This is a genomic window from Actinokineospora spheciospongiae (assembly GCF_003182415.1).
In the GTDB taxonomy this organism is placed as follows: domain Bacteria; phylum Actinomycetota; class Actinomycetes; order Mycobacteriales; family Pseudonocardiaceae; genus Actinokineospora; species Actinokineospora spheciospongiae.
The window spans coordinates 1-56,025 of record NZ_QHCP01000010.1 but is presented as its reverse complement, the minus strand read 5'-3'; the positions used below and the strand labels follow the sequence as shown (position 1 = coordinate 56,025).

Below are 56,025 nucleotides of genomic sequence, written 5' to 3'. Positions count from 1 at the left end.
ATCGCCGTCGCGCACGCGCGCCTGAGGCACGTGCCACCGGGTGAGCGCAAGATCGCGCTGATGCTCTCGGCCTACCCCACCAAGCACGCCCGCATCGGCAACGCCGTCGGCCTCGACTCCCCGGCCAGCGCCGTGCGCCTGCTCAAGGCCCTGCGCGGCGCGGGCTACGACATCGGCCCCGCCGAGGGCCCGGACGCGCTGCCCGGCATCGCCGCCGACGACGGCGACGCCCTGATCCACGCCCTGATCGAGGCAGGTGGGCAGGACCCGAACTGGCTCACCGAGGAACAGCTCACCGGCAACCCGGTGCGCATCTCCGCGGCGGAGTACCGCGAGTTCTTCGCCACGCTGCCCGCCGAGCTGCGCGAGTCGATGGAGGAGCACTGGGGCCCGGCCCCCGGTTCGCTGTTCGTCGACACGTCGAACGACGCCGAGGGCGAGATCGTGCTCGCGGCGCTGCGCGCGGGCAACGTCGTGCTGATCGTGCAGCCCCCGCGCGGCTTCGGCGAGAACCCGGTGGCGATCTACCACGACCCGGACCTGCCGCCGAGCCACCACTACCTGGCCGCCTACCGGTGGGTCGCGGCCACCTTCGGCGCGCACGCCATGATCCACCTGGGCAAGCACGGGAACCTGGAGTGGCTGCCCGGCAAGAACCTCGGCCTCTCCGCCGCCTGCGGCCCCGACGCGGCCCTGGGCGACATGCCGCTGGTCTACCCGTTCCTGGTCAACGACCCCGGCGAGGGCACCCAGGCCAAGCGGCGCGCGCACGCCACCCTGGTCGACCACCTGGTGCCGCCGATGGCCCGCGCGGAGAGCTACGGCGACATCGCCCGGCTGGAGCAGCTCCTCGACGAGCACTCCAACATCGCCGCGATGGACCCGGCGAAGCTGCCCGCGATCCGCGCGCAGATCTGGACCCTGATCCAGGCCGCCAAGCTCGACCACGACCTGGGCCTCGACGACCGCCCGCACGACGCGGAGTTCGACGACTTCCTGCTGCACGTCGACGGCTGGCTGTGCGAGATCAAGGACGTGCAGATCCGCGACGGTCTGCACACCCTCGGCGACCCGCCGGTGGGCGCGGCCAGGGTCAACCTGGTCAACTCCATGCTGCGCGCCCGGCAGATGTGGGGCGGGCAGGCCGCCGCGCTGCCCGGCCTGCGCGAGGCGCTGGGCCTGTCCGAGGACGGCTCGGAGTCGCGCACCCGCACCGACGAGATCGACGCGCAGGCCCTCGCCCTGGTCCAGGCCATGGAGGACCACGACTGGGACCCGGCCGCCGCCGCGCGGGTGTCGGACAACCCGGCCGTGGTCGAGGTGCTGACCTTCGCCGCGGTGGAGGTCGTGCCCCGGCTGGCCCGCACCACCGACGAGATCGACAACGTCCTGCACGCCCTCGACGGCGGCTACGTGCCCGCCGGTCCCAGCGGCTCACCGCTGCGCGGCCTGGTCAACGTGCTGCCCACGGGCCGCAACTTCTACTCCGTCGACCCCAAGGCGGTGCCCAGCCGCCTGGCCTGGGAGACCGGCTCGGCGATGGCGGAGTCGCTGGTGCAGCGCTACCGGCGCGACACCGGCGAGTGGCCGCGCTCGGTCGGCCTGTCGGTGTGGGGCACCTCGGCCATGCGCACCGCGGGCGACGACATCGCCGAGGTGCTGGCCCTGCTCGGCGCCCGCCCGGTCTGGGACGAGGCGTCCCGGCGCATCAGCGGCCTGGAGGTCATCCCGCTGGTGGAGCTGGACCGCCCCCGCATCGACGTCACCGTCCGCATCTCCGGCTTCTTCCGCGACGCCTTCCCCCACGTCGTCTACCTGCTCGACGACGCGGTCCGGATGATCGCCGCCCTGGACGAACCCGAAGCGGACAACTACGTCCGCGCCCACGTCCAGGCCGACGCCGAGCGAGGTGAACGTCAGGCCACCACCCGCATCTTCGGCTCCAAGCCCGGCGCGTACGGCGCGGGCCTGCTCCCGCTGATCGACAGCCACAACTGGCGCGACGACAAGGACCTCGCCGAGGTCTACGCGGTCTGGGGCGGCTTCGCCTACGGCCGTGACCTCGACGGCGTATCGGCCCGCGCGGACATGGAATCGGCCTACCGCCGCATCAACGTCGCCGCCAAGAACGTCGACACCCGCGAACACGACATCGCCGACTCCGACGACTACTTCCAGTACCACGGCGGCATGATCGCCACCGTCCGCTCCCTCACCGGCAAGGCCCCCGCCGCCTACATCGGCGACAGCACCAACCCCGACGCGGTCCGCACCCGCTCCCTGTCGGAGGAGACCAACCGCGTCTTCCGCTCCCGCGTGGTCAACCCCCGCTGGATCGAGGCCATGCGCCGCCACGGCTACAAGGGCGCCTTCGAACTGGCGGCCACCGTCGACTACCTCTTCGGCTACGACGCCACCACCGGCGTCGTCGCCGACTGGATGTACGACAAGCTCGCGCAGACCTACGCCCTGGACCCGGAGAACCGCAAGTTCCTCACCGAGTCCAACCCGTGGGCCCTGCACGGCATCGCCGAACGCCTCCTGGAAGCCGCCGACCGCAAGATGTGGGCCGAACCGGACCCGGAGACCCTGCGGCAGCTCCAGGAGCTCTACCTCCAGGTCGAGGGCGACATCGAGGCCGGGTCCGAGTAGCGGTCGGGTCAGCCCGCCCGGTACCGGCCCGGTGCCTGGGCGGGCACCTCCGCGATCAGCCCGCGCTCCAGCAGGTCCGCGATCGAGTGGGGCAGGACGTACGCGGTGCCCCCGCCCGGCTGGTCGAACCACGGGACCGCCGTCCCGACCAGCGCCCGCAACGGCTCGCGCACCTCGTACGCGTGATATGGATACTCGATCCACTCGGGGACGAGCGAGCGGCGTTCGAAGGGCGTACCCGCGTGGTAGGTCAGGTTCCCGGTGGGTTGGCCGTAGCGATCGATCGTCAATCCGGGCTTGAGGGTTTTGAGGTGCTTGCCGCGGAAGAGCGTCAACGGGGGTTCCCCCAGCAGCGGCTGGATGCCCCATCGGTTCGGGGGCGCGGGCTTGAAGCTGAAGCGCAGCTCCGCGGTCGCATCGGCCTCCGTCTCGCGGATGGCTGCTCGGATCTGCTCGCGCGCGTCCTCGGCGATGTCGGGGCGGTCGGAGAGCGCGCGGAGCAGCGTCAGGGCCGCTGCGTGACAGCCGAGCCCGGCCAGGTCGGCGGCCGCCCTGATCCGCTCAGACACCGGGATGCCGATGCCCGAGAGCACGTCAGACACCTGACGGCCCCACAGCGGGTGCGAGTGCCTGCCCAGTTCGCTGAGCGCGACGCCGTCACCGGTGTGCACCAGCGACCCCAGCAAGAACCGCACCAGGTCCACGGTCGCGCTCGTGCCCGCGACGATCGTGGCCGCCGCGGTCTTCGCCCTGGACTCCTCCCGCAGCGCGTCGAGGGCGTACACGCAGCCCAGCCGCAGGACCAGGGGCACGTAGCCGCTGACCGCGAGCAGCTCCAGCTCCTCGACGCAATCCTCGTCCGCCTTGGCCCGCCGGACCAGGGTGTCCAGCGCGGCCAAGCGCTCGGCGACCGGCGACGTCGCCCGCAGCACCGCGCGCCGCAGGTCCACCGCGGACGGGAGGGCGGGCGGGGGAGCCGCCAACCGGGCGGGCCGGTAGGCCGCGTTGCGGACCAGGGCCAGCGCCGAGGCGGTGCCGCTGTTCGACTGCTTCGGCGTCGGGTAGCCCTTCGACCGCAGCGCGGGCACCAGCTTGCGGAACACCGCGGCGACCGACAGCAACTCCTCCTCGGCGGGATCGCCCGAGCGGAGCAGGGAGATCAGCTCACCGGTGAACGCCGTGTGCCGCTCGCCCTCCGGCGCGACGGCGCTGCGGTTGGCCGGTGCCGAGGCCAGCGTGTAGGTGCCCTCGATCACCAACTGCTGCGCCGGGGTGCCCATGTGCCTGAGCGCGCGCTCGGAGTAGCAGCAGTCGAGCACGAACAACCGGGTCTTCGCCTGGCTGGTCTCGATGGCCCGGACCAACTGGTCGACGTGCAGGGCGGTGAACTCCGGGTAGCTGAGCTTGGTGTTGGCCATGCCCAGCAGCAGCGTCCCGTCGTCGCCGAGCAGGCCGTGCCCGGCGAAGTACACCACCAGCACGTCCTCGGCTTGCGCCGCCAGTTCGGCTATCCGCCAGACGTCGTCCGAGCGCGGGTCGACGAAGCGGTGGCACGCGGCGTCATCCAAGCCACCTAGGTCCGGGTCGGTCAGCACCCGCGCCAGGTCGGTGACGTTCGCCGACACCGCGGGCAGGTCGGCGATGTCGGGGTCCTCGTACGCCGCGGTGCCGATCAGGATGACCCGCGAGGTCGCGGGATCGGGCAGTCGCATGTCAGTGCCCGTCGGCGGCCCGGTTCGCCTCGACCACGAGCGCCGCGAGGCTGTCGGCGTCGGCCTTGATCCGCTTGCCCTCCACCCGCACCGTCCGGTCGGCCACCGTGACCTCCACGGTCACGTCAGACCGCCGGTTGCGCACCCATGCCCCCACCGAGGTGACCAGCACGGTCAACGCGCCACCACCGCCGACCGCCACCGTCAGCGTTTCCACCACGCCGCCCATGGTGGTCGCGGGCACCGTCACCCGGGTGCGGTTCGCGCGCCCCCGCAAGCCCTCCTCGCGGCGCAACCAGTCCAACAAGCCGTCCAGGAGTTCCTCTTCCCCCGGCACAGCGACCAAGACCTCCACCCGCGTCCGCCCCCTCAAGATCGATAGAACTGGGAGTGAGATGGTGCCGGCTGGCACCGGAGCGGCGGGCTCCGGCCCTCGCATGGGGGATGCCACCGGTGGATCGGGCTTCGCGCGGCGCCACTCGGTGCCCGCGCGCGCCCACCCCGCCTCCGCCATCGTGATCGGCCGGTCGGAAGGTTGAGTGCGGTCGTCGCCGGGTACCCACCCGGCGACGTTCCCAGCACGAAAGGCCCACCACATGCCCACCACCGACGTCATCGAGCTGATCCTGGACGACCACCGGCGCTTCGAGGAGCTGTTCCGGGGTCTGCGGGACCGCACCAGCGACCGGGCCAAGCTGCTCGACGAGCTGGCGCACGTGCTCGTCGGGCACGCCGAGGCCGAGGAGTCCGAGGTCTACTCCGCGCTGCGGCGGTACAAGGGCGTCGACGACCACGAGGTGGAGCACGGGGCGGAGGAGCACGCCGAGGGGCACGTGGCCCTGCTGGAGCTGATGGAGGTCGAGGACACCGACTCCGAAGACTGGGACGAGAAGCTCGAAGAGCTGGTCAAGGCCATCAACCACCACGTGGACGAGGAGGAGCGCACCATCCTCAACGACGCGCGCGACAACGTCGCCGACGAGCGGCGGGCCGAACTCGGCACGAAGTTCGTCAGCGTCCGCGACGAGCGCGTCAAGGCCGGGTGCGGTTCGATCGACCACGTCCGCGAGCTGGTCGCGCAGACCAAGCACCGGATCGACTAGAGAGGACAGGCCCGATGATCTTGCGCAGACTGGCGCGCCCGATGCTTGCGGGGATCTTCATCGCAGGCGGTATCAATGTGCTGCGCAACCCCGAGGCGCACGTCGAGGCGGCCAAGCCGGTGCTGGACGGCACCCTGAACAAGGTGGGCGACAAGCTCCCCGAGCAGGTGCCCTCTGACGCGCTGACCCTGGTGCGCATCGACGGCGCGGTGAAGGTCGGCGCGGGTGCCCTGCTCGCGCTGGGCCGATTCCCGAGGCTGTCGGCGCTGCTGCTCTCCGGCAGCCTGGTGCCGACCACGCTGGCCACGCACCGGTTCTGGGAGGAGAAGGACGCGGGCAACCGCCAGCAGCAGCAGATCCACTTCTTGAAGAACGTGGGCCTGCTCGGCGGCCTCCTGCTCGCCTCCGCCGACACCGCGGGCAAGCCCTCGCTGGGCTGGCGCGCGAAGCGGGCGGGCAAGAAGCTCAACAAGACCGCCCACGACTTCGGCGCCTGGACCGCGGACACCACCGACACGGTGGGCGACACGCTCAGCAGCGCCCCGAAGAAGGCCCGCAAGGCCATCGCGGGCGTGCTGCCCGGCTGATCCCGGACACGGCTCCGCTCCCACCGCAGTACTGCGGTGGGAGCGGAGCCGTGTCCGCGACCAGGCCAGAGCGGGCGCCGTCCACGAGGCCCGCGCCGCCACCAAGGTGTCGCACCGCCGCCCATCGGGGGCGATCCCCGCTCGGCCGGAGCGGCGGATCGCGGGGCGGTCAGCCGATGTCGGCGCCGTAGACCCGGGTGACCGCGATCGTGACGAGCACCCGCCGGTCGTCGACCATCGCGGCGCGGTACTCGTCCCAGTCCGGGTGTTCGCCGCCCGAGGCGGCCCGGTACCAGTCCACCAGCGCCTGGACCTCGGGCCCGTGCGGGTCGGTGCTCGGTCCGGTGATCGTGACCGTGCCCTCGGCGGTCGCCCAGGACTTGCCGTCGGTGCTGGTGACCTCCAGTGCCGCGCGCTGGTCGCGGCGCAGGTTCTTCGTCTTCGACAGTCCCTCCCGAGTGGAGATCTGGATGGTTCCCGCCTCCTCGTCGTAGTGGGGCAGCACGGGGGAGAGTTGCGGCAGGCCGTCCACCTTGATCGTGGCGAGGACGCCGAGCTTGCTCGCCACGAGCAGGGCACGGGGGTTGAACGGTGTGGTGGTCATGCTCAGATAGTGGTCACGGGGCGGTGGTTCTATTCCCCGTTCCGGTGCACGGGAGATCACCCCGGTCCTGGTCCGGTGCCAGCGGACTCGGGAACTAGCCTGGGGGGATGACCGACGTTGCCGCGCCCAGCGAGTCCGCGCTCCGCCGAGCCCTGCGCCGGGCCCGCGACGGGGTCACCCTGGACCGGACCGAGGCCGAGGTCCTGCTGCACGCCCGCGGCGGGCACCTCGACGACCTGGTCACCACCGCGTCCCGGGTCCGCGACGCCGGTCTGGAAGCGGTCGGGCGGCCCGGGGTGGTCACCTACTCCAAGAAGGTCTTCATCCCGCTGACCCGCCTGTGCCGCGACCGGTGCCACTACTGCACCTTCGCCACCGTCCCCGGTCGGCTGCCCGCCCCGTTCCTCAGCCCCGACGAGGTGCTGGACATCGCCCGGCGGGGCGCGGCCGTGGGCTGCAAGGAAGCCCTGTTCACCCTGGGCGACCGCCCCGAGGACCGCTGGGACGCCGCCCGCGAGTGGCTGGAGGCGGCCGGGTACCCGGACACGCTGTCCTACGTGCGCGCCATGGCGATCCGGGTGCTGGAGGAGACCGGGCTGCTGCCGCACCTGAACCCCGGCGTGCTGTCCTGGACGGACCTGCAACGGCTCAAGCCGGTGGCCCCGTCAATGGGGATGATGCTGGAGACCACCTCGACGGACCTGTGGGCCAAGCCCGGCGGGCCGCACTACGGTTCGCCGGACAAGGAGCCCGCGGTGCGGTTGCGGGTGCTGGAGGACGCGGGCCGCAGCGCGGTGCCGTTCACCACCGGCATCCTGATCGGCATCGGCGAGACGTTGGCGGACCGGGTGGAGTCGATCTTCGCGATCCGGCAGGCGGCCCGGCGCTACGGCGGTGTCCAAGAGGTCATCGTGCAGAACTTCCGCGCCAAGCCGGACACCGCCATGCGCGGGATGCCCGACGCCGAGGCCGAGGAACTGGCGGCGACCGTCGCGGTGGCGCGGGTCGTGCTCGGCCCCAAGGCGCGCATCCAGGCCCCGCCGAACCTCATCGGCGGCGAGTTCGGCCTGCTGCTGCGCGCGGGCATCGACGACTGGGGCGGGGTGTCCCCGCTGACCCCCGACCACGTCAACCCCGAGCGCCCGTGGCCGCAGATCGAGGCGCTGGCCGAGCAGACCGCGGCGGCCGGGTTCCGGCTGGCCGAGCGGTTGACGATCTACCCCGAGTACGTGCTCAAGGGCGAACCGTGGCTCGACCCCCGGCTGCGCGCGCACGTCGACGCCCTCGCCGACCCCGAAACCGGCCTGGCGGTCGAGGACGCCCCCCTGGTGGGCCGACCCTGGCAGGAGCCGGAGGTCGCGCTCACCGCCTCGGGCCGCACCGACCTGCACACCGCCATCGACACCGAGGGCCGCACCGCCGACCGCCGCGACGACTTCGACTCCGTCTACGGCGACTGGGACGAGCTGCGCACCCAGGTCCACCCGGGCACCGGCCCGGCCACCGGCGGCGGGGGCACGGCCCGCCCCGAGTTCCTGAGCGCCCTGCGCCACGCCGAGCACCACCCGACCGCGCTGTCCGACGAGGACGCGCTGGTCCTGCTCTCAGCCGGTCCGGGCGCCGAGATCGAGGCGCTGGCCGCGCTGGCCGATGGGTTCCGCAGGGAGGCCGTGGGCGACGAGGTCACCTACGTGGTCACGCGGAACATCAACTTCACCAATGTCTGCTACACCGGGTGCCGCTTCTGCGCGTTCGCCCAGCGGCGCACCGACGCCGACGCCTACACGCTGTCGCTGGAGCAGGTGGGCCAGCGCGCCGAGCAGGCGTGGGCCGTGGGCGCGACCGAGGTGTGCATGCAGGGCGGCATCCACCCCGACCTGCCCGGCACCGCGTACTTCGACATCGCCGCCGAGGTCAAGAAGCGCGCCCCCGGCCTGCACGTGCACGCCTTCTCCCCGATGGAGGTCGTCAACGGCGCGGGCCGCACGAACCTGTCCACCCGCGACTGGCTCTCCGCCGCCCGCGACGCCGGGGTGGACTCCCTGCCCGGCACCGCCGCGGAAATCCTCGACGACGAGGTCCGCTGGGTCCTCACCAAGGGCAAGCTCCCCACCTCGGCCTGGGTCGACGTCGTCACCACCGCCCACGACCTGGGCATCCCCACCACCTCGACGATGATGTACGGCCACGTCGACACCCCCGCGCACTGGGTCGCGCACCTCAAGCTGATCGGTTCGCTGCAAGACCGCACCGGGGGGTTCTCCGAGTTCGTGCTGCTGCCGTTCGTGCACACCAACGCGCCGCTCTACCTCGCGGGCATCGCCCGCCCCGGCCCCACCCGCCTGGAGAACCGCGCCGTGCACGCCCTGGCCCGCATCCTGCTGCACGGCCGCATCCGCAACATCCAGACGAGCTGGGTCAAACTCGGCGACGAGGGCGTGGTGGAAGTCCTCAACGGCGGCGTCAACGACCTCGGCGGCACGCTGATGGAGGAGACCATCAGCCGCATGGCGGGCAGCGACAACGGCAGCTACAAGACCATTGCCGACCTGGAGGCCCTGGCCGCCCTCGCGGGCCGCCCCGCCCGCCAGCGCACCACCACCTACGGCGAGGTCCCCGAGGAACGCCGCACCACGGCGCTGGCGCACGACGGCGTGTGGCGGCCGAACCTGCTCCCCGTCGTGGAGACCGGCCCGGGGACCAGCCAGGTCGAGGCGGGCTGAGCCGAACCGCCATGACCCCCGTGGACCAGGACCCGTGCAGCTACTTCACCAGGGTCGACGAGAACCGCTACCGCCCCACCGTCCACACGGGAGGCGCGTGGTCGGTGTCCGAGCAGCACATCAGCCCGCTCATCGGCCTCCTCGTGCACGCCGTCGAGCGCGCGCACCCCGTGGCGGACAAGGCGATTTCCCGCATCGGCGTCGACATCCTCGGCGTGATCGGCATGGACGACTTCGAGGTGCGCACCCGCGTCCTGCGCCCCGGCCGCACGGTCGAACTCGTCGAGTCGACGGCCACGGCGCACGGCCGGTCGGTGGCCGTGGCCCGGATCTGGCGCCTGTCCACAAGCGACACCACGGCGGTGGCGGGGGGCGCCGGCCCGGCCCTGCCCCCGCCGGACGACCTGCCGAGCTGGCCCATCGCCGAGCGCTGGCCCGGCGGCTACATCACCGGGATCGACATGCGCCCGGTCGTCGACCCCACCCCCGGCCACGTCACCACCTGGCTCAGCACCCCGATCACCCTCGTCGACGGCGAACCGGTGTCACCACTGGCGCGCCTGATCGGCCTGGTCGACACCGCCAACGGCATCGCCGTCCGGGTGCCACCGACCGAGTGGGCCTTCCCCAACCTCGACCTGACGATCCACCTGTTCCGCGAACCCGGCGGCGACTGGCTGGGCCTGGACACCTCCGTGGTGTTCGGCGCCGACGGGCGGGGCCTGACCAGCAGCACCCTGCACGACCTGTCCGGCCCGATCGGCCGCGCGGAGCAGGTCCTCACCCTGCGCCCCCGGACCGGCTGACCCCGGCCGCGCCCCACCCGCACCCCCTCGGCTGCCGCCGGGAGGCCGCCGATCCGGTCAGTCGCCGCTCGACCCGGCGGCGGAGCGTTCTCGTCCGGTGATCGGGGGTGGGCTGATCCCGGCCGCGTCCCACGCCATCAGCGCCGCCCCCGCGCGCCCCGCGTCCTGCCCGAGCGCGGCCCGCACCACCGACGGCCGCCGCTGGAAGGTCAGCCGACGGCCCAGCGCCTCGGCCACCGGGCCGGTCAGCGCCGCCCCCGCCTCGGAGAGCCCGCCGCCGAGCACGACCGCCTCCGGGCCGAACAGGGTGCACGCGGTGTGCAGGGCGATCGCCAGGGCCTCGACCATGTCCGCCCACACCCGGCTCGCGGCGGGGTCGTCGGGCAGCAGGGCGCAGATCTCCTCGGCGGTCCGCTCGACGCCGGTCAGCGCCGCGTACCGGCGGGCCAGCGCGGGCGCGGCGGCCAGCGTCTCCAGGCAGCCGACCGTGCCGCAGCCGCAGGTGTCACCCGCCGGGTCGACCACCACGTGCCCGATCTCGCCCGCGTACCCGCCCGCGGCGACCAGCCGCCCGTCGACCAGGCTCGCCGCGGCGATGCCGGTGCCGATGGCGACGAACAGCGCGTTCCGCGCCCCCGCGGCGGCGCCCACGGTGAACTCGGCCAGGCCCCCGGTCCGCACGTCGTGGCCCACCCGCAGCGGCAGCCCGCACGCCGCCGCCAGCTCGTCGCGCAGCGGCAGGTCGGTCCACCCCAGGTTCACCGCCGCCCGCACCACCCCCGTCGCGTCGTCGACGATCCCCGGCACCGCCACCCCGACCCCGACCACGTCGGCGCCCCCGGCCAGCTCCCCGATCAGGTCCGCGATCGGCCCGAGCGCCACCGCCCCGCCGACCCGGCTGCTGGGCCGCCGCAGCGCGCGCAGCGGCGTGAGGTCGGGGGACACCAGGGCCGCCTTGACCGAGGTGCCGCCGACGTCGACCGCCACCACCGCCCGCTCACCCATCCAGACTCCTCGAATCGCGTGAACATGCTCGTGGACGATCCGAATACTGCGTGATCTCGCACCCGATGCCAAGTGTGCGCGATACTGCGGTCCCGATGATCACCGCCGCAGGGAGGACCGTGAACCGCTACGAGCGCCTGAGCGCCCTCCTCGACCTGCTGAGCAACCGGGGGAAGGTCGACGTCGACGCCCTGGCGGCAGACCTGGAGGTCTCCGCCGCCACCATCCGCCGCGACCTCGACCACCTCGCCGAGCAGCAACTCCTCACCCGCACCAGGGGCGGCGCCGTCGCGAACAACGTGGCCTACGACCTGCCCCTGCGCTACAAGACCGCGAGGAACACCTCCCGCAAGGAGCGCATCGGCAGGGCCGCGGCCGCCCTGGTCGAGCGCGGCATGGTCGTCGGCCTCAACGGCGGCACGACCACCACCGAGATCGCCCGCGCCCTTGCCATCCGCCCCGAGGCCTGCCCGCCAGGCGAACCGGCGTTCACGGTCGTCACCAACGCCCTCAACATCGCCAACGAACTCGCGGTCCGCCCCCACGTCAAGATCGTCGTGACCGGTGGTGTGGCCCGCCCCCAGTCCTTCGAGCTGACCGGCCCCCTCGCCACCCGCATCATCGACGAACTCACCCTCGACATCGTCTTCCTCGGCGTGGACGCCATCGACCCGGTCCACGGCGCCTACGCCCACCACGAGGGCGAGGCCAACGTCAACCGCCTGATGGCCACCCGGGCCCGCCGGGTCGTGGTCATCGCCGACAGCACCAAGCTCACCGCCCACGCCTTCGCCCGCATCTGTCCCACCACCACCCTCGACCTCCTCATCACCGACACCGATGCCGACCCCGCGACCCTGGCCGAGTTCGCCGGGGCGGGGCTCCCCGTGCGGACGGTCTGACCCGCCACCCGGGCGTCACACCGCCGCGCGCACCTTGTCCATCGCCGTGCCCACGGTGGCCAGTTCCGCGTCGCTGAGGACGTCGATGACCAGGCGGCGGACTTCGCGGACGTGGTCCGCCGCCGCGGCTCGCAGGGCGGCGGCTCCGCCGGGGGTCAGGGCCGCGTGGACGCCGCGCCGGTCCTGGGGGCAGGGCAGGCGGGTGACCAGGCCCGCTCGGGCCAACCGGTCGACCGTCTGCGACAGGCGGGCGCGGGAGTGGCTCAGGCCCGCGGCGAGTTCGGACATGTGCACCTGGTGGTCGGACAGCTCCGAGAGCCGCACCAGCACCTCGTACTCCGCCAGCGACAGCCCGTGCGCGCCGCGCAGGTGCCGGTCGAGGTGGGTGACGAGGCGGCCCGCGCCGTCGACCAGGGCGCGCCAGGAGCGTTGCTGTTGTGGTTCGAGCCAGGGCGTCATGGGGTCAGCCTAGGCCCACCGGACGACATAGTTGACAGTGCAACTACATGGGTCTACAGTCCGAGTTGGTTAAAGCCTTAACTACTTCGAGCGGCGAGACCTACGGGAAGTGGTCGCATGACTCAGCAACTGTCCGAGGTGGACATCCGACGCGCGGCGGACCGGTTCGCCACGAAGATCAGCTGGTTGGACTCCAAGCACTCCTTCGCCTTCGGCCACCACCGCGACCCGGTGAACACCCACCACGGCCTGCTCCTGGTCAACAACGACGACGTCGTCACCCCCGGCGCCGGGTTCGAGACACATCCCCACCGCGACATGGAAATCGTGACGTGGGTCCTGCGCGGCGCCCTGGTGCACCAGGACTCCGAGGGGCACAACGGCATCATCTACCCGGGCCTGGCCCAGCGGATGAGTGCTGGTCGCGGCATCCTCCACTCGGAGAAGAACGACTCCTGGCGGGTGTCCGGCGGCCCCGAGCACACCGAGCCGGTGCACTTCGTGCAGATGTGGGTCGTGCCGGACGAAGCCGGTGGCAAGCCGGGGTACGAACAACTGGAGATCGACCACGAACTGCTCTCCGGCGGCCTGGTGCCGGTCGCCTCCGGGATGGAGCGGCACGCGGACGCGGCGGCCATCCGCATCGGGCAGAAGCACGCCGCCCTCCACGCCGCGCGCATGGAGCCCGGCGGCGTGGTCACCCTCCCCGAGGCCCCGTACGTGCACCTGTTCGTGCCGGTCGGCTCGGTGACCATGGAGGGCAGCGGCCCGCTGACCACCGGCGACGCCGTGCGGCTCACCGCCTCCGGCGGCCAGCGGTTGACCGCCGGTCCCGAGGGCGCGGAGGTCCTGGTGTGGGAGATGCACGCGGGCCTGCGCCTGGGCTGACCCGCACTCCCGTCGACCCCCAGCCCGATCCGGGGTGGGGGTCGATCCGGGACGATCCCCACCCGCAGGCTCGGCGGATCGACCACCACTGGGGTCGGTGGCCCTGGTGCGGCGCAGCGGCCGGTACCGGTCGTCGGTCGAGTGCGGTCGGTCCGGTCGCCGCGCGGCGGGGGCCCTCAGGCCTTGAACTGCTCGGTGCGCTCCGGGGTGGCCTCGGCCAAGGCGGCCTTGAGCTTGTCGACCGGGAAGTCCTTGCCGTAGCTGGGCGAACCCGGCTGCTGCCGCCACGACTCGTCCAGGGTGCCAGCGTCCACCGGGTCGAAGCCCAGGGCATCGATCAGGTCCGACACCACGGCCTTCGCCGAGGGGTCGTCACCCGCGATGGGCAGCGCGATGCGGTCGGGGTTGCCCGCGGGCAGGCCCTTGTCCTGCAGGTGGGCCGCTGCGATGCCGTTGAACGCCTTCACCACCGGCACCCCCAGGTGGTCGGACACCCAGCGGCTCTCGGTGACGCCGTCCTCGATCTCGGCGATCAGCCCGTCGCGCTCCTTGGGGTAGTAGTTGCCGGTGTCGACGACCACCGCGCCGGGGGCGGCGGCGTCCAGGACGCCCGCGGGCAGGTCCGGGACCCGCTTCTGCGGGATGGTGACCACCACGACCTCCGCGCCCTCGGCCGCCTCGCCCACCGCGACCGCCGTGGCCCCGGTCTCGGCGGCCAGGTCGGCCAGGGTCTCCGGGCCGCGCGAGTTGGCCACCCGCACCTCGTGGCCCAGTCCGCGCAGGCCGCGGGTGAGCGCGCTGCCGATGTTGCCCGCGCCGATGATGCCGATCTTCACTGCGTGCTCCCTCGTCCGATCCGGCGGACCCCGCCGGTCACCGTCTGCAACAACGAGCGGCGAACGGACCATTCCCCGTCCGCATGTTGGGATCGCCCGGTACCCCGGCCGCCGCGGCACCCGATTCGGGGGGGGCGGGGCACCGGAATGCTGCGCCTGCGGAAAACGGGTATCGCCGGGGAAACACGCCGGTGACCGGATCGTCGTGGACCATTGTGGGGAATTCCTCGGCCGCGATCGGCTAACGACTTCACACGCTTTGCACAGCGGGGGACAACCGCTCGCCCGGTAGGCTGGGCCGGTGAGCTCGAGACCTTCCGCGCCGACCTTCGCCGACCTGCCCGACGACGGCGGTCCGCTGCCCAGCGGCAGGCACCGCCTGGACCCGGAGCAGGTGCGCGCCTCGCAGCGCGGGAGGCTGCTGCGCGCGGCGCTGTGGACGGCCGCGCACAAGGGCTACCCGGAGATGACGATCGGCGACCTGGTCGAGCGGGCCAGCGTGTCCCGGCGCACCTTCTACGAGCACTTCACCGGCAAGCTCGACTGCTTCCTGGCCGCCATCGACTACGGCGTGTCCGACGTGGTCATCGCCATCGGCGCGGCCGAGACGGCGGTTTCCGGGCAGGACTGGCGGGTGCGGCTGCGCTCGGGCATCCGCGCCTACCTCAAGGTGCTGGCCGCCGCGCCGGAGGCGTCCTGGGCGATCCAGATCGAGACGCTGCGCGCGGGCAACGAGGTGTTGGACAAGGTCATCGAGGGCCGTGACCAGTTCCTGCTGCTCTTCCGCGCCACGCACGCCTACGCCCGGTCGCAGGGCAGCCCGGTGGTGGACGTGTCCGACGAGCTCCTGCACATCCTCGTGGGCGGCATGGCCGACGTGATCCGGGCCTGCCTGCGCACCCGCGGCGCGGCGGCGCTGCCGGAACTGGAGGACTCGATGGTGGAGGCCACGCTCCTGATATTCGGAGTTCCGAACGGAAAATCCACCGGAGCCGCTGAAACCGCGTGACAAGGCCGGGCTCCCGGAATCCGGACCCTTTTCCGGGGAGCTATTCCGGTGACTCGTCGGGCGTTTCCGCCGACTCGGCCGGTCCGGCGGCGCGGGGCCGCAGGAACACCACCCCCGCCTCCAGGTCCAGCGGGCCGCCGGGGTCGGCGCGCTCGCCCTTGCCCGCGTCCTCGTCGGACACCTTGCGCAGCTTCATGCCCGGGATGAGTTCACCGAAGGTCGCCATACCCGCACTGTAGGCGTGTGGGCGCGTCCTCGGCGGGGAACACCACACGGCATGGGTGACTCCTGCGCGGTGGCGCACGGCGGGGCGGGTGGCGGTGGGCGCCAGGGTCGGGGTGATGGGCAACCCGCACCACCCCGCCCCGCACGTGGAAGCGCTGCGCGGGTTGGGGGTGCCGGAGACCGACATCGCCAGGGTGCGCAGGCCGATCGGGCTCGACATCGGGTCCCGGACGCCGCCGGAGATCGCGATCGCCCCGCCTGCCGGTCCGGTGGCCGAGCGCACCGGGCGGCCGGGCGGTTTCGACTCCACCACCCCGGCGGCGGTGGACAGCCGGGCAACCCGGGGGTAACTTCCTAAGCGCTTGCTTAGCAGACGACCGCGCCCACAGACCAGCTCCGGAGGAACCCCGTGTCCCAGTCCCGCACCGCCATCGTGACCGGCGCCGCCCGCGGCATCGGCGCCGCCGTGGCCAAGCGCCTCGCCAAGGACGGCTTCGCCGTCGCGGTGGTCGACCTGGACGCGGCGAGCACCGCCGAGACCGTCGGGGCCATCGAGGCCGAGGGCGGCACCGCCCTGGGCGTCGGCGCCGACGTCAGCGACGCCGAGCAGGTCAAGGCCGCCGTCGCCGAGGTCGCCGAGAAGCTGGGCCCGCCCACCGTGCTGGTCAACAACGCGGGCATCCTGCGCGACAACCTGATCTTCAAGATGACCGACTCGGACTGGGACGCGGTCATCGGCGTGCACCTGCGCGGCTCGTTCCTGATGACCCGCGAGGTGCAGAAGCACCAGACCGAGCAGAAGTACGGCCGGATCGTGAACCTGTCCAGCACCTCCGCGCTGGGCAACCGCGGCCAGGCCAACTACGCCACCGCCAAGGCCGGTCTGCAGGGCTTCACCAAGACCCTCGCGATCGAGCTGGGCAAGTTCAACGTCACCGCGAACGCCATCGCCCCCGGTTTCATCGAGACCGAGATGACCGCCGCCACCGCCGAGCGGGTGGGCGTGCCGTTCGAGGACTTCAAGAAGGGCGCCGCCGCGATGATCCCGGTCGGCCGGGTCGGCACCCCCGACGACATCGCCGCCACCGCCTCGTTCCTGGTCAGCGAAGAGGCCGGGTTCGTCTCCGGGCAGGTCATCTACGTCGCGGGCGGGCCCCGGGACTGATCCGGCACCGACCAGCACCGACGCGGCAAGGGAGCCAGACATGCACGTCTTCGACGGCCCGGACTCGATCGCCCCGGCGATCGGCACGCACCTGGGCCACGGCGAGTGGGTGGAGATCACCCAGGAGCGGGTGACCGCCTTCGCCGACGCGACCGACGACCACCAGTGGATTCACGTCGACGCCGACCGCGCCGCGAAGGGCCCGTTCGGCGGGACCGTCGCGCACGGGTACCTGACGCTGTCCTTGCTCCCCATGCTGGGCAAGGGCGTCTACCGGTTCGACAACTTCCTGATGGGCGTCAACTACGGCCTCAACAAGGTCCGCTTCCCGCAGCCGGTCCGGGTCGGGGCCAAGGTCCGGCTGTCCTCGGAGCTGGTCGAGGCCAAGCCGGGCGCCCAGGGCGTGCAGGTGGTGCTGCGCAACACCATCGAGATCGAGGGCGCGGACAAACCCGCCTGCGTCGCCGAGGCCGTGGTGCTGCTGGTGCCCAAGCCGGGCGGCGGCTCGTGAGCGCCCCCACGACCGCGCGGGAGGTCCGCGACCTGGTCGCGGACCTCCTGGCCCGGCACGACCCCGCCACCACCGAGCGCACCGCGTTCCTCAACGCCCGCTGGGAGGCCGGGCTGGCCTGGGTGGGCTTCCCGGTCGGCCTCGGCGGACTCGGCGCCCCGCGGGCGCTGCAGCAGGTCGTGGAGGCCGAGCTGGCCGCCGCGGGCGCCCCGGACAACAACCCCCGCCGGATCGGCATCGGCCTGGGCATGGCCGCGCCGACCATCCTCACCTTCGGCACCGACGAGCAGAAGCAGCGCTTCCTGCGCCCGCTGTGGACCGGCGAGGAGGTGTGGTGCCAGTTGTTCTCCGAACCCGACGCCGGGTCCGACCTCGCCGCCCTGGGCACCAGGGCCACCCGCGACGGCGAGGACTGGGTGGTCACCGGGCAGAAGGTGTGGACCTCCACCGCGCACACCGCGCGCTGGGCGATCCTGGTGGCCCGCACCGACCCGGACGTGCCCAAGCACGCGGGCATGACGTACTTCGTCTGCGACATGACCGACCCCGGCGTCGAGGTGCGGCCGCTGCGCCAGATCACCGGCGAGGCCGAGTTCAACGAGGTCTTCCTGACCGGCGCCCGCATCCCCGACGCGCACCGCCTCGGCGAGGTCGGCGACGGCTGGCGGGTCGCGCAGACCACCCTGATGAACGAGCGCGTCGCCATCGGCGGCCGGGAGGTGCCGCGCGAGGGCGGCATGGTCGGCGTCGTGTCCGACACCTGGCGCGCGCACCCCGAGCTGCACACCCCCGAGGCGCTCGACCGGCTGACGAAGCTGTGGGTGGAGTCCGAGGCCCTGCGCCACGCCGGGACCCGGATGCGCCAACAACTGGCCGCCGGGTCGCCCGGCCCGGAGGGGTCGGCGATGAAGCTGGCGTTCGCCCGGCTGTCGCAGGCGCTGTCCGGGTTCGAGGTGGAACTGCTCGCCGAGGACGGGCTGCGCCACGGCGAGTGGACCATGTTCCGCCCCGAACTGGTCGACTTCACCGGCCGCGACGCCGGCTACCGGTACCTGCGGGCCAAGGGCAACTCCATCGAGGGCGGCACCTCGGAGATCCTGCGCAACATCATCGCCGAGCGGATTCTCGGGCTCCCGTCGGAACCCCGGGTCGACAAGGACGTGCCGTGGAAGGATCTGCCCCGATGAGCCCCGCACCGGACCGCCCCGAGCAGGACCTGCTGTACTCCGACGTCGAGGAGGAACTGCGCGCCAGCGTGCGCGCCCTCCTCGCCGCCCGCGCCGACTCCGCCAGGGTGCTGGGCCGGGTGGAGGACGAGCAGCCGCTCGACCTGGACCTGTGGCGCGCGCTCGCGGTGGACCTCGGCGCGACCTCGCTGCCCATCCCGGAGGCGCTGGGCGGGCAGGGCGCGGGCTTGCGCGAGACCGCGGTCGTCGCCGAGGAACTGGGCCGCTCCGTCGCGCCGGTCCCGTTCCTGGGCAGCGCCGTGCTGGCGACCGGCGCACTGCTGCACCTGCTCGGCCAAGGCGCTGAGCGGGGTGGCCCCGACGCCCAAGCCGAGGCGGCGCTGACCCGGCTCGCCGAGGGCGCGGCCACGGCGGCGCTCGTCATCCCGCTGTCGACGTACCCCGGCGGCCCGCTGCCCGCGGTCTCGGCCGACGGCGACGCGCTGACCGGCACGGTCCGGTCGGTGGCCGACGCCGCGGTGGCAGACCTGCTGGTCGTGCTCGCCGGGGACGCGCTGTTCCTGGTCGAGGCCGCCGCGGCGCGGGTCACCCCGGTCGTGTCGCTGGACCTGACCCGCCCGGTGGCCGACGTCGTGCTGGACGCGACGCCCGGCGTGCGGCTGTCCGGGTCCGGCGAGGCGGCGGTGCGCGCCGCCGTGCTCGTCGGCGCGGGCATCCTGGCCTCCGAGCAGGTCGGGATCGCCGAGTGGTGCCTGACCACCACCGTCGCCTACCTCAAGGAGCGCTACCAGTTCGGCAGGCCGGTCGGCTCGTTCCAGTCGCTCAAGCACCGCCTCGCCGACCTGTGGCAGGAACTCGTCCTCGCCCGCGCGGCGGCCAGGGCGGCGGCGGACGCACTGGCGACCGGGGCCGAGGACCTGGAGATCACGGTGCTGGTGGCGCAGTCGCTGTGCGCCGCGGTGGCCCTGCACGCGGCCGAGGAGGCGGTGCAACTGCACGGCGGCATCGGCATGACCTGGGAGCACCCGGTGCACCTGTACCTCAAGCGCGCCAAGGCCGACGAGATCGCGCTGGGCACCCCCGGCAGGCACCGGGCGGCCCTGGCCCCGCTGGTGGGCCTCACCGCATGACCGAACCGGTCGACCTGTGGCCCGACGTCCGCCCGGACGCGGCCAAGCGGCTGATGGCGGCGGCCGTGGAAGCCTTCGCCGAGCGGGGCTTCCACGCCACCACCACCCGCGACATCGCCACCGCCGCCGGGATGAGCCCGGCGGCGCTGTACGTGCACTTCCCGTCCAAGGCGGCGGTGCTGTTCGCCATCAGCCGCAGCGGCCACGAGCGGGCGCTGAACATGGTGACCGCGGCGGCCGGTGCCCCCGGCGACCCGCTGACCCGGATGCGCGCCCTGGTGGCCGGGTTCACCACCTGGCACGCCACCCGGCACCGGGTCGCCCGGATCGTGCAGTACGAGCTGCACGCGTTGCGCCCGGCGGACTTCGAGGTCGTCGCGGACCTGCGCCGCCGCACCGAACGCACGGTCCGCGACCTCATCGCCGAGGGGGTCGCGGCCTCGGCGTTCACCGTCGCCGACACCCCGACCGCGGCCAGGGCGATCCTGTCGCTGTGCGTGGACGTCGCCCGCTGGTACACCCCGGAGTCCAAACCGGACCCGACCGAGCTCGGCGCCCGCTACGCCGACCTGGTCGCGGCCATGCTCGGCGCGGTCACCGCGAAGCCGGGCCCGGCCTGACGGCGGTCGAGGAGCGAGCGCAGGGCGGTGCGGACGTCCGCCTGGCGCTGGCGGGTGGCGGCGGTGAAGACCGGCGGGCAGCCAGGGGGAGCACGAAGCGCTCGCGGTCGCGCAGGGTGGCCAGGAAGAACAGCCGGACGCCCTCCGCGGCGGGACCGGGGTGGTCGGGCGGCTGCCCGCGCGTGTCCACCGCCAGGCCGAACGAGCCGTGGACAAGGGCCCCGACCAGTTCCCCGCGGGTGGCGAAGTGGCGGTAGACCGTCCCGACCCGCACGCCCGCGCGGTCGGCGATCTTGACCATCGGCACCTTCTCCCCCTCGCCGCGGATGAGTCCCCGGCGCCGGGCAGGTGCGGGTCGCCGCGACGACGTTCAACGGCGTCGACGGCAACTTCCGCGCCGGCCTCATGCGGGGCCCGATGCCCCCGACCCTGCCGCACGTCCCCGGCCTGGACGTCGCGGGGACGATCGATGCGCTCGGCGAGGGCGTCACCGACCTCGGGGTCGGTGCCGGGTCGTCGGCTTCCTGCCGTTCGTCGTCGACGGCGCCGCGGCGGAGCACGTCCTCGCGCCCGCCGAGAGCCTGGCCCCCGCCCCGACGAGCATCCCGCTCGCCGACGCGGCCGCGCTGCCCCTGGTCGGCCCCAGCCGGGCGCCACGGCGACAAGGCCGGGCACCCACACCAACCTCGGCTTCGAGGATGGGGCTCAGGCCGTTGGCGCCCAGTTGCCGTGGAAGCCCTCGGGGACGCGGACCGGGAGGTGCACGGCGGCGACCCGGTCGAGGGTGGACGCGTCCAGGATGGTCAGGTCGGTGCTGTCGGTGCGCGGGTTGTGCGCGAAGCCCATCAGCACGCCGTCGTCCTCGGGGGCGTCGGGGGTGCGGGGGTGGAAGACGAACTCGCCGATCGAGGCGCCGTGCTTGAAGCGGCGGTTGGTGACCGCGCCGGTGCGGTAGTCGTGCTTGAGCAGGGTGTCGCTGAGGCCGTCGCGGTTGAAGGCGACGCTGTAGCCGTAGCGGTGGCGGCGGCCGGTCAGGCGTTCGTCGACCCGGGGGAACTCCTGGGGGCGGTCGTCCACCCTGGACTGGGTGACCTTGCCGGTGGTCAGGTCGACCGTCCACTGGTCGAGGGTGGGCGGTCCCTCGGTGGGGCCGTGCGCGTCGGTGTCGAAGGTGCGGTCGTGGCGGACCACGTCGAGGACGACCGAGTCGCCGGAGTCGTAGGCGTTGACGGCGTGGTAGACGTAGCCGGGTTCGACGTCGAACCAGCGGACGTCGGCCGCGGTGCCCTCCCTGGGCAGCAGGCCGACCCGGGCCGGGTAGCGGTCGTCCCAGCCGTAGGGCAGGTTCGCGTTGGACCCGGCGCTGCCCGTCATCGCGGTGGCGATCGGGTCCGGCACCCGCACCCGGCCGATGAGCGCCGAGAGCACCAGCCGCACCGGCGCGCGCATCAGCCGGGGCACCCCGGTGGCGACGGCCTTCTCCGCGTTGAAGGTGACCGGCAGGTCGTAGATGACGACGTACTTCTCGGTCAGCGAGAAGTTGTGCATCATCGGGCTGCCGCCTACCGGCACGTCCACCTGGCGGCGCAGCCTGCCGTCGGCGCCGATCACGGTGTAGCGGACCTTGTTGCCCCAGCCGAAGTAGTACGACACCGCGTGCAGTTCCCGGTGGCCGGGTCGCGCAGGGGGTGGGCGGTGTAGCCGCCGCGCAGGGTGCCGTCGAAGTCGCAGGCGCCGACGGTGTCGAGTTCGTCGGACAGCTCGTAGTTGGTGATGCCGCCCTCGACGAGCGCCAGGGTCTTGCCCGCGTGCTCGATGACGTTGGTGTTCGCGCCGAGCGTGGGCAGCGTGCCCGGGGTGGGCGCCGGGCCGCCCATGGCCTGGGTCCGCACCCACCGGTTGCGGTACCACTCGGCCTTGCCGTCGCGCAGCCGCACGCCGTGCACCATGCCGTCGCCGGTGAACCAGTTGTAGGCGTTCGGGTCGACCTCGGCGACGGGGTTGGGGCCGTTGCGCAGGAAGCGGCCGTCGAGGAAGTCGGGGATCACCCCGGTCACGGCCAGGTCGGTGAGCGTGTGCTCCTGGTGCACGGGGGCGTAGTTGGCCTCCAGGTACGGGTTGCCCATCGGAATCCCCTTCTTGGCTATAACCGTGTTATGTTGATAGGTATAACCGAGTTATGCCAGAATGGCAAGCATGGCCGAGCCGCACGTGCGCGAGAAGCTGGTGACCGCCGCCCTGGACCTGCTGGCCCACGGCGGTCCCGACGCGGTGCAGGCGCGCAAGGTCGCCGCCGAGGTCGGCGCCTCGACGATGGCCGTCTACACCCACTTCGGGAACATGGGCAGGCTCGTCGACGCGATCGCCGCCGAGGGCTTCCGCCGCCTCGGCGCCCGCCTCGACGCCGTCGCGCGCACCGACGACCCCATGGCCGACCTCACCAACCTGGGCCTGGCCTACCGGGCGCACGCCCAGGACAACCCCGACCTGTACCGGGTCATGTTCGGCGTCACCTCCATCGGCGGCCACCGCCCCACGCCCAACGACCCCACCACGGCCCCGGACGACCCCGACGACGTCGCCCTGGGCACCTTCGGCGCCCTCACCGACGCGGTCGAGGCGGTCATCGCGGCGGGCCTGATCCGCCCGGTCGCCCCGGCCAGGATGTCCGCGCAGCTCTGGAGCGCCCTGCACGGCTTCGTCCTGCTGGAGATCGCCGGGTTCCACGGCACCGACGGGGTGGAGCGGGTGCTGGCGCCGATGATGATGAACCTGCTGGCGGGCGCGGGCTACCGGGCCGGTCCCTGACGCCGCGCCAGCGCGGCGACCCTGGTGGCGGCGACGGCGAGGCAGCCCGGCGCGGTCACCGCGAGCGCGAGCACGAAGGTCGGGTACAGGTACGCGACCTGCAGCCACGACACCTCGCGCCCCCGGTACAGCAAGCCCATGACCCCGCCGAGCGTGGCCAGCAGCAGGGCGGGCAGCAGCAGCACCGACAGCCGCACGGCGGTCCACGGCCCGACCCGGCGCTTCGCCGCCCACCGCCGCGCGCGGACCACACCGCGGACCACGCCGGCGCAGGCTCCCAGGCCCGCCCCGAGCAGCACCAGGTCCACGACGAGGTACGGGTCCTCCGCCGGTGCCCGTTCCCTGCCCTCGACCAGCGCGATGAGCCGTTCCCCGATCGCCTGGGCGTCGCCGTGCCGCGACCCGGTGTTGGCCATGACGGCGATGCCGTACCCCGAGGCGGGGAGCAGCGCCTGGTAGGCGGTGGAGGTGAACAGGTCGCCGCCGTGGTCGAGCAGCGGTGCGCCGGACCCGGTGGCACCGGTGAACCAGCCCAGGGCGTACGAGCCCGACCGGGCGGACGGCGTGTGCGTCGCGGCGATGGTCTCCGGGGTGGCGACCGACCCGCCGGTCGGGCCGCGCCCGCCGTTGTTCTGCGCGATGAGCCACGCGGCCAGGTCGTGCGCGGAGGACAGCACGCCACCGGAGCCGTTGCCGAACGCGGGCGGTTCGGGCAGCGCCACCGCCGCGCCCAGGACCTTGAGGTGCCCCCGCGCGCTCGGCGGCAGGTCGCGTTCGGTGTCGACGGTCTCGCTCCCGCCCATGCCGAGCGGCTCGAACACGCGGCGGCGCAGGTGATCCCGGAACGGTGAGCCGCCCACGACCTCCACCAGCCGGGCGGCGACCTGGAAGTTCTGGTTGTGGTACTCCCACCGGGTTCCGGGGTCGGCGGCCAGTTCCGCGCCCCGCACCGCGGCGACGGCCTCGCGCAGGGTGCGCACGCCGTCCTCGGGGGCGGCGGTCCGGTCGGACAGGCCGGAGGTCTGGTCCAGCAGTTGCCGCACGGTCACCTCGGCGCCGCGCGGGTCGGCCGGGGCGAACTCCGGCAGGTGCGCCTGGACGGGGTCGTCGAGCCGGAGGCGGCCGTCCTGCGCCAGTTGCGCGACCGCCAGGGCGGTGAACGACTTGCTGACCGAGGCGACCGCCATCGCGGTGTGCTCGGAAACGGGGGCGCCACCGGCGGTGCGGCCGTACCCGGCGGTCCGCACCACGGCGGTGCCGCGGGTGACGGCCACCGCCACCCCCGGGAGGGTCGTCTGCGACCGGTACGCCTCGACCACGGCGTCGACGGCATCGGCGTCGACGGTCGCGGGAGGTGCGGTGAGCGTGGTGGCGAGGAGCAGCGCGGACAGGGTGGAGGTGAGCACGGCGGGAGTCTCGCGGCGTTGCGCGCGGCGCACATCGGACCGTGGTCCGAGTTCGGCGGGCCGCGTCCTGGATACCGTGGCGCCCATGCTCGGTACGAGAGGCGCGCGGGTGCTCGACGTGGTCGCGGTGGCCGTGGTCGTGGCGCTGGCCGTGGTGCGGTCACCGCAGGCGGGTCCGCTCGGGTGGGGGGTGGCCGCGGCGCTCGGCGCCGCCGTTGCCGCGCGCCGGTGGCGGCCGGTCGCCGCACTGGTCGCGGCGGGGGCGATCGGGGTGGCGGCGCTCGTCGTCGGAACCGGGGAAGACGCCGTGGCCGTGGCGGTCGGGCTGGCGCTGTACCGAGTGGCGCTCACCTCGGCCAGAGCCGGTTTCCTGGGGGTCGCGGGGGCGTTGTCGGGCGTGATCGGGGTGGGGATCGCGGTGTGGGCCGCCCCCGGTCTGCCGCTCGTCCCGGCGCCGGAGGGGGCGGAGTCGTTCAGCACCACCCCTTTGTCCGCGGCGGTCTACAGCGCGGTGGTCATCACCGGGGCGTGGGCGCTGGCCGCGGCGGTGCGCACCCGCGGGCGGCACGCCGCCGAGCTGGTGGAGTCGCGCACCGCGCGGGCGGTCGCCGAGGAACGCCTGCGCATCGCCAGGGACATCCACGACGTGGTCGGGCACAGCCTCAGCCTGATCACCATGAAGGCCGCGGTCGCCAACGCCGTGGCGCAGGACCGCCCGCGCGAGCGGGAAGACGCGCTGCGGACCATCGAGCAGGTCAGCCGCGCCGCCCTGGCGGACGTCCGGACGGTCCTGGGCGCGGTGCGCGCGCCCACCACCCCGGCCCTGGACGACCTGGTGGACGCCGCCCGGTCGGCCGGGGTCACCGTCACCACCGACCAGGCCGACCTGACCGGCGTACCGGCCGCCGTGCGGATCTCCGCCCTCCGCATCGCCCAGGAGGCCCTGACCAACGTCCGCCGCCACGCCCGCCCGCCCCACTGCCACCTGAGGACGTCCGTGGAACCCGGCGCCCTCACCGTGTCCGTCGTCGACGAGGGCACGACCCCGCCGGGTCCGCCGGGCCACGGGCTGCTCGGCATCCGGGAACGGGTCGCCCTGCACGGCGGCACCCTGCACGCGGGCGCCGCCCCCGGCGGCGGCTTCACCGTCCACGCCGTCCTCCCGTTCGACACCGCCCTTCCGTTCGACACCGCCCTTCCGTTCGACACCGCCCTCCCGTGCGATGCCGCCCTCCCGTCCGAGGGGACCGCGCCGCGTGCCACCTGAGCCGATCCGCGTCCTGCTCGCCGACGACGAACCCGAGTACCGCGCCACCGTGCGGACGCTGCTGGAGGTCACCGCGGGCATCGAGGTGGTCGCCGAGGCGGGCACCGGCCGCGCCGCCTGCGACCTCGCCGCCCGCCACCGCCTCGACGTGGCGGTCCTCGACGTCCGCATGCCCGACCTCGACGGGATCGCCGCCACCCGGCGGATCACCGCCCTGCCCGAGGCCCCCAGGGTCCTCGTCCTCACCACCTTCGACCTCGACGCCGCGGTGTACGAGACCCTCCGCGCGGGGGCCAGCGGCTTCCTGCTCAAGGACGTCCCGCCACCGCGGCTCGTCGACGCCATCCGGACCGTCGCCGCGGGGGAGGCCCTGCTCGCCCCGACGGTCACCCGCAGGCTCATCGCGGACTTCCTCCGCGCCCCCACCCGCTCCCTCGACGGTGTGACCGCCCGGGAGCGCGAAGTCCTCACCCTGATCACGCGCGGGCTGTCCAACGCGGAGATCGAGGAGGCCCTGCACCTGAGCAGGCACACGGTGAAGACCCACATCGGCCACCTCAGGGCCAAACTGTCCACCCGCGACCGGGCGCAGTTGGTCATCGCGGGCTACGAAGCGGGCCTCGCCGACGACAGGCCCGCTCCCTGACCGCGCCCCGGTCGGTCCTGTGTGGACAGTGTGGCGGGAGGTGCGCGGCTCAGTCGACCCGGACGCCGGACTCGGCCACCGCGGGGCCGAGGACCTCCAGGATGCGGCGCATGGCCTGCGGGGGGTTGCTCAGCACCAGGTGGGCGCCCGGGGGGAGGGTGGCGGCCGCCCGCAGCAGGGAGATCACGCCGGACACGTCGATGAAGTCGAGTTCGGCGAGGTCGAGGTGGACGTCGCCGGTGGCCTGGCCGCAGAGCGCCAGCAGCAGGGCCTCCACGTCCGGGCGGGTGGTGAGGTCCGCGTGGCCCTGCAGCCGGGGGCCGGGTGCCGGGTCCGGGGCTGCGGTCGGGTCCACGCGGGCCTGCGGCCGCACCGGCTCAGCGATGGTGACCACCGCCGTCCCAGGGGTGCCGCGCACACGCGCGCATGGCGACCACCCCTCCCAGCGGCGTCGGAACCGAGTGCTCGGCAGCCTACGCGGGCCCGACGCCGCTGTCCCAGGGGTCCAAAGTCCTCACCCGAGGGGCGCAGCCAGGTCGTACACCGTCTGGCCGCCGATGCTGGTCCGGGTGAAGTTCTCCTGCACCCAGGTGGCGATGTCGTCGCTGCCGCCGGGGCCGCCGATCCCGCGGCCCTGACCGCCCGCGATGTAGTAGCGGACCTGGCCTTCGGCGACGTAGCGCTGGAACTGCGCCAGCGTGGGTGCCGGGTCGCCGCCGTTGAAGCCGCCGATGGGGATCACCGGACGGCCACTTGCCAGTTGCAGGCTGCCCGCGCCCATCGACCCGGTGCTCGCCGCCGCCCACGTCCCGGTGGTGGCGCGCAGCGCCCGCACCAGTTCCGCGCTGACCTCCTGCCCGCCGCCAGGACCGCCCCCGCCGCCGAACGCGCCGCCGCCACCCGCCGACGCGGGACCGGAGGCCGGGATCGAACCGCTGTGCGCGGTCGTCGCGGTGGCCACCGCGTACGCCGTGGTGGCACCGCCCCCGGCCAGCAGCGCCACCAGCGCCACCGGCACGGCCGCCCTGGCGAACCGGTGCGCGCCCACGGCGATCGCGGTCGCGGAGAGCACCCCGAGCGCGGCCACCACCCAGCGCAGCCACGGCAACCACTGCGCGTCGTGCTCCAGCAGCACGAAGCCCCAGCCCGCGCCGACCGCCACCACGGCCGCCAGCACGACCCGCGCGCCCAGGTGGTCTCGACCACGCCACAGCTCCCGGGTGCCGATGCCGATCACGCCCGCGACGCCGGGGGCCAGCGCCACCGTGTAGTACGGGTGGATGGTGCCCTCCATGTAGCTGAACACCAGCGCGGTCACCACCATCCACCCGCCCCAGAGCAGCAGCCCGGCGCGGGCGCGGTCGGTGCGCGGTGCCCGGCGGGTGAACCAGAGCCCGGCGACCAGGGCGATCAGCGCGGACGGCAGCAGCCACGACACCTCGGAGCCGAACGCGGCGCCGAACATCCGGCCCAGCCCGGTGTCCCCGCCGAACGCGGTGCCCATGCCGCCGCCACCCCCGCCCCCGCCGCCGTTGCCCGAGCCGCCGAAGATGCGGCCCAGGCCGTTGTAGCCCAGGGCCAGGTCGAGTTCGGTGTTGTCGGTGGAACCGCCGATGTAGGGCCGCGAGTCGGCGGGCCACAGGTCGGTGACGACCACGAACCAGCCCGCCGAGACCACCAGCGCCGCGACCGCGCCCAGCAGGTGCAGCAGCCGCCTGCCCAGGCCGGTGGGCGCGGCGACCAGGTACACCAGCCCGAAGGCGGGCAGCACCAGGAAGGCCTGCAACGTCTTGGCCAGGAACGCGAAACCGATTGCGACACCGGCCAGGGCCAACCACCGCCAGCTCGCCCCCTCCGTCGCCCGCACCACGCAGTAGCCGCCCGCCACCATCAGTAGCACCAGCAGCGCGTCCGGGTTGTTGAACTTGAACATCAGCGCGGCCACCGGCGTCAGCGCCAGCGCGGCACCCGCGATGAGCCCGGCGACCGGACCGGACCAGCGCCGGACCGCGTTGTGCAGCAACCACACCGAGCCGATCCCGCACAGCGCCTGCGGCAGCAGCATGCTCCACGAGGAGAACCCGAAGACCCGCCCCGACAGCGCCATCAGCCACAGCGCGGCGGGTGGCTTGTCGACGGTGATGGTGTTGCCCGCGTCGAGCGAGCCGAAGAACAGCGCCTTCCAGCTCTGCGTCCCCGCCTGCGCGGCGGCGGCGTAGAAGTCGTTGGCCCACCCCGAAGCGCTCAGGTCCCACAGGTACAGCGCGGCCGTCACGGCCAGCAGCCCGATCAGCGCGGGCCGCTCCCAGCCGCGCCGGGCCGCGGGCACCGGGGCGGCGACCGCGGGCGCGGCGGGTGCGGCGTGCCGGGGTTCGGACGTGGTGGTCGTCGTGGTGGTCATCGCGCGTTCTCCGCACTCGGCGCCGCGGCGCCGGTCTCCTCGAGGGTGGACCGCTCGTCCGCGCGGCGGAACACCCAGCCGCGCAGCAGCAGGAACCGCAGGACGGTGGCGGCGAGGTTGGCCCCGACCAGGACGACGACCTCGGTGCCGCGACCCGGGTCGCCCAGGCCGTGCAGCAGGGCCAGCGACCCGCTGGTCAGGCCCAACCCGAGGGCGAACACGAGCAGCCCCTGGAACTGGTGCCTGGCCGCGCCGCCGCTGCCGCGCACGCCGAAGGTGAGCCGCCGGTTCGCCGCGGTGTTGCCGACCGCGGTGACCAGCAGCGCGACGAAGTTCGCCGCCTGCGGGCCGACGCCGCCGCGCAGCAGCACGTACAGCACCAGGTACGCCGCGGTGCTGAGCACGCCGATCGCGCCGAAGCGCACCAGTTGCCGCAGCAGCCCCGCGGGCACCCCCGGCGGGTCCGCGCTGATCGCGCCCCGGGACAACTGCTCGCGCAGCCGGGCGATCGGGATGGCGCCGGTGGTCAGACCCCGGCCGAGGCGGGCGATGCCGCGCAGGTCGGCCAGCGCGGTGGCCACGATGTCCACCCGGCTGTCCGGGTCGTCCACCCAGTCCACCGGGACCTCGTGGATGCGCAGGCCCGCGCGCTGGGCCAGCACCAGCAGCTCGGTGTCGAAGAACCAGCCGGTGTCGGCCACGTGCGGCAGCAGCGTGCGCGCCACGTCGGCGCGGATGGCCTTGAACCCGCACTGCGCGTCGGAGAAGCGCACGCGCAGGGTGCCGCGCAGGATCACGTTGTAGGCGCGGGAGATGAACTCGCGCTTGGGCCCGCGCACCACCCGCGCGCCCCGGGCCAGCCGCGAGCCGATGGCCACGTCGGAGTGCCCGGAGATCAGCGGGGCCACCAGCGGCGACAGCGCCGCCAGGTCGGTCGACAGGTCGACGTCCATGTAGGCCAGCACCTCGGCGTCGGAGCCGAGCCAGGTGGTGTGCAGCGCCCGGCCGCGGCCCTTCTGCTCCAGCCGCACCGAGCGCACCTCGGGCAGCGCCTCGGCCAGCGCGTCGGCCACCTCGGCGGTGCGGTCGGTGCTGGCGTTGTCGGCCACGGTGATCCGGAACCGGTACGGGAACTGGGCCTTGAGGTGCGCGTGCAGGCGGCGCACGCACGGTTCGAGGTCGACCTCCTCGTTGTGCACGGGCACGACGACGTCGAGGACGGGGGCCGGTCCCGCGACCCGCACGGGACCGCGGCCGAGACCCCGCTGGGCGGGGAGGGGGAGCGAGGTGGCTGTCATGGCTGCGAGCCTCCGGGGGTCCGCTGGGTGGTCGGTGTGCCGAAGCTGTGCGGGACCTGTGTCCTCATCGGTCATGACGCGGATCACGTTGTGGCGGTGGGGGTCGACAGGTCGTACAGCGCAGTGCCGTCGACGGGGGTGGCGGTGAAGTTGTCCGCGACCCACTCGGCGATCTCCCGGGAGGCGTCGCTGCCGGAACCGCCGGACATGATCGTGCTGTCGATGAACCAGTGGACCTGGCCGTCGGCCACCATCCGCTGGAACTGCGCCAGGGTCGGCGCCGGGTCGGTGCCGTTGAAACCGCCCAGGGCGAACACCGGCAGGTCGATCGCGAGCTGGTAGCCCGCCGCGTTGTTGGACCCGACCACGGCCGCCGCCCACGTGTAGGACGCGGAGTCCCGCGACAGCGCGGCGACCACCTCGGCGCTGGGCGTCGGAGCGCCGAGCAGGCCGCCCATGCCACCGCCGCGCCCGCCACCGCCGGGCCCGCCGAAGCCCATGGCGCTGCCAGGGCCGACCGAGGGCAGCGCACCGGAGTGCGGCTGCGCGGCGGTGGCGACCGAGTACGCGCCAGGGGCGGCGAGCACCACGACCAGCGCCAGCGCCGCGACCCCCGTGGCGGCGAGCCGGGGCAGCACCGGCACCAGGACGATCAGCGCGGCCACCACCAGCCCGCCGAACAGCACCACCGGCCGCAGCCAGGGCAGCCAGTCCGACTCCCTGGCCAGCAGCAGCGACGCCTCGACCGCGGTCAGCGCCACCCCCGCCGCCAGCAACCCCACCGAGGCGAAGTCGTGCCGCGACCGCCAGGCGGTGGCCGCGCCGATGCCCACCAGGGCCGCCACCGCCGGGGCCAGCGCCACCGCGTAGTACGGGTGGATGATGCCGTCCATCAGGCTGAACGTGACGCCGGTGACGAGCAGCCAACCACCCCACAGGACCAGCGCGGCCCGGGTCCGGTCGGTGCGCGGGGCGCGGCGGGTCAGCCAGAGACCGCCGAGCAGGGCCAGCAGCGCGGCGGGCAGCAGCCAGGCGATCTCGCTGCCCATCTCGGTGCCGAACAGCCGCGACCAGCCGGGCGAGCCCCAGCCCGCACCGCCGCCGACGCTGCCGACCTCGTTGCCGGTGAGCCTGCCCAGGCCGTTGTAGCCCAGCGCCAGCTCCAGCACGCTGTTCTCCTGCGAGCCGCCGATGTAGGGCCTACTGGCAGCGGGCACCAGTTCGACCACCACGACCCACCAGCCGCCCGCGACGACCATCGCGCCGAGTGCGGCGACCAGGTGCCCGATCCGCTTGCCCAGCCCGGTGGGGGCGGCGATCAGGTAGACCAGCGCGAAGGCGGGCAGCACCAGGAACGCCTGCAACATCTTGGTCAGGAACGCGAACCCGACCGCGGCACCCGCGAGCACCAGCCACTTCGGACTGGCCTTCTCCAACGCGCGCACCACGCAGTAGGCGGCCACCACCAGCAGCAGCACCAGCAGCGCGTCCGGGTTGTTGAACCGGAACATCAGCGCCGCCACCGGGGTCAACGCCAGCGCCGCACCCGCGATCAGCCCCGCCGCCGGGCCGGACCACCGCCGGACCGCCGCGTGCAGCACGGCCACCGACGCCACCCCGGCCAGCGCCTGCGGCACCAGCACGCTCCACGAGCTGAGCCCAAAGACCCGCACGGACAACCCCATGAGCCAGGTCGCGGCGGGCGTCTTGTCGACGGTGATGCCGCCCGCCGCGTCGGTCGCGCCGAAGAACCACGCCGACCAGCTCTCCCCGCCCGCCTGGGCGGCGGCCGAGTAGTAGGCGTTGGCCCACCCGGAGGCGCCCAGGTTCCACAGGTAGAGCACGGCGGTCCCCAGCAGCAGCACCGCCAGTGCGACGCGGTGCCGTCTCGGCGGGGGAGCGGCGGGGGTCTCGGGGATGCCACCGGGTCGGTCGGTGGGCACGGCGCGGTCGGCGACGAGGGTCATGGGGACCACGGTGGTGGGCCGCGCTGGGTGGGTTTTGTGCGTTCCCTGTGAGCGGGCTGTGCGTCCGGCGGGTGCCGGTGCCACTCAGCGGACGGGCCACGTCCACCGGTTCCAGCCGGACGCCCCGGGTGTCACATCCGCTTCGCCCGATCCCGCACCCGCCGCGCCTCCACGTGCGTGGCGGTGATCGCGCGCGTGGCGAACACCGAGTCCTGGGGCTCGATGGTGCTGAGCCGGTGGTAGCGCACCCGCAGCAGTTGCAGGTAGCTCATCAACCCCGCCAGCTCGGCCGCCAGCGGTTCCGGCAGCGGATCGGGGACCGCGTCCACGGCGGCCCGCAGCACGTCGTGCTGCTCGACGAGCACCGGCAGCACCGCGCCGATCGGGTACGCCCCGCCGCCGCGCGGCCGGTGCCCGTCGAGGACGTCGGCCACGGCTGACGCGGCGGCGGCGACCGCGGCGGGGAACCCGCTCATCCCGCCACCGCCCGGCGCAGGTGCTCGCCGGTCGCGGTGCCCGCCGCGCACAGGTCGCGCGGGGTGCCCTCGAACACGACCTGCCCACCGCGCCTGCCGCCCTCCGGCCCCAGCTCCACCACCCAGTCGGCGTGGCCGATGACGTCGAGGTTGTGCTCGATGACCACGACGGTGGAGCCGTAGGTGTCGACCAGGCGGTCCAGGACGCCGAGCAGCCTGCCCACGTCGGCCAGGTGCAGGCCGGTGGTCGGCTCGTCCAGGACGTAGGTGGTGCCCGGGGTGTGCAGGCGGGTGGCGAGCTTGACCCGCTGGCACTCGCCACCGGAGAACGTGGTCAGCGGCTGGCCCAGGCGCAGGTAGTCCAGGCCGACGTCGGCGACCGCGGTCAGCACGGCGGCGACCTTGCGGCTGCCCCGGAAGAACTCCAGCCCCTCGGCCACCGACATCTCCAGCACGTCACCGATCGAGCGCCCGCGCAGCCGGTGGGCCAGCACCTCGTCGGTGAAGCGGCGCCCGTCGCAGGTCTGGCAGACCTGGGCCACCGAGTCGAACGCCGCCAGGTCGGTCTGGGTGAACCCCAGGCCCGCGCAGTTGCCGCAGGCCCCGGCGGAGTTGGCGCTGAACAGGGCCGGGGCCACCCCGTTGGCCTTGGCGAACGCGGCGCGGACCTGGTCGGCGATCCCGGTGAAGGTCAGCGTCGTCGACCGCCGGTTGGCCCGCGGCGGCGACTGGTCGACCAGCACCGCCTCCGGGTGCTGCGCCCGGAACGCGCCGCCGACCAGGCTCGACTTGCCCGACCCCGCCACCCCGGCGATCACCGTCAGCACCCCGGTCGGCAGGTCCACGCTGAGGTCCCGCAGGTTGTGCGTCCGCGCGCCCACCACCGACAGGCTGCCGGTCCTGGCGCGAACCCGGTCCTTGACCGTCGTCGCGGCGGTGAGGTGGTCCCCGGTCGGGGTGCCCGCGCAGGCGAGCCCGGCCAGGTCGCCCGCGTAGACGACCCGCCCACCCGCCGCGCCCGCGCCCGGCCCGATGTCCAGCACGTGGTCGGCGGCGGTGATCACGTCCCGGTCGTGCTCCACGACCAGCACGGTGTTCCCCTTGTCCCGCAACGTGTGCAGCAGCGACGTCAACCGGTGCACGTCGCGCGGGTGCAGGCCGATGCTGGGCTCGTCGAACACGTAGAGCATGTCGTTGAGGCTGCTCGACAGGTGGCGCACGATCTTGACCCGCTGCGCCTCGCCGCCCGACAGGGTGCTGGTGGCGCGGTCGAGGCTCAGGTAGCCCAGCCCGATGTCGACGAGGTGGCCCACCAGCCCCACCAGCGAGTCGACCACCGGCTGCGCCTTCGGCACGTCGAAGGCGGTGAGCACGGCCAGCAGCTCGTCGGCCTCCAGCGCGTTGAGGTCCGCGATGGACCGGCCGTCGATCGTGCAGTCGCGGGCCAACTGCGACAGCCGCGTCCCCCCGCACGACGCGCACGGCACGGAGGTGGTGAACCGCTGCACCATCTCCTTGGTGCGCGCGCTCTTCTCCTCGGCGGTGTCGACGTAGCGGCGGCGGAACTTCACCACCGCGCCCTCGTAGGTCATCTTCACGGTCGAGCCGTTGACGTCCAACGGGACGTGCCCCGACGCGCCGTGCAGCAGCTCCTCGCGCTCGGCGTCGGTGTAGTCGGCCACCGGCTTCGCCGGGTCGAACCGGCCGGACTCGGCGTAGATCCGCCAGTCCAGCGACCCGACGGCGAACGCGGGCGCCAGCAGCGCGCCCCCGTCGAGGGACCTGGCCGGGTCCAGGAACGCGGGCAGGTCGACCCCGATCACCTGCCCCAGCCCGTCGCAGTCCGGGCACATCCCGGCGGGCATGTTGAACGAGAACGCGTCCGCGTACCCGATGAACGGCTCACCCGCGCGGGAGAACAGCAGCCGCAGCAGCGGGGCGATGTCGGTGATCGTCCCCACAGTCGACCGCGAACCGCCGACCAGCGGCCGCTGGTCGACGGCGATCGTGGCGGGCAGGTGCTCGATCAGGTCCACCGCGGGCCGCCCGGACGCGGGCAGGAACGACCGCACGAACGCGGGCAGCGTCTCGTGGAACTGCCGCTGCCCCTCCACGGCGATGGTGTCGAACACCAAAGACGACTTGCCCGACCCCGACACCCCGGTCACCACGGTGACCCGGCGCTTGGGGATCTCCACATCGATCCCGGTCAGGTTGTGCTCGTGCGCACCGACCACCCGGATGCACTCCACTACCGGCGCTGAACTGGATGAATTCACACTTCAACCCTATCTTTGAACAACCAGTTGAGACCTGTGCTGGAGTCGGCCGCAAAAAGCCTCAACCCCCGTGGTAGGCATGCGCCATGCCGCTGCGCCCAGTCGACCTAGCCCGGCACGCGGGCATCTCCACCCAGCAGGTCCGCAACCACGAGGCGGCGGGCGTGCTCCCGGAAGTGCCCAGAACCGAATCCGGCTACCGCCGGTACGGCCCCGAGCACCTGCGCGCCCTCCTCGCCTACCGCGCCCTCGCCCGCGCCCTCGGCACCGACCGCGCCACCGCCGTCCTCCACGCCGCCAACGCGGGCGACCCCACCACCGCACTGCACCTCGTCGACGCCGCCCACGCCACCCTCCACGCCGAGCGCCAAGCCGCCGAGAGCACCGCCGAAGCCCTCGGCGCGGTCGCCGACACCCCGGTCACCCCCGGCCCGGACCGACTGGTCGGCGAGGTCGCCGCCGCGCTGTCGGTTCGCACCTCCGCACTGCGCGTGTGGGAGGCCGCGGGCCTGCTCACCCCCGCCCGCGACCCCGCCACCGGCTACCGCCGCTACACCCCACTCGACGTCCGCGACGCCCGGGTCGTCGCCATGCTCCGCAAGGCCCACTACCCGTTCCCCCGCATCACCCAGGTCCTGACCGACCTGCACCGCACGGGCAGCCGCGAAGCCCTCGCCGCCGCCATCGCCGAACGCCGCGCCGCCCTCGACGCGCAGTCCCTCGCCCTGCTCGAAGCCGCAGGCCTGCTGCACGCCCACCTGACCGCTTGACCCCCAGTGGCGTCACGATCGTGGCGTGACCTGCGGACCGCGCTGTCTCACCACGGGCTTCGTCACCATCCGCGGTGAGTCGGACGACTTCGAGTACGTGCTGGCCGACCGGACCTCCACGGTGCCGGAGTTCCCGCCGGAGTGGCGTCCCTTTTCCAAGGAGCTGTGCCGCTACGAGCGCTGGTGCCGCCCGGTGTACGTCGAGCCGGGGGATGAGCCGCCCACCGGCTGGTGCACCGAGCCGGTCGACGTGGAGGCGGCCACCCGCTCCCGGGCGGCCCGCCGGAACTGCGACCAGGCCAGAGCGGTCCCCACGGCGAGGACGGCGCTGCAGGTGACGAAGACGGTCTGGATGCCCAGCAGCGCGCCGAAGCTGCCCGCGAAGGCCATGCCGAAGATGGACACGGTGCTCGGGATGATCGACATCAGCCCCATGAACCGCCCCATCAGCGCGTTGTCCACCTCGGTCTGGATGAGCGCGCCGATGCCGGTCTGGATCGACACGGTGAGCAGACCGAAGACGAGGTGGGCGACGAGCAGCGCCACCACGGTGGCCGCCAGCGGCAGCGCGGCGATCAGCGCGGCCAGCAGCACCATCCCGCTGATGATCATCAACCGCGGGTTGATCCGCTTGGCCAGCACGAGGACCAGTACACCCCCGATCAGGTTGCCCGCGGTGTCACCGCTCTGGATCACGCCGATCCAGCCGGTGGAGATGTGCAGCGTGTCGACCACGTAGGGGGCGAGCAGCACGGCCATGGGGCTGAGCGCGAAGGTGAGCGCGCTGAACACCAGCAGCAGCCCGCGCAGCGCGGGGGAGGAGCGCACCGCGCGCAACCCGTCGGTGATCGCGGCCCAGGTCGTCTGCGGCTCGCAGGCCGGGGTGTTGTCGGTGCGCCGGATCATCGCGATGAGCAGCGCCGACACCGCGAAGGTCGCCGCGTCCACGGTGAAGGCGATCCAGTGGGTGTGCAGGGTGGCGACCAGCACACCGGCCGCGGTCGCCCCGGTCAGCTCCCCGATGACCGTGGTCGTCTGCATGAGCGAGTTCGCCCGCAGTTGCTCCTCGGCGGGCACGATCACCTGCATCAACCCGGCCCGGGCCGGTTCGAAGAACGTCCCGACCGCGGCCTGGAGGAAGGCGATCAGGTAGAGCACGGGCAACCCGGGCCAGTTCACGACCGAGACGGCGAGCGCCAGCAGCAGCACCGCCCGCAGCGCGTCCGACAGGATCATGATCCGCCGCCGGTCGTGCCGGTCGACGTAGGCCCCGGCCAGCAGCCCGATCACGATGCCGGGCACGGCGATGACCAGGGTCAGCCCCCCGATCGCGGCGACCGAGTGGGTCTTCTCGGTGACCAGGAGGATCAGGGTGAGGGTGGTCAGCGCGTCCCCGAGGGTGGAGATGCTGTGGGCACCCCACAGGGCGAGGAACCGGCGGTCGCGGGCGATGGCGGGCACGCGGGCGGCGTTGATCACGGCGGGTGCCTTTCCGCTCCCAAGTGGTGGGTCGAGGTCGAACTACAGTGCGACGCCGTTCAACACGAGGTCGGCGAGCGCGCCCGCGGTCAACCCGTCGTCGTCGCCGCTCCACTTGGCCCCGGTCCCCAGGGCGGTCACGATGGTGAGCACCACGGTCGCCACCTCTCCGACCGGGGTCCGCAGCGCCCCGGCGTCGCTCTCCAGCACGGCGACCACGGCGGCGTGCAACCGGGCGCGGGCGGAGTCCCGCCCGGCTGTGGCCCTGGCCCGTTCCCCGTCCCCCGCGGCGTCCGTGGTGCGGGCCCGAGGGGGAGCGGCCAGCCGCACGGCGTCCACCACGGCCCCGGTCAGGGCAGCCTGGGCCGAAACGGCGTCGATCACCGCGACCAACCGCTCGCGCAGGGGCAGTTCGGGGTCGACGGCGGCCAATTCGGCGATGACCCGGGTGGGGTCGGAAACGTGGGCGAGGCAGGCGGCCAGCAACTCGTCCTTGTCGGTGAACGCCCGGAAGACGGTGGGCTCGCTGATCCCGGCGGCCCGCGCGATCTGCAACGTGGTCACCGATGGCCCGAGTTCGGCCAGCAGCGGGATGGCGGCGGCGACCACCATGGCGCGGCGCTCCTCGACGCTGCGCCGAGGTGCCCGCTGCCGAGGTGCTTCCTGTCCGCTCATGCCACCAATGATACGTAGTGAGTACTCACTACGCAACTGGGTGCCGCACGTCGCGTTTCGCACCCCTTCGACCGTCGCGGGATTGCGACCCCCGGCCCGGGCGCCCAGGACAGCGTCATCCGCTCACCTCTGCCGAACTCGACTACCTGCGCGGTCAACGCCCGAGGCGGCTGACGACCGTCCAGCCGAACGGGACCCTCCAGGGCAGCCCGGTCGGGTTCCACCACAACGCCGAGACCGGCACCATCGACGGCCCCGACCGGGAGGCGCACGACCCGGTCGCCGACAACCGCGACGCGTAGCCGGTTCTGTCGGGGGTGCCGGCTAGGCTTCGCCACCTCGACCCTGGGGAGTGGATGATGGCCGTGCGCAGTGAGCAGTTCTTCGACATCCTCGGCGCCCTCGCCGAGGTCGACCGCGCGGACGGTGAGCGCGCCAGCAGTTTCTCCGTGTGCGGCAAGAGGTTCGGCTACTACTGGCCGCGCACGCAGACCGTCGGCCTCAAGCAAACCCTGTCGGAGCAGCAGGCGCTCGTCGCCGAGCGACCGGAGGTGTTCGAGGAGCAGTTCACCTGGGGTGGGTTCGGCTGGGTGGTGGTGCGGCTCTCCGGGGTGGAGGTCGACGAGCTGTCCGAATTGGTCTTCGAGGCGTGGCGGTTGTCCGCCCCGGAGGACCTGCTGGCCCGGGTGCCCGACCACCCGGTGGTGTGACCGGGGGCGCTCAGGCGGTGTCGAAGAAGCGGTCCAGGTTGGTGGCGGCGCTGATCAGGGCCAGGTGCGTGAACGCCTGCGGGAAGTTGCCCAGTTGCTCACCGGTCAGGGCGATCTGCTCCGCGTACAGCCCGAGGTGGTTGGCGTAGGTGAACATCTTCTCCATCGCCAGCCTGGCCCGGTCCTGCTGCCCGGTGCGCGCCAGCGCCTCCACCCACCAGAACGAGCACAGCGAGAACGTGCCCTCCTCGCCGTCGAGGCCGTCCGCCCCGGCCTCGGGGTCGTAGCGGAAGACCAGGCTGTCGTCGACCACCAGCGCCTCGTCGATGGCCTCGACCGTGGCCAGGAAGCGGGGGTCGGTGGGGGAGCAGAACTTGACCATCGGCATCAGCAGCAGCGCCGCGTCGAGGCCGTCGGTGTCCTTGGCGGCGGTGAACGCCTCACCGTTCCAGCCCTCGGTCATGATCTGGCGGTAGATGTCGTCGCGGACGGTGGTCCAGCGGGTGAGGTCGGCGGGGAGGCCGCGGCGGCGGGCCACGCGCACCATGCGCTCGACGGCCACCCAGCACATCACCCGGGAGAACGTGTGGTCGCGGCCGTCGCCCCGGGACTCCCAGATGCCCTGGTCCGGCTGGTCCCAGTGGTCCATCAGCCAGTCGAGCAGCACGCACAGGCCCGCCCACACCCCGTGGGAGATGCCCGCGCCGTGCTTGTCGAACAGGTAGATCGAGTCGATCACCTCGCCGTAGACGTCGAGCTGGAGCTGGCCCGCCGCCCCGTTGCCGACCCGGACCGGGCGGGAGCCCCGGTAGCCGGACAGGTGGTCCAGCTCCTCCTCGACCAGGTCGCTGTCGCCGTCGATGGTGTAGAGGACGCGCAGCGGGCCCAGTTCGCCGTCGTGGTCCTCGGTGACCCGGTCGGTCAGCCAGCCGGTGAACGCCTCCGCCTCGTCGACGAAACCCAGGCGCAGCAGGGCGTACAGGCTGAACGCGGCGTCGCGCAGCCACACGTACCGGTAGTCCCAGTTGCGCTCGCCGCCCAACTGCTCGGGCAGGCCCATGGTCGGTGCGGACACGATGGCGCCGGTTGGCTCGTGGGTGAGCAGCTTGAGCGTCAGCGCCGAGCGGTGCACCATCTCCCGCCAGCGGCCGGTGTAGCGCGACTTCGACAACCAGCCGCGCCAGAACCCGACCGTGGCGTCGAACAGGTCGCCGTCGTGCTCCCCGGCCGGTCCGGGGTCGCCGACCTCCAGCACGAACAGCGCGGTCTCCTGAGCCGACAGCGGGAACTCCGCCCCGGCGGCACCGCCCCCGACCTCCAGCTCCACCGAGGACTCCAGCGCCAGCCGCAGGTCCGCCGTCTCGAACACCACCCGTCGCCCGTCGCCACTGGTGTCCGGGACGGCGCGGCCGTAGTCGGGGCGCGGTTCGACGCGCATCCGCATGGTCATGTGCCCGCGTACGTTCACCACCCGGCGCACCAGCCGCTGCCGGTGGTCGGGGTCGTGCGGGCGCAGGATCGGCATGTAGTCCTGCACCTCGACGATGCCGTCCTCGGTGAGGAAGCGGGTGATGAGGATGTTGGTGTCGGGGAAGTAGTACTGGTGCCTGGTCACCACCTCGCACACCGGGTTGATCAGCCAGTGCCCGCCGCGCTCGGCGTCGAGCAGCGCGCCGAAGACGCTGGGCGAGTCGAAGCGGGGCGCGCAGAACCAGTCGACCCGGCCGCCCGTGTCGACCAGCGCCGCCGTGCGCAGGTCGCCGATGATGCCGTGCTCGGCGATCGGTGGGTACGCGGTCACTGCTCGGCTGCCCGCCAACCGGCCTCACCGGGCACGGCCAGCGCGGCCTTCGGCCCCCAGCTCCCCCTGTCGTAGACCTGGACCGGCGGCGGGTTCTCCAGCACCGGCTCGCACACCTCCCACAGGCGTTCGATCTCGGCGTTGCCGCTGAACAGCGTCTGGTCGCCGCGCAGCACGTCGAGCAGCAGCTTCTCGTAGGCCTCCAGCGGTTCCGCGCCCTGGAACGCCTCCTCGAAGTCCAGGTCCAGCCGCGCCGACCCGACCTCCAGGCCCGGCCCCGGCTTCTTCGCCCGGATGCCCAGCGCCACCCGCGGCTCCTCGGTCAGCTCGAACACCAGCTCGCTGGGCGCGCAGTCGACCCGGTTGGGGAACATCGCCAGCGGCGGTTCGGTGAACCCGACGGTCACCGTGCGCCGCGACTGCGCCATCGCCTTGCCGGTGCGCAGGTAGAACGGCACGCCCTGCCACCGCCAGTTGTCGACGCGGGCCTCCAGCGCCACGAACGTCTCCACTTCGGAATCCGGGGCCACGCCCTCCTCGTCGCGGTACCCGGCGTACTGGCCGAAGACGACCTTCTCCGGGTCCAGCGGGCGCAGCGAGCGGTAGAGCTTGAGCTTCTCCGCGCGCAGCGCCTCCGCGCTGATCTCCGTCGGCGGCTCCAGCGCCAGGAACCCGAGCAGTTGGCACAGGTGGGTGGTGACCATGTCGCGGAAGGTGCCGGTGGACTCCATGAAGCTCGCCCGGCCCTCGATGCCGATCGACTCCGGCACGTCGATCTGCACGTAGGCGATGTGCCCCTGCCGCCAGATCGGTTCGAACAGGCCGTTGGCGAAGCGGAACACCAGGATGTTCTGCACCGCTTCCTTGCCGAGGAAGTGGTCGATCCGGAACAGGCTGTCCTCGTCGAACACCTCGTGCAGCGCGGAGTTCAGCTCGCGCGCGGTCTCCAGGTCGCTGCCGAACGGCTTCTCCAGCACCAGCCGGGCGTCCCGGGACAGGCCGGTCTTGCCGAGCATGTCCACCATCGGCCGCATGGTGCCCGGCGGCACGGACAGGTACAGCAGCGTGCGGGAGTCCGCACCCAACTCCGCCCGCCGCGCCTCGACCGCTGCCGCCAGTTCCTCGCCGTCGTCGGCCGAGGAGGTCTGGAAGGTGATGTGCTCGGCGAACTCCGCCCACCGCGGGTCGTCGGGGTCCTTGGCGACCTTGGCGCGGAACTCCTCGTCGGTGCCCGGCGAGTGCCTGCCCGACCCGATGACGGCGAACTCCGGCAGCAGCCCGGCCCGGTACAGCTTGAACAGCCCGGGGAACAGCTTGCGCCTGGCCAGGTCCCCGGTCGCGCCGAAGATCACGAACACGTGCGGCGGGATGGTCTCCATGTGCTCCGAGTATTCGCCCGCCGCCCGCATCCCGCTCGGCGTGCGCGGGTGAATCGATCCGACTACCTTGGCCGAACACCCGTTCGACCCCTCCGAGGAGACGACAGATGACCGAGTCCACACCCGAGCCCACGGCCGAGAAGCCCACCGACGAGTGGGTCACCGGCGACGAGCCGATGACCGGCCCGCAGCGCTCCTACCTGCACACCCTCGCCCAGGAAGCCGGTGAGGAGGTCCCGGACGACCTCACCAAGGCCGAGGCGAGCGAGCGGATCGAGGCCCTGCAGGAGCGCACCGGCCGCGGCGCGTGAACGCGGGGCACCTCACGCGTAGTCCGCCAGCGCGAGCGCGGTGGTCACCTCCCGGCTCGTCCGTCCGGGCAGGAGGGACGGGTCGGCGAGCGCCGCGTCGCGCAGCCGCAGTTCCTCCGCCGTGCGCGGGATGAGCGTCGGTGCGCCACCGGTCGCCAGGGCCTGGTTGCGCTCCACGAAGCCGCGCAGGCCCCGCTCGTAGGCGGCGAACGCCTCGGTGTGGTCGGCGTGCGTGGCCAGCTCACCCGCCAGGACGTAGGCGCCGACCAGCGCGATGCTCGACCCCTGCCCGGAGAGGAACGACGGGGCGTGGGCGGCGTCGCCAACCAGCGCCACCCGGCCGGTGGACCAGGCGGGCAGGTGGATCTGGCTGACGACGTCGAAGTACAGGTCGTCGGCGGCGCGCATGGCGGCCACCATGCGCGGGATCTCCCAGCCGTGGCCCGCGAACTCGGCCGCGACCAGGTCGCGCTGAGCGGCCGGGTCGCGGTGGGCACCGGCGGGCGGTTCGGGGCTGCTGAAGGTGAGGAACGCGTGCAGCCGGTCGCTCGCGCCCGCCGCGTAGAGCACGCCCGCCTTGCCCGGGGTGTTCCAGGTGATGCCGCCGTGGGCCAGGCCCAGGTGGTTGGGCATGGTGAACCCGGCGAAGCAGTAGCCCAGGTGGCGCAGGTGGTCGGCTTCCGGCCCGAAGGCCAGCCGCCGGGTGCCCGAGTGCAGCCCGTCCGCCCCGATCACCAGGTCGAAGGTCGCCCGGTCCCCGCCCCGGAACACCACGTCGACGCCGGTGCCGTGCTCGGTGAGGGCGGCGATGGAGTCGCCGAAGCGGAAGTCGACCCGGTCGCGCACGGCGTCGTAGAGGACGTCGGTGAGGTCACCGCGGGGCAGCTCCAGGTCACGGCCCTCGACACCCCCGGTGACCTCCTCCGGCCGAATGGTCCCGACTTCGCGCCCGTCGATGTCGACGAAGGTCAGCCGCCGCGTGTCGATGTGCTTCGCCGCGACCCGGGGGAGCAGCCCCATCCGGTCGACGACCTCCACCGCGGTGCCCCGGATGTCGATCGGGTAGCCGCCACCGCGAACGGCCCCCGCCTTCTCCACTACGGTGACCTCGAAACCGTGGTGCCGCAACCAGAACGCCAACGTCGGCCCGGCGACACTGGCACCGGAGACAAGAACACGAGCCATGGCTGTCTACCTACCTTAGGTATCTTTATCCACGCCGTGAGCGGTCGCTCACGACGAACGGGATACCACCGATCATATACCTAAGTTAGGTATGCATGTAAGGGGAGTGCTGATGACCACCGACACCGGGGGAGCCGACGACCTGCTGGCGGCCCTGCTGCCCCGCCTCTCGCAGATCGGCACCGCGGTCAACCGCGGCAAGCTCGACGAGCGCGCCATGGCGGCGGCGGGCGTGACGCTGGAGCGCCCCGCCATGACGGTCCTCAACGTCCTGCACATCGCGGGCGAACCCCTGCGCGTCGGCGAGATCGCCACCCGGATGCAGGTGGTCGGCCCGCACGTCACCCGCCAGCTCAACACCCTGGAGACCCGCGGCCTCGTCCACCGCGTCACCGACCCGAACGACTCCCGCGCCCGCCTGGTCGAACTGACACCGCAGGGCCGGGACCTCGCCACCCGCTACCTCGGTGTCCTGTTCGGCTGGTTCACCGAAGCCCTGGCCGACTGGACCCCCCAGGACCGCCGCACCCTCACCGCCCTCCTCGCCCGCTTCGCCGACGACGTCACCGCCCACCTCGCCCGCTTCGCCGACTGACCGGCGCGGACCCCGACCGGCGGTCCGGTCGACGGTGTGGCTCGCCGCGGTGGTCCCGGGTCAGCGGCGGCCGGTGGCCAGGACGACGAGGAACTGCCCGCCGCCCGCCTCGACGTTCGCGGTCACCGGCAGCCCGGGGACCAGTCGGGAGAACCGGTCCGCCAGCCACTCCGCCGCCTCGCGGGCGTCCTGCTCGGTCGGGCAGCGGGCGACCACCTCGCGGCCCCCCTTGCGCTCCAGCCGCCCGGCGACGGTGACCAGCGGCGCGGGCTCGGCCACGTGCAGGCGCTCCGGCCAGGCGATGACCACCTTCACCGCGCCCTTGCGGGTGTTGCACCCGCGGTGCGCGAGCCGCTCGGCGACCTTGGCCTTCCGATCGGCGGTCCGGCTGTCGACGCTGGGTCCCCGCGGGTCGTTCACCGACATGTCGGGGTCCACTGGCTCGTCGCACACCCAGCAGCGCCAGCCGTCGCGCTCGGCCACATCATCGAGGAGGCTCACCCGAGCAAACTAGCCTGCCCGGCCACCACCGCGCCCGAGCGGGCCGCCACCAGTCCTCGTCTTGGCGGACAACCACCTCGTACCCGGTGGATGGTCGTCCGGGGCCGCGCTCGACCTGCGTGGCACAGATCCGGCCAACGGCGTGGGCCTCTCGTGCGATGCTGCGGTGGGGGTGATCTTGACGGTGCGAGTGACGCAGGTCGATGGGCCGCAGTGGTGTGAGAACGGGCTCGAGGTCAGGGGTGGCCGGTACCCGTTGTCGGTCGAGGGGGCCGTGGTCTCGGCCGTGGGGGTGTTGGTCCCCGGGGTGTCCACGCTGACCAGGCTCGTGCGGTGGTTCTCGATGTACTGGGCGCTCGGCGCCTACGCCGAGGAGCGCTCCCTGGACAGCGAGGGCTTCCGGCGGGTCCTGCGCCGCAGCGAGGTCGCGCTGGCGTTGGCGTTCCTGCAACACGCGGACGGCGAACGGCCGGACGTGCCGGACTACCCGCACGCGGCGGACTCCATCAGGGCGAGGATCGCCGCGGGTGACCCCCGTGACCTCGACGAGTCGTACTCGCCCCGCAGGTGGGGGTTCTGGGAGCAGTACAACGGTTCCACCGCCACCCTCGGGCTCGCCTCCGTGACCGGTGGCGCGCTGCGCACGGGCAGGCACCCGTGCCCGCCGGGCGTGTCGGCCCTGTTCCGGCCCCTGTTCGACACCGCCGCGCACCGGCCGGTCACCCTCGACGACTCGGGGCCCGAGTTGGTGTACACGGCGACCGCCCCCGAGCGGGTGCCGTTCCGCGACATCCTGTGCGCCGCGGGTCCGGACGAGCCGACCGGGCCGGATCGCGCGCGCCGGGAATCGCTGCGGGTGCTGGCCCGGTCGATCCAGCTCAACCCCCGCGCCACGCCCGTCCGGTCGATGGTCGACACCGTGGCCTTCGGGCGGGCCGCCACCACCGACCCGCTCCTCGCAGCGTGCCCCAGTGCGCTCGACTGGCGCGGTGTCCTGCTGCGCCACTACTCCGTCGGCGCGTGGCGGCGGCTCTGGGCCGCCCTCGTCGAGCGGGTCCGCTCGGCCGGGGGCACCGCCACCCGCCAGGACCTGCACGACTGGATCGCCGCGGAGCTGGGTGGCACCGCCCGCTCCCTGGACGCCCTGGTGGCGGACCTGCCCGCGACGCTCGACAGCGCGGGCGACCCGCGTCCAGCGGAGGATGACCTCGGCGGTGCCCGCCCGACCGTGGGCGATGACATCCGCAGGCTGCTGGTGGGCGCGGCCAGGTCGACCGAGCTGACCGGCCGTGCCGAGCGGATGTTCCGCGGCCGGGGCGGCAACCCCTTCCTCACCCCCGACTGGGTGCTGCGGCGCCGGGACGACCACGCCGCACAGCGGCCCGAGGCGTTCGCGCGGACCCTGGTCGACGACATGCCGGCCCAGTCGCGGCGGGTGGCGATGCGCAAGCTCAGGCTGCACGCGGACGGGCACATGACCCTGTTCTCCAAGCTGCACGAGCGCAATGGCCGCTACTTCGCCGAACAGGTGGAGGGGTCGGCCAACGTGGGCCTGCGGGTGGAGCAGTTGACGGCGCTCGCCGAGCAGTCCGGCGTCCTCGCCCGCGGCTGGTCGGTCACCGAGACCGGACGCCGGGTGCTGGGGCTGCCGCGATGATCACCTTCCAGTCGCCGCTGTCGCTGCTGCGGGAGTGGAACACCGACACCGGCGCCGGTCCGCTGCGCGAGGTGCTGGTCACCGGCTACACCGCCGACCTGGTCTTCCTGGAGCGGCACCTGGTCTCGCTCAGCCGCGGCCTCGGCGCCCGCGTCACCGTCCTCACCGACCCGGGGCAGGCCGTGCACGACCCGGTCGACGTCCGCCACGCGGGCTCCGGCTATCAGCACGGCCACGCCCGCTGCGCCAAGGCGTTCCACCCCAAGCTCGTCGTGCTGGTGGGCGACGAGCAGGTCCGGGTGGCACTGGGGTCGGGGAACCCGACGCTGGCGGGCTGGGGGCACAACGACGAGCTGTGGCTGGTGCTGCGCGCCGAGCGCGGCCGCGGCCCGGTCGCCCTGGCCGACCTGGGCGCCTGGCTCGAGGACCTGCCCCGGGTGGTGCTCATGCCGTCGTGGATCGCTGACACCGTCCGCTCGGTCGCCGACGCGGTGACCCCGGACCGGCCGGACGGGACGCACCCGGACCTGCGGATCGCGGGCAACCTGCGGGCGCCGCTGCTGCGCCTGCTGCCGGTGGGGCCGGTGGACGCCCTGGCCGTGTCCGCGCCCTTCTTCGACGCGGCTTCCGCCGCGGTGCGCGCCATCGTCGCCCGTACCCGGCCCGCGGCGACCACGCTCGCGCTCCAGCCCACGATGTCCCAGTACGACGGGACCACGCTGGGCGCGGCGGTCCCCGGCGCCGTGGTGGCGGTGCTGGACGAGACCCGCATGCGCCACGGCAAGCTGGTGGAGTGGGTCGTCGACGGCGCCCGGCGGGCGGTGGTCGGCAGCGCGAACCCGAGCGCGGCGGCGATGCTCACCTCGACCGAGGCGGGTGGGAACTGCGAGTTGGTCGCCGTCTGCCCCATCACCGACTCCCTCGTCCCGAAGGCCGTGGAGACGGTCCCCGTGGTCGAGGTCAGCGGGGTGTCCACGATCCCCGACCAGCGCACCGGCCCGTCGTCGCCCGCGCTGGTCGTCGTTGGTGCCCGCCTGCGGACCGGGGTCGCGTCCGTGGAGCTGAGCAGCCAGGTCGGCGGGCGCGTGGTGATCGAGATGTCCGAGAGCGGGCAGCCCGGCACCTGGGCGGCCGTCCACGAGGTCGTCCCCGAGCCGCGGGCGCCGTTGACCGCGACCGACTTCCCCACCACCTTCCCCGCGGGTTCCTCGGTGCGCGCCCGGGCGGGCGACATCACCGACCCGACCGTGTCGAGCGTGGTGAACCTGACCGACACCGCCCGGTGCGAGCCCCGCGACGACTCCGCGCCGCGGGCCGCCCGCGACCACGACCCGGAGAAGGTCTTCCTCGACGCCTCGCTGTTCCAGCAACTCGTCCGGGACATCGAGGAACTGCACATCGCCTTCGCGGACCAGCCGCACGCCGACCCCGCGCGGATGGGTGCGGCCCGGACCGACCCCCACGGCTCCTGGGCGCTGCGCACCGAGACGATGCTCGGCGCGTCGTTCGCGGCCTGGGTGTACCCGGGGCTGCTGCCCGGCCCGGCCCCCGTCGCGGACCACTCCTGGGAGGAGGAGCCCGAAGGCGAGGAGGACGAGGTCGTGGTGACCGCCGCGCTCGACGAACCCGACGGCGAACCGGACGTCGAGCGCGTGCACGCCAGGATGCGCAAGGACGCGGCGAAGCTCGCCGCCCGCGTCCGCGACGCGGAGGGCCCCGCCGCGACCAGGGCCGCCGCGGTCAAGGTCTACCTCACCCTCCTCGCCGCGGGCGTCTGGAAGGGCTCCGACGCCTGGCGGGCGGACTTCGCCGACGTCGTCACCGCGGTCATCCCCTCGGAGCAGGAGCAGCGCGAACTGCCCGCCATGGCGCTCGACATGGCGATGGCGCTCACGGCGGTGGGTGTCGCGGTCCTGCTCCGGGGAACCAGCCTGCGCGGAACGAGCGGCGCCGACCGGCTCGGCACCCGCGTTTGGGAACGCGCGCGCGATGTCATCCCCCACGCGGAGCCGCGCCACGTCGACGAGTACCTGCGAATCCCGTTGCACCACCAGGGAATCGCAGCGGTGTACTCCGAGGTGGAAGAACTCATCTCCTTCACCACCGAGGCCGTGGACGACCCGAGGGCCGTCGTCCGCGAAAACCTCGCGAAGGCGGGTTTCGACGCCCGGCTCGAGTCCGACACCTGGGTGCTCGACGGCGAGTTCGGCAATCCCCGCCTCACAGCGGCGAAGGTGGCCACGATCTCGCAGGCCCCGTGCTCGGTCCTGGTCCGCACCGCGACCAGGGCGGTCGTGGTGCTGTGGTCGGGGAACCAGCTAGCCCTCGCGGAGTCGACGTTCAAGAAGTGGCGCCACTACACGCTCAGCCCGGTGTCCAGCCCCCGGGTCCTGCTCGGGTCCTCCGACGGGCTTCCCGCCACCAGCAGGCAATACCCGCTCGAACCCGTGGCGCCGCCCACGGCGGAGCTCGCCGCTGACACCGGCGCGGACATCGGCCTCCTGGTCCTGGCGCTCAAGACCGCCTGAACCGGAACTGTCGGTGGGCGCCGCTATCGTCGCGGGCGTGGGGATTCTGGGGATGATCGAGGATGACGAGTACCTGCCGGAGTACGGGACGCTGGTCGTCCGGGACGGGGAAGGCCGGGACAGGCTGCCGGAGGCGGGTGGGCTGCTGGGGGAGCTGGAGACCTCGGCGCTGAGCGGTGGGTTGGCGACGGCCGGGGACGGGTGGTTGCACGGCACGACCGGTGATCCGTACCAGGCGGTGCGGCTGGAGGCGCACGACCGTGAGCCCGCGCTGGAGCCGGGGGAGTGGGAGGACGTCCTGGTGACCCCCTACCGCAGCCGCACCGGCTCGGTGGGGCTGGGGAGGCTGACCGGCGGCGTGCCCGGGGATGAACTCGACCTGGGGAGGAACGGGTTGTTCGAGGCGCGCGTGGCCCGGCGCGCGGCCGAGGAAGGGGTGCAGGGGAAGGTCTGGCTGGTGCAGTTCTGGCCGGTGGAGGCGTCCGCCGGGCACCGGTGGGTGCAGCGGACCACCGCGGCGGAGGGTGCCGAGGACGCCGCGTGGGGGCAGGTGCTCGGGTACCAGGCCATGGACGTCGCCTACTTCGCGACGGGGTACGGGATGCGGCACCCGCAGTCCTGGTACGACGAACCGCTGCCCGGAGACCCGGTGCCCGCGTCGGTGTGCGCGCAGCTCGGGGTCCCCGTGCCGGTGACCCGGCGCGACGTGGTGCCGGTGCTCGTCGCCGCCGGGGTGTTGGCGCCGGAGGGGGAGGGGCACCGGTTGGTCACGCGGCCGCCGATGGCCGTGGACCGGCTGGAACTGCCGGAAGAGCAGGCGAAGCGTCTGCGGGAGAGCAACGTCCGCGCTCGGCTGACCCGGCTGGCGGCCGAAGTCACCTCCATCGCCGCCTGGGGGAACCCCGCGCCCGTCGATGACCTCGCCGAACGCCTCCTGGTCGAGGAGGGGCTGATCCCCGAGGTGGTGGCCCACGCCGTCTCCGACAGGCTCATCCGCCACGACGCGGACGGCATCCGGCCGCTTCCCCGGCCGCTCCCGACGACCTCGCGCGCGGTCATGCCCAAGCCGGGGCCCCGCGCACGCACGTCCAGGGTGACGCCCGAGGGGTTGGGCAGCGGTGGCGTGGGGGGCACGTCCGTCGCGGTCGCCCACCCGCTCGGTGGTGACCAGGGTGTGGAGCTGCCTCCGGGCAACCCACCGCGAGTCGGGGTGGTGACCGCGTCCCGCGACGTCCTCGTGTGGCGCGGAGAGGAACCCGTGGTGCTGGGGCGGGTGCCGGAGCAGCACGTGCACCACGCGCTGGAGACCCGGGACGGTGTCGTGGTCAGCGCAGGCGAGGTCGCCTGGCTGGTCCGCTGGGACGGTGAGGTCGCGCGGCTGCCGGTCGACCTCGGGTTCGCCCCGGTGCGCAGCGCTGACGGCAGGCTCCTCGGCGGGGTCCAGTCGCACACGGGCAGGCGAAGCTGGGACCAGCCGCACCTGCTCGACCTCGACACGGGGGAGGTGGCCAGCCTGCCTCGCGCGGACGGCCTCACCCGTCGGCCACTGGCCGTCCACGGCGGAGCCCTGTACTTCACCGAGGGCACCTTCCACGACGCGACCACCCACCGCTGGCTCCCCGGGCACGACCCCGAACCCCTCGGCCCCGGCACCTGGGTGGTCGACCCGCTCTCCGGCACCCGCTCGTCCGGCAGCCCAGGGCGGTACACCCTCCACACCCCGGGCGGCGCACAGGTCCCGCTCGTGGTCGAGGCCCCGCACCGGTTGGCCCCGGCGGGGTCGTCTACACCCTCAGGAACAACCCGAACACGATCGCGGTCCACGACCCCGCGGCGACCGCCCCGACCCGGCACCGCCTCCCCGACGACGTGCGGCTCGGCCCGGGCGGCCCGGTCTGGGAAAGCGCGTCCACCCTCGTGTTCCCGGCCCAGTACCCGCCCCGCCTCGTCCGCTGGAACGTCCACACCGGCCTGCTCGACGAGTACCCCCTCCCGCACTCGGTCGGGTACCTGCCGCTGCCCATCGCGGGCATCCTCGACCGCGGCGAGCGCTCCCGGTCCCCTCTTGACCCCCACGCCACGTGAGGCTCCACAGTGGCGGCATGGAGATCGAGGAGCACACCGTCGGCGCGGTCGCGGAACTCACCGGGGTGTCCGTGCGGACCCTGCACCACTACGACGAGATCGGGCTGCTGGAACCGAGCGACCGCAGCGCGGCGGGCTACCGGCTCTACTCCGCCGACGACCTGCGGCGGTTGCAGCGCATCCTGTTCTACCGGGAACTGGACTTCGACCTCGGCACGATCGGCGCGGTGCCGGCCGAACCCGGGGTCAGCGACGAAGACCGGCTGCGCGCCCAACGCGAGCTGTTCGGCGAACGGATCGCCCGCCACCAGGCCATGACCGCGGTCATCGACCGGGAGTTGGCCGCACGCAAGCTGGGGCTGACCCTCACCCCGCAGGAGCGGCTGGAGGTGTTCGGCAGCACCCGGCTGGAGGACAACGCAGACCGCGCCGAGCAGCGCTGGGGCGGCACCGAGCATTGGCGGCAGCGGCAGCGGCGCGCCTCGGCCCACACCGCGCGGGACTGGCTCGCCATCCGCGCCGAGCAGTCCGGCATCCACCAGCGCCTGCTCGACGCCATGCGCGCGGGTGTCCCGGCCACCTCCCCGACCGCCATGGACCTCGCCGAGGAGCAGCGCCTGCACCTGCACCGGTGGTTCCACGACTGCGACCACGACACGCACCGCCGCCTCGCCGCCGCCTACCTGGCCAACGAGCGCATCGGCCGCAACTACGACGACATGGCCCCCGGCCTGTCGCGGTACGTCCACGACACGATCACCGCCAACGCCGACCGCGCGGCCACCCCGACCTGACCTGCGCCCCACCGGCCAGTCCCGCGCCGCAGGCAGCCGCATGGTGAGGCAGGCCCGCCTGCCAGGCCTTCCCTGCGGGCACCCGCAGGGTGGAACAGGTCTCGCCCGCCGGTCCGGTCTGCGCTGCGGGTAGCCGCATCGTGAGACGGGTCTTGCCCGGCGTGCCCGGTTGGGCTTCGGCTGCTGGCAACCCATCCGCCTCCGCTGGGCCGTGTCTTCAAGCTGCGGGGTTTTGGTGGGTGGTGCCCGGCTGGGTGGATGTGTTTGGCCGGGCCCCTATGGCGATCATGTGCTCCAGTGCGTCAGGTGGGGCTGAAAAGATGCCCCACCGCCCAGGCAGGCTGTCACATGATCGCCACCCCCGGCCAAACACATCCACCCACCCGGGCAGTCGGGCCGCCGGGCCGCCGGTTTCGGGGGTGGCTGGTTAGGCCGCTGCGCTGGTGGGGTTCGCGGTGGCTGGTGGCCAGCCGGCGGTTGGCGGGGTGGTTGGGTGGCTGGCCAAGCGCCTCCACCCACCCGGGCAGTTGGCTCGCCGGGCCGGCGGTTGGCGGGGTGGTTGGGTGGCTGGCCAAGCGCCTCCACCCACCCGGGCAGTTGGCTCGCCGGGCCGGCGGTTTTCGGGGTGGCCGGCCTGCGTTAAGGACCTCCACCCACCCGGGCATTCGCTCGCCGGGCTGGCGGTTTTCGGGGTGGTCGGCTGGGCAAGCACATCCACCCACCGGGCGTCTGCTTGGCCGGGCCGGCGGTTCGTGGGGGCTGGCTTTGAGGACAGGGCCTGGTCCGGCCCGCGCTGCGGGCAGCCGCACCGTGAGGCGGGTTTGTCCGGCGTGCTCGGTTGGCTTCGGCTGCCGGCATCCGCTCGGTGAGGCCCGGCTCGCCCGTCGGTCAGGCTTCTGCTGCGGGCAGTCGCACCGTGAAGCGGGTCTCGCCCGGCACGCTCGCCACGTCGACCGAACCGTCGTGGGCCTGCACCACCGCTGCCACGATCGCCAGGCCGAGGCCGGTGCTGCTGCCCGCCGCGCGGTTGCGGGAGCTGTCGCCTCGGGCGAAGCGCTCGAACACCTCCGGCAGCAGGTCCGGGGCGATGCCGGGGCCGTCGTCGGCCACCGTGAGCACCGCCTCCGGGCCCGAGCGGGTCAGGGCCACGGTGATCGTGGTGCCCGGTGGGGTGTGCGTGCGGCCGTTGGCCAGCAGGTTCGCCAGGACCTGGTGCAGCCTGGCCTGGTCGCCGACCGCCAGCACCGGTTCGCCCGGCAGGTCGAGCCGCCAGTGGTGCTCCGGGCCTGCCACCCGGGCGTCGCCGACGGTGTCGATCACCAGCATTGACAGGTCGACCGTCTCGTGCAGCAGTGGACGCCCGGAGTCCAGCCGGGCCAGCAGCAGCAGGTCCTCCACCAGGGCTGTCATCCGCCGCGCCTCCGACCCCACCCGCGACAGCGCGTGCGCCACGTCCGGCGGCAGTTCCCCGGTGCGCCTGCTCGCCAGCTCGGTGTACCCGCTGATCGCGGCCAGCGGCGTGCGCAGCTCGTGGCTGGCGTCGGCCACGAACTGCCGCACCCGGGTCTCGCTGGCCTGCCGGGCGGTCAGCGCGCGGCCGATGTGCCCGAGCATCCGGTTCAGCGCGGACCCCACCTGCCCGACCTCGGTCCGCTCGTCGGAGTCCACCGCGGGCACCCGCACCGACAGCGCCACCTCACCCCGGTCCAGCTCCAACTCGGACACCCGCTGCGCGGTCGCCGCCATCCGGTCGAGCGGTTCCAGGGTCCGGCGCACGATCAGCGCCCCGGCCACCCCCGCGATGGTCAACCCGATCAGCGCGACCCCGCCGAGCACCAGGCCCGTGGTCAGCAGCGTGTCCTCGACCCCGGCCAGCGGCAGCCCGGTCACCACGACGTCGCCGTAGACCGTGCGGACCGCGATGAGCCGGTAGTTGCCCACCCCGTCCAGCTCCCGGTCCCGGGTGACCCCGTCGGCGGGCAGCGCCGCCAGCACGTCCATCGCCGAGCCGGACAGCGGCTCCTGGACCAGGGTGTTGGTCTGCCGCTTCGCGTCGTCGACCGCACCGCCCACGATCAGCGCGCTGATCGTGCCCGGCCCCCGGCCCGGCGCGTTGCTCGGCGGCGGGCGCATCCCCGGCGGCATCCGGCCGGAGAACTCGGTGGCCCGGCCGCTCGCCTGCCGCAACTGGTCGTCGAGCTGCCCCACCAGGAACGCCCGCAACCCCACGACGGTGACCACCCCGATCACCAGGCACACCAGCGCCAGCAGCACGAGCTGCTCGGCGATGAGCCGGGTGCGCAGGGACAGGGGCCGCTCACCCAGCGGGCTTGAGGGCATAGCCCGCTCCCCGCATGGTGTGGATCATCGGCTCCCGGCCCGCGTCGATCTTCTTGCGCAGGTAGGAAATGTAGAGCTCGACGATGTTCGCCTGACCGCCGAAGTCGTAGTTCCACACCCGGTCGAGGATCTGCGTCTTGCTCAGCACCCGGCGCGGGTTGCGCATCAGGAACCGCAGCAGCTCGAACTCGGTGGCGGTCAGCGTGATCTCCGCACCCGCCCGGTGCACCTCGCGGGTGTCCTCGTCCAGCGTCAGGTCACCCACGACCAGGGTGGCGTCGTTGCCCGCCTCGCTCACCCCGGTCCGGCGCATCAGCGCCCGCAACCGCAGCACGACCTCCTCGACGCTGAACGGCTTGGTGACGTAGTCGTCGCCGCCCGCGGTCAGGCCCGCGATCCGGTCCTCCACCGAGTCCTTCGCGGTCAGGAACAGCACCGGCAGGTTGTCGCTCTCCGCGCGCAGCCTCCGCAGCACCTCGATGCCGTCGAAGTCCGGCAGCATCACGTCCAGGACCACCGCGTCCGGCTTGAACTCGCGCGCCGTGCGCACGGCCGTGGCCCCGTCCAGGGCGCTGCGCACGTCCCAACCCTCGTAGCGCAGCGCCAGCGTGACCAGCTCGGCCAGGGTCGGTTCGTCGTCGACCACCAGCACGCGCACGGGCTGGCCGTCGGGCCTGCGGAGGTCGGGGCGGGACACGGCGTTCACGGACATGCTCCCATCGTGGTGCGCCGGGTTGGGGTCGCACTGTGCCGACCCTGTGTATCAGCTGTGCGCGGCGACGGCTCCCCGGACGAGCCGGACATAGGTGACGCAGAAGCGGTGCACAGCTCATCCACAGGGACGGCGGCGAACCTGGTCCCACACCGAGGGGCACGGGGCCCCGCGGTGGACCCAGGAGGAACCATGTCCGACCAGACCGGCAGGCCCGGCCAGGAGCAGCCCGCCCCCGCGGCGCAGCCCACGGCCCCGCGGCCCGAGGCGCACGACCCCGCGGCGCAGCAGCCGGTGGGCCAGGAGTCCGCGGCGCCGCAGGCCGCGCCGGGGCAACCCGCACCCCAGCAGCAGGCGGCCTGGGGCGCACCCGGGCCGGAACAGTCCATGACCTGGGGCGCGCCCGCACCGGAGCGGACCGCGCCCCGCTGGTCGTGGAAGAAGACCGCCGCCGCGACCGCTGTCGCCGTGGGGGTCGCCGTCGGCGGCGGGTTCGCCGTCTACGCGGCGGGCAACGCCACCGCGGACGGCGCCGAGCAGCGCGGCGGACCCGGCGGGATGCGCGGAGGTCCTGGCGGCATGGTCATCCGGGGCGGGGTGGGTGGGCTGATGGGCGCGCTGCATGGCGAATTCGTCGCCTCGGACGGCAACGGTGGCTACGAGACCAAGCTGATGCAGACCGGCGAGGTCACCGCGATCAGCGACACCTCGATCACCGCCAAGAGCGCCGACGGCTTCACCAAGACCTACGTGATCGACGCCGACACGGTGAAGACCGCGGTGGAGACCGGCGACCAGGTGATGGTCCTGGCCACCACCTCCGGCGACACCGCCACCGCGGAGTCCGTCTCCGAGGGAGACGTCATGGGTGGTCCCGGAGCCCTCGGCGGGATGCCCGGTGGTCAGCAGCAGGGCGTGCCGCCGCGCCGCGACGGCACCGGCGGCACCGGCGACCAGTTCCCGGACGGGGGCGGCACCCCGCCCGGGAACTGACCGACCGGCCCGCTCGACCCCGTCGACTACTTGTCGACGGGGTCGACGACCTTCGAGGCGGCGGTGATGATCGACCACAGCGGGCTGCGGGTGCGCTCGTAGTAGACGCGCCGGTTCGCGGGCTCGCGGTGCTCGGTCAACATGCCCAGGTCCACCAGCCGGGTCAGCTCCACACCGCAGGCGCTCTGCGCGATCACCGTCTTCGGTGGTTCCGACTGGAAGAACCGCGGCCCCGCGTGCTGGTGAATCCACAGTGCCAACCGCAGTCGACTCGGCCTGCCGAACAGCAGTCGACCCACATCACCGGCGTCCATCCCACTCCTGACATCGCAAGTCTCTATCCGTTATCAAGATAGCGAGAGGGGGGCTCGGTGTCGAGACGGAATGTCGGGACGGATGTCGGGACCGGCATGCGGCGGCGGGTCTCCGCGCCGGGGCGGTCGCGGGCCCGGTGTGGCCGCTCGGGCTGCGCCGCGACCTCGGGGTGGGCGCTGACCAGCGCGAACACGGCCGATGACGGCTTAAGGGACCCCCCTGTGAACCCCCGTTTTGGGGTCGTGTAACTTTATCCAAGTCAGAGCGACACGGGCCGGGAAAACAACCGGAACGGGCACTGACCGGGGGTCACGAACCAAGCTCCCACCTCGCGGTGGTAGAGTGGGTGACCTCGAAGCGCAAGACAAAACATAGCCTGCAATACCAGCCTCGGATGAGGCCGCCCCGGAATGGGGTCGGTTGAGTCGGATGTGCGTGTGTTGTTTGAGAACTCAACAGTGTGCCGATTTAAGCCAGTAGAGCTTAATATCATGAAACCCTGTCAGGGGTTTCCTTTGAGATG

The 56,025-nt window shown here is 73.3% G+C and carries 51 protein-coding genes and 3 pseudogenes (1 of these 54 only partly in view); 27 read left to right on the top strand and 27 right to left on the bottom strand.

Translation table 11 applies throughout. The features are described from left to right. Positions 1–2,652: the 3' portion of a cobaltochelatase subunit CobN gene (gene cobN, locus DFQ13_RS23910; RefSeq protein WP_110081435.1), read on the top strand. The gene continues 933 nt to the left of window position 1, outside the view; 2,652 of the gene's 3,585 nt are visible here — the last part of the coding sequence; its start codon lies beyond the left edge, outside the window; the stop codon is at positions 2,650–2,652. An 8-nt stretch (positions 2,653–2,660) separates the two neighbouring features. On the opposite strand, the gene DFQ13_RS35815 is transcribed toward cobN, so the two are convergent. Beyond that, positions 2,661–4,364: a TNT domain-containing protein gene (locus DFQ13_RS35815; protein ID WP_110081434.1), complete on the bottom strand. Its 1,704-nt coding sequence runs from the start codon at positions 4,362–4,364 to the stop codon at positions 2,661–2,663. 1 nt (position 4,365) lies between these two features. Further along, on the bottom strand, positions 4,366–4,719 hold the full coding sequence (locus DFQ13_RS23900) for an effector-associated constant component EACC1 (protein WP_035279790.1): 354 nt from the start codon (positions 4,717–4,719) through the stop codon (positions 4,366–4,368). 241 nt (positions 4,720–4,960) lie between these two features. On the opposite strand from DFQ13_RS23900, the gene DFQ13_RS23895 reads away from it, so the two are divergent. Together DFQ13_RS23895 and DFQ13_RS23890 are read left to right on the top strand one after the other, a co-directional pair. Beyond that, positions 4,961–5,467 (top strand): hemerythrin domain-containing protein, encoded by a 507-nt coding sequence (locus tag DFQ13_RS23895; protein WP_110081432.1) that lies wholly within the window; start codon positions 4,961–4,963, stop codon positions 5,465–5,467. Between the two features lie 14 nt (positions 5,468–5,481). After that, complete coding sequence (locus DFQ13_RS23890; RefSeq protein WP_035279787.1) at positions 5,482–6,054, top strand: DoxX family protein; 573 nt, start codon at positions 5,482–5,484, stop codon at positions 6,052–6,054. Positions 6,055–6,223: 169 nt separating this feature from the next. Here the strand turns inward: DFQ13_RS23890 and DFQ13_RS23885 are convergent, their stop codons facing one another. Then, the gene (locus tag DFQ13_RS23885) at positions 6,224–6,658 is read right to left on the bottom strand and encodes a PPOX class F420-dependent oxidoreductase (RefSeq protein WP_110081431.1); all 435 of its coding nucleotides are present in this window, start codon (positions 6,656–6,658) and stop codon (positions 6,224–6,226) included. Positions 6,659–6,765: 107 nt separating this feature from the next. On the opposite strand from DFQ13_RS23885, the gene DFQ13_RS23880 reads away from it, so the two are divergent. Next, entirely contained in the window at positions 6,766–9,381 is a 2,616-nt protein-coding gene (locus tag DFQ13_RS23880) for a bifunctional FO biosynthesis protein CofGH (protein WP_110081430.1), read from the top strand. A gap of 11 nt (positions 9,382–9,392) precedes the next feature. Then, positions 9,393–10,187: a thioesterase family protein gene (locus DFQ13_RS23875; RefSeq protein WP_110081429.1), complete on the top strand. Its 795-nt coding sequence runs from the start codon at positions 9,393–9,395 to the stop codon at positions 10,185–10,187. 57 nt (positions 10,188–10,244) lie between these two features. Here the strand turns inward: DFQ13_RS23875 and DFQ13_RS23870 are convergent, their stop codons facing one another. Then, on the bottom strand, positions 10,245–11,192 hold the full coding sequence (locus DFQ13_RS23870; protein ID WP_110081428.1) for an ROK family protein: 948 nt from the start codon (positions 11,190–11,192) through the stop codon (positions 10,245–10,247). Between the two features lie 119 nt (positions 11,193–11,311). On the opposite strand from DFQ13_RS23870, the gene DFQ13_RS23865 reads away from it, so the two are divergent. After that, positions 11,312–12,094: a DeoR/GlpR family DNA-binding transcription regulator gene (locus DFQ13_RS23865; protein ID WP_110081427.1), complete on the top strand. Its 783-nt coding sequence runs from the start codon at positions 11,312–11,314 to the stop codon at positions 12,092–12,094. Positions 12,095–12,109: 15 nt separating this feature from the next. On the opposite strand, the gene DFQ13_RS23860 is transcribed toward DFQ13_RS23865, so the two are convergent. Further along, positions 12,110–12,553 carry a MarR family winged helix-turn-helix transcriptional regulator gene (locus tag DFQ13_RS23860; RefSeq protein ID WP_035279781.1) on the bottom strand — a complete coding sequence of 148 codons (444 nt, stop codon included), beginning with the start codon at positions 12,551–12,553 and terminating at the stop codon, positions 12,110–12,112. 117 nt (positions 12,554–12,670) lie between these two features. On the opposite strand from DFQ13_RS23860, the gene DFQ13_RS23855 reads away from it, so the two are divergent. Beyond that, a complete protein-coding gene (locus DFQ13_RS23855; protein WP_110081426.1) occupies positions 12,671–13,441 on the top strand; it encodes a pirin family protein in 771 nt (256 codons plus the stop codon). Between the two features lie 176 nt (positions 13,442–13,617). On the opposite strand, the gene DFQ13_RS23850 is transcribed toward DFQ13_RS23855, so the two are convergent. Next, positions 13,618–14,277, bottom strand: coding sequence for an NADPH-dependent F420 reductase (locus DFQ13_RS23850; protein WP_110081425.1), 660 nt, complete (start codon positions 14,275–14,277; stop codon positions 13,618–13,620). A 301-nt stretch (positions 14,278–14,578) separates the two neighbouring features. Here DFQ13_RS23850 and DFQ13_RS23845 point away from each other — a divergent pair, with 301 nt between their 5' ends. After that, complete coding sequence (locus tag DFQ13_RS23845; protein WP_110081424.1) at positions 14,579–15,286, top strand: TetR/AcrR family transcriptional regulator; 708 nt, start codon at positions 14,579–14,581, stop codon at positions 15,284–15,286. Between the two features lie 40 nt (positions 15,287–15,326). Here the strand turns inward: DFQ13_RS23845 and DFQ13_RS23840 are convergent, their stop codons facing one another. Further along, positions 15,327–15,512 (bottom strand): hypothetical protein, encoded by a 186-nt coding sequence (locus tag DFQ13_RS23840; RefSeq protein WP_110081423.1) that lies wholly within the window; start codon positions 15,510–15,512, stop codon positions 15,327–15,329. A gap of 106 nt (positions 15,513–15,618) precedes the next feature. Here DFQ13_RS23840 and DFQ13_RS23835 point away from each other — a divergent pair. The 6 genes and pseudogenes from DFQ13_RS23835 to DFQ13_RS23810 all read left to right on the top strand — a co-directional run. Further along, positions 15,619–15,861: pseudogene (locus DFQ13_RS23835) on the top strand (XdhC family protein); the annotation flags it as partial. A gap of 59 nt (positions 15,862–15,920) precedes the next feature. Next, positions 15,921–16,676 carry a 3-oxoacyl-ACP reductase FabG gene (gene fabG, locus DFQ13_RS23830; RefSeq protein WP_035279775.1) on the top strand — a complete coding sequence of 252 codons (756 nt, stop codon included), beginning with the start codon at positions 15,921–15,923 and terminating at the stop codon, positions 16,674–16,676. 40 nt (positions 16,677–16,716) lie between these two features. Further along, on the top strand, positions 16,717–17,187 hold the full coding sequence (locus DFQ13_RS23825; protein WP_110081422.1) for a MaoC family dehydratase: 471 nt from the start codon (positions 16,717–16,719) through the stop codon (positions 17,185–17,187). Then, complete coding sequence (locus DFQ13_RS23820) at positions 17,184–18,374, top strand: acyl-CoA dehydrogenase family protein (RefSeq protein WP_110081421.1); 1,191 nt, start codon at positions 17,184–17,186, stop codon at positions 18,372–18,374. Before DFQ13_RS23825 ends, DFQ13_RS23820 begins: the two co-directional genes overlap by 4 nt. Beyond that, positions 18,371–19,504, top strand: a complete 1,134-nt coding sequence (locus tag DFQ13_RS23815) for an acyl-CoA dehydrogenase family protein (RefSeq protein WP_110081420.1) — start codon at positions 18,371–18,373, stop codon at positions 19,502–19,504. Before DFQ13_RS23820 ends, DFQ13_RS23815 begins: the two co-directional genes overlap by 4 nt. Then, positions 19,501–20,124: a TetR/AcrR family transcriptional regulator gene (locus tag DFQ13_RS23810; protein WP_110081419.1), complete on the top strand. Its 624-nt coding sequence runs from the start codon at positions 19,501–19,503 to the stop codon at positions 20,122–20,124. The genes DFQ13_RS23815 and DFQ13_RS23810 overlap by 4 nt, the downstream gene beginning before the upstream one ends. Here the strand turns inward: DFQ13_RS23810 and DFQ13_RS34525 are convergent. Then, on the bottom strand, positions 20,099–20,425 hold the full coding sequence (locus DFQ13_RS34525) for a TetR/AcrR family transcriptional regulator (protein WP_110081418.1): 327 nt from the start codon (positions 20,423–20,425) through the stop codon (positions 20,099–20,101). The genes DFQ13_RS23810 and DFQ13_RS34525 overlap by 26 nt on opposite strands. A gap of 32 nt (positions 20,426–20,457) precedes the next feature. Here DFQ13_RS34525 and DFQ13_RS35240 point away from each other — a divergent pair. Then, positions 20,458–20,765, top strand: a pseudogene (locus tag DFQ13_RS35240) (alcohol dehydrogenase catalytic domain-containing protein); the annotation flags it as partial. Positions 20,766–20,829: 64 nt separating this feature from the next. Here DFQ13_RS35240 and DFQ13_RS23795 read toward each other — a convergent pair. Continuing rightward, a pseudogene (locus DFQ13_RS23795) lies at positions 20,830–22,250 on the bottom strand (carotenoid oxygenase family protein). Positions 22,251–22,320: 70 nt separating this feature from the next. On the opposite strand from DFQ13_RS23795, the gene DFQ13_RS23790 reads away from it, so the two are divergent. Then, positions 22,321–22,932, top strand: a complete 612-nt coding sequence (locus DFQ13_RS23790; RefSeq protein ID WP_052020816.1) for a TetR/AcrR family transcriptional regulator — start codon at positions 22,321–22,323, stop codon at positions 22,930–22,932. Here DFQ13_RS23790 and DFQ13_RS23785 read toward each other — a convergent pair. Then, complete coding sequence (locus DFQ13_RS23785; protein ID WP_110081417.1) at positions 22,914–24,338, bottom strand: serine hydrolase domain-containing protein; 1,425 nt, start codon at positions 24,336–24,338, stop codon at positions 22,914–22,916. The two genes, DFQ13_RS23790 and DFQ13_RS23785, sit on opposite strands and share 19 nt — an antisense overlap. An 85-nt stretch (positions 24,339–24,423) precedes the next feature. On the opposite strand from DFQ13_RS23785, the gene DFQ13_RS23780 reads away from it, so the two are divergent. Beyond that, the gene (locus tag DFQ13_RS23780; protein ID WP_146241343.1) at positions 24,424–25,605 is read left to right on the top strand and encodes a sensor histidine kinase; all 1,182 of its coding nucleotides are present in this window, start codon (positions 24,424–24,426) and stop codon (positions 25,603–25,605) included. Then, entirely contained in the window at positions 25,595–26,251 is a 657-nt protein-coding gene (locus DFQ13_RS23775; RefSeq protein WP_233438550.1) for a response regulator, read from the top strand. Before DFQ13_RS23780 ends, DFQ13_RS23775 begins: the two co-directional genes overlap by 11 nt. A 49-nt stretch (positions 26,252–26,300) precedes the next feature. Here the strand turns inward: DFQ13_RS23775 and DFQ13_RS23770 are convergent, their stop codons facing one another. The 6 genes from DFQ13_RS23770 to DFQ13_RS23745 form a co-directional block, all read right to left on the bottom strand. After that, positions 26,301–26,645: an STAS domain-containing protein gene (locus DFQ13_RS23770; RefSeq protein WP_161784434.1), complete on the bottom strand. Its 345-nt coding sequence runs from the start codon at positions 26,643–26,645 to the stop codon at positions 26,301–26,303. A 120-nt stretch (positions 26,646–26,765) separates the two neighbouring features. Continuing rightward, positions 26,766–28,652: an ArnT family glycosyltransferase gene (locus DFQ13_RS23765; RefSeq protein ID WP_110081414.1), complete on the bottom strand. Its 1,887-nt coding sequence runs from the start codon at positions 28,650–28,652 to the stop codon at positions 26,766–26,768. Further along, positions 28,649–29,950: a bifunctional glycosyltransferase family 2/GtrA family protein gene (locus tag DFQ13_RS23760; protein ID WP_110081413.1), complete on the bottom strand. Its 1,302-nt coding sequence runs from the start codon at positions 29,948–29,950 to the stop codon at positions 28,649–28,651. Before DFQ13_RS23760 ends, DFQ13_RS23765 begins: the two co-directional genes overlap by 4 nt. Before the next feature lie 83 nt (positions 29,951–30,033). Further along, positions 30,034–31,917 carry an ArnT family glycosyltransferase gene (locus DFQ13_RS23755; RefSeq protein ID WP_110081412.1) on the bottom strand — a complete coding sequence of 628 codons (1,884 nt, stop codon included), beginning with the start codon at positions 31,915–31,917 and terminating at the stop codon, positions 30,034–30,036. A gap of 131 nt (positions 31,918–32,048) precedes the next feature. Beyond that, a complete protein-coding gene (locus tag DFQ13_RS23750) occupies positions 32,049–32,393 on the bottom strand; it encodes a hypothetical protein (protein ID WP_110081411.1) in 345 nt (114 codons plus the stop codon). After that, positions 32,390–34,630: an ATP-binding cassette domain-containing protein gene (locus DFQ13_RS23745; RefSeq protein WP_233438549.1), complete on the bottom strand. Its 2,241-nt coding sequence runs from the start codon at positions 34,628–34,630 to the stop codon at positions 32,390–32,392. Before DFQ13_RS23745 ends, DFQ13_RS23750 begins: the two co-directional genes overlap by 4 nt. A gap of 128 nt (positions 34,631–34,758) precedes the next feature. On the opposite strand from DFQ13_RS23745, the gene DFQ13_RS23740 reads away from it, so the two are divergent. After that, positions 34,759–35,442, top strand: a complete 684-nt coding sequence (locus tag DFQ13_RS23740; RefSeq protein ID WP_110081409.1) for a MerR family transcriptional regulator — start codon at positions 34,759–34,761, stop codon at positions 35,440–35,442. A 171-nt stretch (positions 35,443–35,613) separates the two neighbouring features. On the opposite strand, the gene DFQ13_RS23735 is transcribed toward DFQ13_RS23740, so the two are convergent. Together DFQ13_RS23735 and DFQ13_RS23730 are read right to left on the bottom strand one after the other, a co-directional pair. After that, complete coding sequence (locus DFQ13_RS23735) at positions 35,614–36,921, bottom strand: MFS transporter (RefSeq protein WP_110081408.1); 1,308 nt, start codon at positions 36,919–36,921, stop codon at positions 35,614–35,616. Between the two features lie 42 nt (positions 36,922–36,963). Next, positions 36,964–37,596: a TetR/AcrR family transcriptional regulator gene (locus DFQ13_RS23730; protein ID WP_110081407.1), complete on the bottom strand. Its 633-nt coding sequence runs from the start codon at positions 37,594–37,596 to the stop codon at positions 36,964–36,966. Positions 37,597–37,955: 359 nt separating this feature from the next. On the opposite strand from DFQ13_RS23730, the gene DFQ13_RS23720 reads away from it, so the two are divergent. After that, entirely contained in the window at positions 37,956–38,306 is a 351-nt protein-coding gene (locus DFQ13_RS23720; RefSeq protein WP_035279717.1) for an MmcQ/YjbR family DNA-binding protein, read from the top strand. Between the two features lie 10 nt (positions 38,307–38,316). Here DFQ13_RS23720 and DFQ13_RS23715 read toward each other — a convergent pair whose 3' ends face one another. Both DFQ13_RS23715 and zwf read right to left on the bottom strand, forming a co-directional pair. Further along, the gene (locus tag DFQ13_RS23715; RefSeq protein WP_084175349.1) at positions 38,317–40,107 is read right to left on the bottom strand and encodes a glycoside hydrolase family 15 protein; all 1,791 of its coding nucleotides are present in this window, start codon (positions 40,105–40,107) and stop codon (positions 38,317–38,319) included. Then, positions 40,104–41,486: a glucose-6-phosphate dehydrogenase gene (gene zwf / locus DFQ13_RS23710; protein ID WP_035279806.1), complete on the bottom strand. Its 1,383-nt coding sequence runs from the start codon at positions 41,484–41,486 to the stop codon at positions 40,104–40,106. Before zwf ends, DFQ13_RS23715 begins: the two co-directional genes overlap by 4 nt. A gap of 107 nt (positions 41,487–41,593) precedes the next feature. Here zwf and DFQ13_RS23705 point away from each other — a divergent pair, with 107 nt between their 5' ends. Next, a complete protein-coding gene (locus DFQ13_RS23705; protein WP_035279714.1) occupies positions 41,594–41,797 on the top strand; it encodes a DUF3072 domain-containing protein in 204 nt (67 codons plus the stop codon). Positions 41,798–41,809: 12 nt separating this feature from the next. Here the strand turns inward: DFQ13_RS23705 and DFQ13_RS23700 are convergent, their stop codons facing one another. Continuing rightward, complete coding sequence (locus tag DFQ13_RS23700) at positions 41,810–42,982, bottom strand: FAD-dependent monooxygenase (protein ID WP_110081406.1); 1,173 nt, start codon at positions 42,980–42,982, stop codon at positions 41,810–41,812. 112 nt (positions 42,983–43,094) lie between these two features. Between DFQ13_RS23700 and DFQ13_RS23695 the strand changes: the two genes are divergently transcribed. Then, positions 43,095–43,577, top strand: coding sequence for a MarR family winged helix-turn-helix transcriptional regulator (locus DFQ13_RS23695; RefSeq protein WP_110081405.1), 483 nt, complete (start codon positions 43,095–43,097; stop codon positions 43,575–43,577). Positions 43,578–43,637: 60 nt separating this feature from the next. Here DFQ13_RS23695 and DFQ13_RS23690 read toward each other — a convergent pair whose 3' ends face one another. Next, positions 43,638–44,078 (bottom strand): hypothetical protein, encoded by a 441-nt coding sequence (locus DFQ13_RS23690; protein WP_110081404.1) that lies wholly within the window; start codon positions 44,076–44,078, stop codon positions 43,638–43,640. 256 nt (positions 44,079–44,334) lie between these two features. Here DFQ13_RS23690 and DFQ13_RS23685 point away from each other — a divergent pair, with 256 nt between their 5' ends. Then, positions 44,335–45,735, top strand: coding sequence for a hypothetical protein (locus DFQ13_RS23685; protein WP_146241342.1), 1,401 nt, complete (start codon positions 44,335–44,337; stop codon positions 45,733–45,735). Next, positions 45,732–48,263: a phospholipase D-like domain-containing protein gene (locus tag DFQ13_RS23680; protein ID WP_110081402.1), complete on the top strand. Its 2,532-nt coding sequence runs from the start codon at positions 45,732–45,734 to the stop codon at positions 48,261–48,263. The genes DFQ13_RS23685 and DFQ13_RS23680 overlap by 4 nt, the downstream gene beginning before the upstream one ends. Positions 48,264–48,572: 309 nt before the next feature. Here the strand turns inward: DFQ13_RS23680 and DFQ13_RS23675 are convergent, their stop codons facing one another. Continuing rightward, entirely contained in the window at positions 48,573–48,833 is a 261-nt protein-coding gene (locus DFQ13_RS23675) for a hypothetical protein (protein WP_110081401.1), read from the bottom strand. 9 nt (positions 48,834–48,842) lie between these two features. After that, complete coding sequence (locus DFQ13_RS23670; RefSeq protein ID WP_146241341.1) at positions 48,843–49,397, bottom strand: hypothetical protein; 555 nt, start codon at positions 49,395–49,397, stop codon at positions 48,843–48,845. Between the two features lie 735 nt (positions 49,398–50,132). On the opposite strand from DFQ13_RS23670, the gene DFQ13_RS23665 reads away from it, so the two are divergent. Beyond that, positions 50,133–50,348 (top strand): hypothetical protein, encoded by a 216-nt coding sequence (locus tag DFQ13_RS23665; protein WP_110081399.1) that lies wholly within the window; start codon positions 50,133–50,135, stop codon positions 50,346–50,348. Between the two features lie 17 nt (positions 50,349–50,365). Beyond that, positions 50,366–51,142, top strand: coding sequence for a MerR family transcriptional regulator (locus tag DFQ13_RS23660; RefSeq protein ID WP_110081398.1), 777 nt, complete (start codon positions 50,366–50,368; stop codon positions 51,140–51,142). A gap of 888 nt (positions 51,143–52,030) precedes the next feature. Here DFQ13_RS23660 and DFQ13_RS23655 read toward each other — a convergent pair. Continuing rightward, entirely contained in the window at positions 52,031–53,482 is a 1,452-nt protein-coding gene (locus DFQ13_RS23655; RefSeq protein ID WP_110081397.1) for a sensor histidine kinase, read from the bottom strand. Next, on the bottom strand, positions 53,460–54,194 hold the full coding sequence (locus DFQ13_RS23650) for a response regulator transcription factor (protein ID WP_110081396.1): 735 nt from the start codon (positions 54,192–54,194) through the stop codon (positions 53,460–53,462). Before DFQ13_RS23650 ends, DFQ13_RS23655 begins: the two co-directional genes overlap by 23 nt. Positions 54,195–54,386: 192 nt before the next feature. Between DFQ13_RS23650 and DFQ13_RS23645 the strand changes: the two genes are divergently transcribed. Then, a complete protein-coding gene (locus DFQ13_RS23645) occupies positions 54,387–55,187 on the top strand; it encodes a hypothetical protein (RefSeq protein WP_233438548.1) in 801 nt (266 codons plus the stop codon). Positions 55,188–55,213: 26 nt separating this feature from the next. Here DFQ13_RS23645 and DFQ13_RS23640 read toward each other — a convergent pair whose 3' ends face one another. After that, a complete protein-coding gene (locus DFQ13_RS23640; RefSeq protein ID WP_035279700.1) occupies positions 55,214–55,501 on the bottom strand; it encodes a hypothetical protein in 288 nt (95 codons plus the stop codon). Positions 55,502–56,025: the final 524 nt, after the last annotated feature.

Coding starts and splice junctions, on each gene's coding strand:
- DFQ13_RS35815 (WP_110081434.1), bottom strand. CDS start 4,364: ATGCGACTGCCCGATCCCGCGACCTCGCGGGTCATCCTGATCGGCACC.
- DFQ13_RS23870 (WP_110081428.1), bottom strand. CDS start 11,192: ATGGGTGAGCGGGCGGTGGTGGCGGTCGACGTCGGCGGCACCTCGGTC.
- zwf (WP_035279806.1), bottom strand. CDS start 41,486: ATGGAGACCATCCCGCCGCACGTGTTCGTGATCTTCGGCGCGACCGGG.
- DFQ13_RS23760 (WP_110081413.1), bottom strand. CDS start 29,950: ATGACAGCCACCTCGCTCCCCCTCCCCGCCCAGCGGGGTCTCGGCCGC.
- DFQ13_RS23825 (WP_110081422.1), top strand. CDS start 16,717: ATGCACGTCTTCGACGGCCCGGACTCGATCGCCCCGGCGATCGGCACG.
- DFQ13_RS23750 (WP_110081411.1), bottom strand. CDS start 32,393: ATGAGCGGGTTCCCCGCCGCGGTCGCCGCCGCCGCGTCAGCCGTGGCC.
- DFQ13_RS23840 (WP_110081423.1), bottom strand. CDS start 15,512: ATGGCGACCTTCGGTGAACTCATCCCGGGCATGAAGCTGCGCAAGGTG.
- DFQ13_RS23880 (WP_110081430.1), top strand. CDS start 6,766: ATGACCGACGTTGCCGCGCCCAGCGAGTCCGCGCTCCGCCGAGCCCTG.
- DFQ13_RS34525 (WP_110081418.1), bottom strand. CDS start 20,425: ATGGTCAAGATCGCCGACCGCGCGGGCGTGCGGGTCGGGACGGTCTAC.
- DFQ13_RS23695 (WP_110081405.1), top strand. CDS start 43,095: ATGACCACCGACACCGGGGGAGCCGACGACCTGCTGGCGGCCCTGCTG.
- DFQ13_RS23650 (WP_110081396.1), bottom strand. CDS start 54,194: ATGTCCGTGAACGCCGTGTCCCGCCCCGACCTCCGCAGGCCCGACGGC.
- DFQ13_RS23730 (WP_110081407.1), bottom strand. CDS start 37,596: ATGAGCGGACAGGAAGCACCTCGGCAGCGGGCACCTCGGCGCAGCGTC.
- DFQ13_RS23875 (WP_110081429.1), top strand. CDS start 9,393: ATGACCCCCGTGGACCAGGACCCGTGCAGCTACTTCACCAGGGTCGAC.
- DFQ13_RS23705 (WP_035279714.1), top strand. CDS start 41,594: ATGACCGAGTCCACACCCGAGCCCACGGCCGAGAAGCCCACCGACGAG.
- DFQ13_RS23790 (WP_052020816.1), top strand. CDS start 22,321: ATGGCCGAGCCGCACGTGCGCGAGAAGCTGGTGACCGCCGCCCTGGAC.
- DFQ13_RS23815 (WP_110081420.1), top strand. CDS start 18,371: ATGAGCCCCGCACCGGACCGCCCCGAGCAGGACCTGCTGTACTCCGAC.
- DFQ13_RS23810 (WP_110081419.1), top strand. CDS start 19,501: ATGACCGAACCGGTCGACCTGTGGCCCGACGTCCGCCCGGACGCGGCC.
- DFQ13_RS23890 (WP_035279787.1), top strand. CDS start 5,482: ATGATCTTGCGCAGACTGGCGCGCCCGATGCTTGCGGGGATCTTCATC.
- DFQ13_RS23755 (WP_110081412.1), bottom strand. CDS start 31,917: ATGACCCTCGTCGCCGACCGCGCCGTGCCCACCGACCGACCCGGTGGC.
- DFQ13_RS23765 (WP_110081414.1), bottom strand. CDS start 28,652: ATGACCACCACGACGACCACCACGTCCGAACCCCGGCACGCCGCACCC.
- DFQ13_RS23700 (WP_110081406.1), bottom strand. CDS start 42,982: ATGGCTCGTGTTCTTGTCTCCGGTGCCAGTGTCGCCGGGCCGACGTTG.
- DFQ13_RS23855 (WP_110081426.1), top strand. CDS start 12,671: ATGACTCAGCAACTGTCCGAGGTGGACATCCGACGCGCGGCGGACCGG.
- DFQ13_RS23660 (WP_110081398.1), top strand. CDS start 50,366: ATGGAGATCGAGGAGCACACCGTCGGCGCGGTCGCGGAACTCACCGGG.
- DFQ13_RS23680 (WP_110081402.1), top strand. CDS start 45,732: ATGATCACCTTCCAGTCGCCGCTGTCGCTGCTGCGGGAGTGGAACACC.
- DFQ13_RS23640 (WP_035279700.1), bottom strand. CDS start 55,501: ATGGACGCCGGTGATGTGGGTCGACTGCTGTTCGGCAGGCCGAGTCGA.
- DFQ13_RS23885 (WP_110081431.1), bottom strand. CDS start 6,658: ATGACCACCACACCGTTCAACCCCCGTGCCCTGCTCGTGGCGAGCAAG.
- DFQ13_RS23860 (WP_035279781.1), bottom strand. CDS start 12,553: ATGACGCCCTGGCTCGAACCACAACAGCAACGCTCCTGGCGCGCCCTG.
- DFQ13_RS23645 (WP_233438548.1), top strand. CDS start 54,387: ATGTCCGACCAGACCGGCAGGCCCGGCCAGGAGCAGCCCGCCCCCGCG.
- DFQ13_RS23895 (WP_110081432.1), top strand. CDS start 4,961: ATGCCCACCACCGACGTCATCGAGCTGATCCTGGACGACCACCGGCGC.
- DFQ13_RS23655 (WP_110081397.1), bottom strand. CDS start 53,482: ATGCCCTCAAGCCCGCTGGGTGAGCGGCCCCTGTCCCTGCGCACCCGG.
- DFQ13_RS23780 (WP_146241343.1), top strand. CDS start 24,424: ATGCTCGGTACGAGAGGCGCGCGGGTGCTCGACGTGGTCGCGGTGGCC.
- DFQ13_RS23740 (WP_110081409.1), top strand. CDS start 34,759: ATGCCGCTGCGCCCAGTCGACCTAGCCCGGCACGCGGGCATCTCCACC.
- DFQ13_RS23720 (WP_035279717.1), top strand. CDS start 37,956: ATGGCCGTGCGCAGTGAGCAGTTCTTCGACATCCTCGGCGCCCTCGCC.
- DFQ13_RS23675 (WP_110081401.1), bottom strand. CDS start 48,833: ATGGCCTGGTACCCGAGCACCTGCCCCCACGCGGCGTCCTCGGCACCC.